Annotated in this window: 49 protein-coding genes, 3 tRNA genes, 3 rRNA genes and 1 riboswitch (2 of these 56 cut by a window edge); of the genes, 25 read left to right on the plus strand and 30 right to left on the minus strand. The window is 59.1% G+C overall.

Annotated elements, in window-relative coordinates:
• The 6 genes from ilvD to SERRSCBI_RS22695 all read right to left on the minus strand — a co-directional run.
• Positions 1-67 carry the beginning of a dihydroxy-acid dehydratase gene (gene ilvD, locus SERRSCBI_RS22675; RefSeq protein ID WP_015379395.1) on the minus strand. The gene continues 1,784 nt to the left of window position 1, outside the view, so the window shows 67 of its 1,851 coding nt (coding positions 1-67); its start codon is at positions 65-67; its stop codon lies off the left edge, out of view.
• Positions 68-174: 107 nt separating this feature from the next.
• On the minus strand, positions 175-1,101 hold the full coding sequence (locus tag SERRSCBI_RS22680) for a branched-chain amino acid transaminase (RefSeq protein WP_016930475.1): 927 nt from the start codon (positions 1,099-1,101) through the stop codon (positions 175-177).
• 23 nt (positions 1,102-1,124) lie between these two features.
• On the minus strand, positions 1,125-1,382 hold the full coding sequence (gene ilvM, locus SERRSCBI_RS22685) for an acetolactate synthase 2 small subunit (protein WP_004929955.1): 258 nt from the start codon (positions 1,380-1,382) through the stop codon (positions 1,125-1,127).
• Positions 1,379-3,025 carry an acetolactate synthase 2 catalytic subunit gene (ilvG, locus tag SERRSCBI_RS22690; RefSeq protein WP_042785550.1) on the minus strand — a complete coding sequence of 549 codons (1,647 nt, stop codon included), beginning with the start codon at positions 3,023-3,025 and terminating at the stop codon, positions 1,379-1,381. The genes ilvM and ilvG overlap by 4 nt, the downstream gene beginning before the upstream one ends.
• Positions 3,026-3,167: 142 nt before the next feature.
• Positions 3,168-3,266 (minus strand): ilv operon leader peptide, encoded by a 99-nt coding sequence (gene ilvL / locus SERRSCBI_RS24430; RefSeq protein WP_013814970.1) that lies wholly within the window; start codon positions 3,264-3,266, stop codon positions 3,168-3,170.
• Between the two features lie 133 nt (positions 3,267-3,399).
• Positions 3,400-4,632 (minus strand): MFS transporter, encoded by a 1,233-nt coding sequence (locus SERRSCBI_RS22695; protein ID WP_033645380.1) that lies wholly within the window; start codon positions 4,630-4,632, stop codon positions 3,400-3,402.
• Positions 4,633-4,973: 341 nt separating this feature from the next.
• On the opposite strand from SERRSCBI_RS22695, the gene SERRSCBI_RS22700 reads away from it, so the two are divergent.
• Entirely contained in the window at positions 4,974-6,497 is a 1,524-nt protein-coding gene (locus SERRSCBI_RS22700; protein WP_042785551.1) for a YifB family Mg chelatase-like AAA ATPase, read from the plus strand.
• A 28-nt stretch (positions 6,498-6,525) separates the two neighbouring features.
• Here the strand turns inward: SERRSCBI_RS22700 and SERRSCBI_RS22705 are convergent, their stop codons facing one another.
• Positions 6,526-6,864 carry a DUF413 domain-containing protein gene (locus SERRSCBI_RS22705; protein ID WP_004929946.1) on the minus strand — a complete coding sequence of 113 codons (339 nt, stop codon included), beginning with the start codon at positions 6,862-6,864 and terminating at the stop codon, positions 6,526-6,528.
• Positions 6,865-6,983: 119 nt separating this feature from the next.
• On the opposite strand from SERRSCBI_RS22705, the gene hdfR reads away from it, so the two are divergent.
• The gene (hdfR, locus tag SERRSCBI_RS22710; protein WP_042785552.1) at positions 6,984-7,811 is read left to right on the plus strand and encodes an HTH-type transcriptional regulator HdfR; all 828 of its coding nucleotides are present in this window, start codon (positions 6,984-6,986) and stop codon (positions 7,809-7,811) included.
• A gap of 269 nt (positions 7,812-8,080) precedes the next feature.
• On the opposite strand, the gene SERRSCBI_RS22715 is transcribed toward hdfR, so the two are convergent.
• The 8 genes from SERRSCBI_RS22715 to btuB all read right to left on the minus strand — a co-directional run bounded on the left by SERRSCBI_RS22715 (position 8,081) and on the right by btuB (position 16,497).
• A tRNA-Trp gene (locus SERRSCBI_RS22715) sits at positions 8,081-8,156 on the minus strand.
• 51 nt (positions 8,157-8,207) lie between these two features.
• Positions 8,208-8,284, minus strand: a tRNA-Asp gene (locus tag SERRSCBI_RS22720).
• Positions 8,285-8,378: 94 nt separating this feature from the next.
• Positions 8,379-8,494: ribosomal RNA gene (gene rrf, locus SERRSCBI_RS22725) — 5S ribosomal RNA — on the minus strand.
• A 100-nt stretch (positions 8,495-8,594) separates the two neighbouring features.
• Positions 8,595-11,501 (minus strand): 23S ribosomal RNA (locus tag SERRSCBI_RS22730).
• Between the two features lie 239 nt (positions 11,502-11,740).
• A tRNA-Glu gene (locus tag SERRSCBI_RS22735) sits at positions 11,741-11,816 on the minus strand.
• Between the two features lie 88 nt (positions 11,817-11,904).
• Positions 11,905-13,445 (minus strand): 16S ribosomal RNA (locus SERRSCBI_RS22740).
• Together the 16S, 23S and 5S rRNA genes with 3 tRNA genes alongside form the textbook arrangement of a ribosomal RNA operon.
• A gap of 372 nt (positions 13,446-13,817) precedes the next feature.
• Positions 13,818-14,681, minus strand: coding sequence for a glutamate racemase (murI, locus tag SERRSCBI_RS22745; RefSeq protein ID WP_025921004.1), 864 nt, complete (start codon positions 14,679-14,681; stop codon positions 13,818-13,820).
• Entirely contained in the window at positions 14,626-16,497 is a 1,872-nt protein-coding gene (gene btuB / locus SERRSCBI_RS22750; protein WP_033645223.1) for a TonB-dependent vitamin B12 receptor BtuB, read from the minus strand. Before btuB ends, murI begins: the two co-directional genes overlap by 56 nt.
• Positions 16,498-16,565: 68 nt before the next feature.
• Positions 16,566-16,779: riboswitch (cobalamin riboswitch) on the minus strand.
• Positions 16,780-16,901: 122 nt separating this feature from the next.
• Between btuB and trmA the strand changes: the two genes are divergently transcribed.
• Complete coding sequence (trmA, locus tag SERRSCBI_RS22755) at positions 16,902-18,005, plus strand: tRNA (uridine(54)-C5)-methyltransferase TrmA (RefSeq protein ID WP_042785554.1); 1,104 nt, start codon at positions 16,902-16,904, stop codon at positions 18,003-18,005.
• Positions 18,006-18,039: 34 nt separating this feature from the next.
• Here the strand turns inward: trmA and SERRSCBI_RS22760 are convergent, their stop codons facing one another.
• Complete coding sequence (locus SERRSCBI_RS22760) at positions 18,040-18,411, minus strand: YijD family membrane protein (protein ID WP_042785555.1); 372 nt, start codon at positions 18,409-18,411, stop codon at positions 18,040-18,042.
• Positions 18,412-18,426: 15 nt separating this feature from the next.
• Complete coding sequence (fabR, locus tag SERRSCBI_RS22765) at positions 18,427-19,059, minus strand: HTH-type transcriptional repressor FabR (protein WP_004931044.1); 633 nt, start codon at positions 19,057-19,059, stop codon at positions 18,427-18,429.
• Between the two features lie 217 nt (positions 19,060-19,276).
• On the opposite strand from fabR, the gene sthA reads away from it, so the two are divergent.
• On the plus strand, positions 19,277-20,674 hold the full coding sequence (gene sthA / locus SERRSCBI_RS22770; protein ID WP_004931047.1) for a Si-specific NAD(P)(+) transhydrogenase: 1,398 nt from the start codon (positions 19,277-19,279) through the stop codon (positions 20,672-20,674).
• On the opposite strand, the gene oxyR is transcribed toward sthA, so the two are convergent.
• A complete protein-coding gene (gene oxyR, locus SERRSCBI_RS22775; protein ID WP_033652202.1) occupies positions 20,657-21,574 on the minus strand; it encodes a DNA-binding transcriptional regulator OxyR in 918 nt (305 codons plus the stop codon). The two genes, sthA and oxyR, sit on opposite strands and share 18 nt — an antisense overlap.
• A gap of 151 nt (positions 21,575-21,725) precedes the next feature.
• Here oxyR and SERRSCBI_RS22780 point away from each other — a divergent pair, with 151 nt between their 5' ends.
• The 4 genes from SERRSCBI_RS22780 (at position 21,726) to SERRSCBI_RS22795 (ending at position 24,715) form a co-directional block, all read left to right on the plus strand.
• Complete coding sequence (locus SERRSCBI_RS22780) at positions 21,726-22,457, plus strand: glutathione peroxidase (RefSeq protein WP_015379403.1); 732 nt, start codon at positions 21,726-21,728, stop codon at positions 22,455-22,457.
• Positions 22,458-22,529: 72 nt separating this feature from the next.
• Entirely contained in the window at positions 22,530-23,978 is a 1,449-nt protein-coding gene (locus SERRSCBI_RS22785) for a dihydrolipoyl dehydrogenase (RefSeq protein WP_033645220.1), read from the plus strand.
• 163 nt (positions 23,979-24,141) lie between these two features.
• The gene (locus SERRSCBI_RS22790) at positions 24,142-24,402 is read left to right on the plus strand and encodes a toxin HicA (protein WP_033652203.1); all 261 of its coding nucleotides are present in this window, start codon (positions 24,142-24,144) and stop codon (positions 24,400-24,402) included.
• Complete coding sequence (locus tag SERRSCBI_RS22795; protein ID WP_033652204.1) at positions 24,389-24,715, plus strand: type II toxin-antitoxin system HicB family antitoxin; 327 nt, start codon at positions 24,389-24,391, stop codon at positions 24,713-24,715. The genes SERRSCBI_RS22790 and SERRSCBI_RS22795 overlap by 14 nt, the downstream gene beginning before the upstream one ends.
• Before the next feature lie 33 nt (positions 24,716-24,748).
• On the opposite strand, the gene argH is transcribed toward SERRSCBI_RS22795, so the two are convergent.
• The 4 genes from argH to argC all read right to left on the minus strand — a co-directional run bounded on the left by argH (position 24,749) and on the right by argC (position 29,236).
• Complete coding sequence (argH, locus tag SERRSCBI_RS22800; protein ID WP_042785556.1) at positions 24,749-26,122, minus strand: argininosuccinate lyase; 1,374 nt, start codon at positions 26,120-26,122, stop codon at positions 24,749-24,751.
• Positions 26,123-26,191: 69 nt separating this feature from the next.
• On the minus strand, positions 26,192-27,412 hold the full coding sequence (locus tag SERRSCBI_RS22805) for an argininosuccinate synthase (RefSeq protein ID WP_004931061.1): 1,221 nt from the start codon (positions 27,410-27,412) through the stop codon (positions 26,192-26,194).
• Positions 27,413-27,437: 25 nt separating this feature from the next.
• Positions 27,438-28,211 (minus strand): acetylglutamate kinase, encoded by a 774-nt coding sequence (gene argB, locus SERRSCBI_RS22810; protein ID WP_033645219.1) that lies wholly within the window; start codon positions 28,209-28,211, stop codon positions 27,438-27,440.
• Positions 28,212-28,231: 20 nt separating this feature from the next.
• Positions 28,232-29,236, minus strand: a complete 1,005-nt coding sequence (gene argC / locus SERRSCBI_RS22815) for an N-acetyl-gamma-glutamyl-phosphate reductase (RefSeq protein WP_042785557.1) — start codon at positions 29,234-29,236, stop codon at positions 28,232-28,234.
• 215 nt (positions 29,237-29,451) lie between these two features.
• Between argC and argE the strand changes: the two genes are divergently transcribed.
• Both argE and ppc read left to right on the plus strand, forming a co-directional pair.
• Positions 29,452-30,597 (plus strand): acetylornithine deacetylase, encoded by a 1,146-nt coding sequence (gene argE, locus SERRSCBI_RS22820; protein ID WP_033631320.1) that lies wholly within the window; start codon positions 29,452-29,454, stop codon positions 30,595-30,597.
• A 261-nt stretch (positions 30,598-30,858) separates the two neighbouring features.
• A complete protein-coding gene (ppc, locus tag SERRSCBI_RS22825; RefSeq protein ID WP_004931070.1) occupies positions 30,859-33,495 on the plus strand; it encodes a phosphoenolpyruvate carboxylase in 2,637 nt (878 codons plus the stop codon).
• A gap of 104 nt (positions 33,496-33,599) precedes the next feature.
• On the opposite strand, the gene metF is transcribed toward ppc, so the two are convergent.
• The 3 genes from metF to metB all read right to left on the minus strand — a co-directional run bounded on the left by metF (position 33,600) and on the right by metB (position 38,323).
• A complete protein-coding gene (gene metF, locus SERRSCBI_RS22830; protein WP_033645217.1) occupies positions 33,600-34,496 on the minus strand; it encodes a methylenetetrahydrofolate reductase in 897 nt (298 codons plus the stop codon).
• 228 nt (positions 34,497-34,724) lie between these two features.
• Entirely contained in the window at positions 34,725-37,160 is a 2,436-nt protein-coding gene (locus SERRSCBI_RS22835; protein ID WP_033652207.1) for a bifunctional aspartate kinase/homoserine dehydrogenase II, read from the minus strand.
• A 2-nt stretch (positions 37,161-37,162) separates the two neighbouring features.
• A complete protein-coding gene (gene metB / locus SERRSCBI_RS22840; RefSeq protein ID WP_033645215.1) occupies positions 37,163-38,323 on the minus strand; it encodes a cystathionine gamma-synthase in 1,161 nt (386 codons plus the stop codon).
• Positions 38,324-38,627: 304 nt separating this feature from the next.
• Here metB and metJ point away from each other — a divergent pair, with 304 nt between their 5' ends.
• Complete coding sequence (gene metJ / locus SERRSCBI_RS22845; RefSeq protein WP_004931076.1) at positions 38,628-38,945, plus strand: met regulon transcriptional regulator MetJ; 318 nt, start codon at positions 38,628-38,630, stop codon at positions 38,943-38,945.
• A 77-nt stretch (positions 38,946-39,022) separates the two neighbouring features.
• Here metJ and rpmE read toward each other — a convergent pair whose 3' ends face one another.
• Positions 39,023-39,238: a 50S ribosomal protein L31 gene (gene rpmE / locus SERRSCBI_RS24435; RefSeq protein WP_004931078.1), complete on the minus strand. Its 216-nt coding sequence runs from the start codon at positions 39,236-39,238 to the stop codon at positions 39,023-39,025.
• 200 nt (positions 39,239-39,438) lie between these two features.
• Here rpmE and priA point away from each other — a divergent pair, with 200 nt between their 5' ends.
• From priA to rraA, 7 genes are all read left to right on the plus strand, one after another.
• On the plus strand, positions 39,439-41,634 hold the full coding sequence (priA, locus tag SERRSCBI_RS22850; RefSeq protein WP_042785558.1) for a primosomal protein N': 2,196 nt from the start codon (positions 39,439-39,441) through the stop codon (positions 41,632-41,634).
• 291 nt (positions 41,635-41,925) lie between these two features.
• The gene (gene cytR, locus SERRSCBI_RS22855; protein ID WP_025304661.1) at positions 41,926-42,954 is read left to right on the plus strand and encodes a DNA-binding transcriptional regulator CytR; all 1,029 of its coding nucleotides are present in this window, start codon (positions 41,926-41,928) and stop codon (positions 42,952-42,954) included.
• A gap of 65 nt (positions 42,955-43,019) precedes the next feature.
• Positions 43,020-43,952, plus strand: a complete 933-nt coding sequence (gene ftsN / locus SERRSCBI_RS22860) for a cell division protein FtsN (RefSeq protein ID WP_033645213.1) — start codon at positions 43,020-43,022, stop codon at positions 43,950-43,952.
• 102 nt (positions 43,953-44,054) lie between these two features.
• Positions 44,055-44,585 carry an ATP-dependent protease subunit HslV gene (gene hslV, locus SERRSCBI_RS22865; protein WP_004931085.1) on the plus strand — a complete coding sequence of 177 codons (531 nt, stop codon included), beginning with the start codon at positions 44,055-44,057 and terminating at the stop codon, positions 44,583-44,585.
• Between the two features lie 12 nt (positions 44,586-44,597).
• Complete coding sequence (gene hslU / locus SERRSCBI_RS22870) at positions 44,598-45,932, plus strand: HslU--HslV peptidase ATPase subunit (protein WP_042785560.1); 1,335 nt, start codon at positions 44,598-44,600, stop codon at positions 45,930-45,932.
• A 96-nt stretch (positions 45,933-46,028) separates the two neighbouring features.
• Complete coding sequence (locus SERRSCBI_RS22875; protein WP_042785561.1) at positions 46,029-46,946, plus strand: 1,4-dihydroxy-2-naphthoate polyprenyltransferase; 918 nt, start codon at positions 46,029-46,031, stop codon at positions 46,944-46,946.
• Between the two features lie 75 nt (positions 46,947-47,021).
• The gene (gene rraA / locus SERRSCBI_RS22880; protein ID WP_004931090.1) at positions 47,022-47,507 is read left to right on the plus strand and encodes a ribonuclease E activity regulator RraA; all 486 of its coding nucleotides are present in this window, start codon (positions 47,022-47,024) and stop codon (positions 47,505-47,507) included.
• Between the two features lie 60 nt (positions 47,508-47,567).
• On the opposite strand, the gene zapB is transcribed toward rraA, so the two are convergent.
• Positions 47,568-47,807, minus strand: a complete 240-nt coding sequence (zapB, locus tag SERRSCBI_RS22885; protein ID WP_042785562.1) for a septal ring assembly protein ZapB — start codon at positions 47,805-47,807, stop codon at positions 47,568-47,570.
• Positions 47,808-48,331: 524 nt separating this feature from the next.
• Between zapB and SERRSCBI_RS22890 the strand changes: the two genes are divergently transcribed.
• From SERRSCBI_RS22890 to glpX, 3 genes are all read left to right on the plus strand, one after another.
• Positions 48,332-49,177, plus strand: a complete 846-nt coding sequence (locus SERRSCBI_RS22890) for an MIP/aquaporin family protein (protein ID WP_004931095.1) — start codon at positions 48,332-48,334, stop codon at positions 49,175-49,177.
• A 62-nt stretch (positions 49,178-49,239) separates the two neighbouring features.
• Positions 49,240-50,727, plus strand: a complete 1,488-nt coding sequence (gene glpK / locus SERRSCBI_RS22895; RefSeq protein WP_042785563.1) for a glycerol kinase GlpK — start codon at positions 49,240-49,242, stop codon at positions 50,725-50,727.
• Between the two features lie 130 nt (positions 50,728-50,857).
• Positions 50,858-51,868 carry a class II fructose-bisphosphatase gene (gene glpX, locus SERRSCBI_RS22900; RefSeq protein ID WP_042785564.1) on the plus strand — a complete coding sequence of 337 codons (1,011 nt, stop codon included), beginning with the start codon at positions 50,858-50,860 and terminating at the stop codon, positions 51,866-51,868.
• Between the two features lie 193 nt (positions 51,869-52,061).
• On the opposite strand, the gene emrD is transcribed toward glpX, so the two are convergent.
• Positions 52,062-53,246: a multidrug efflux MFS transporter EmrD gene (gene emrD, locus SERRSCBI_RS22905; RefSeq protein ID WP_042785565.1), complete on the minus strand. Its 1,185-nt coding sequence runs from the start codon at positions 53,244-53,246 to the stop codon at positions 52,062-52,064.
• Between the two features lie 298 nt (positions 53,247-53,544).
• On the opposite strand from emrD, the gene SERRSCBI_RS22910 reads away from it, so the two are divergent.
• Together SERRSCBI_RS22910 and fpr are read left to right on the plus strand one after the other, a co-directional pair.
• Positions 53,545-54,156, plus strand: coding sequence for a metalloregulator ArsR/SmtB family transcription factor (locus SERRSCBI_RS22910; protein ID WP_033631328.1), 612 nt, complete (start codon positions 53,545-53,547; stop codon positions 54,154-54,156).
• Between the two features lie 3 nt (positions 54,157-54,159).
• Positions 54,160-54,906, plus strand: coding sequence for a ferredoxin--NADP(+) reductase (gene fpr, locus SERRSCBI_RS22915; protein ID WP_042785568.1), 747 nt, complete (start codon positions 54,160-54,162; stop codon positions 54,904-54,906).
• Positions 54,907-54,917: 11 nt separating this feature from the next.
• Here fpr and SERRSCBI_RS22920 read toward each other — a convergent pair whose 3' ends face one another.
• Positions 54,918-55,337 carry a DUF805 domain-containing protein gene (locus tag SERRSCBI_RS22920; protein ID WP_042785569.1) on the minus strand — a complete coding sequence of 140 codons (420 nt, stop codon included), beginning with the start codon at positions 55,335-55,337 and terminating at the stop codon, positions 54,918-54,920.
• Positions 55,338-55,536: 199 nt separating this feature from the next.
• Between SERRSCBI_RS22920 and SERRSCBI_RS22925 the strand changes: the two genes are divergently transcribed.
• Both SERRSCBI_RS22925 and tpiA read left to right on the plus strand, forming a co-directional pair.
• Positions 55,537-56,121, plus strand: a complete 585-nt coding sequence (locus SERRSCBI_RS22925) for a DUF1454 family protein (RefSeq protein WP_033652211.1) — start codon at positions 55,537-55,539, stop codon at positions 56,119-56,121.
• Positions 56,122-56,248: 127 nt separating this feature from the next.
• On the plus strand, positions 56,249-57,016 hold the full coding sequence (gene tpiA, locus SERRSCBI_RS22930; RefSeq protein ID WP_033652212.1) for a triose-phosphate isomerase: 768 nt from the start codon (positions 56,249-56,251) through the stop codon (positions 57,014-57,016).
• A gap of 65 nt (positions 57,017-57,081) precedes the next feature.
• Here tpiA and SERRSCBI_RS22935 read toward each other — a convergent pair whose 3' ends face one another.
• Positions 57,082-57,671, minus strand: partial view of a sulfate ABC transporter substrate-binding protein gene (locus SERRSCBI_RS22935; RefSeq protein WP_042785570.1) — the 3' portion only. 400 nt of this gene lie beyond the right edge of the window; the window shows 590 of its 990 coding nt (coding positions 401-990); its start codon lies off the right edge, out of view; the stop codon is at positions 57,082-57,084.

Consider the following 57,671-nt stretch of genomic DNA (forward strand, 5'->3'; position numbering starts at 1 on the left):
GCCACAATGCGCGGGCACCCGCCATATTGCGGCCGTGGGTGGTGGTGGCGGAACGGTACTTAGGCATGCTCTTTTCACTCCAAATGTATTTATGGCAGGCGGCGAACGAACCGCCTGGATATTTCTTATCTTGTCTGTCTTGTCGTCCGCCACGCTGCGCGGCGAGCCTTGTCGTTACGGGTTTACCGGATCCAGCCACCCGTATTTGTCTTCGGTCTTGCCGCTGAACAGGCCGAAGAACGCCTGTTGGATCTGTTTGGTCACCGGGCCGCATTTGCCGATGCCGACCTGAATGCCGTCCACGCTGCGCACCGGCGTGATTTCCGCCGCGGTGCCGGACATGAACACTTCGTCGGCCAGGTACAGCGATTCGCGCGACAGCACCTGCTCGCGCACCTCGAAGCCCATGTCTTTCGCCAGCTTAATGATCGCGTCGCGGGTGATGCCCGGCAGCGCCGACGAGGTGAACGGCGGGGTATAGAGCACGCCGTCTTTCACTTCAAACAGGTTCTCGCCCGCCCCTTCGGAAATGTAGCCGTGCACGTCGAGCGCGATGCCTTCCTGATAGCCGTGGCGGCGCGCTTCGCTGCCCACCAGCAGGGAGGAAAGATAGTTGCCGCCGGCCTTGGCCGCAGTGGGGATCGTGTTTGGTGCGACGCGGTGCCAGGAGGAGACCATCGCATCGATGCCTTGATCCAGCGCTTCTTCACCCAAATAAGCGCCCCAAGGAAACGCCGCGATAATCACGTCCGTTTTATAACCGGCCGGCGGGTTGACGCCCATGCCGACATCGCCGACGAACACCAGCGGACGAATGTACGCGCTGACCAGGTTGTTCTTGCGCAGCGTAGCGCGGCAGGCTTCCATCAGCTCGTCGACGCTTTGCGACACCGGCATGCGGTAGATTTTCGCCGAATCGTGCAGGCGCTGCATATGCTCGCGATGACGGAATACCACCGGCCCCAAGTGCGAGTCATAGCAGCGTACGCCTTCAAACACCGACGTGCCGTAATGCAACGCGTGCGACATCACGTGCACTTTGGCCTCGGCCCAAGGAACCATCTCACCATTGAACCAAATGTAATCGGCTTTCTTTGTCATTGTTATTTATCCTTCTCGGCGCCTCAGGCGCGTATTTGTTGTGATGTTGGCTGCTGGATCTCGACGCAGGAGACGTCCATCAGTTTGCTTAATTGAGATGACAACAGGGCGACCGGACGCGGGCTGGCAACGGTCAATTCGATATTGATGCTGTCGGCGTTGGCCGGGGAAACCATATTCATAGCACAAACCTGAAAGCCGCGATGACGCACGACCCGCAATACGCGCTCTAACATTTCGGGGCGAAAACGCGCCTGGATCGAGAGTTGATGCTGCATCATGATATTTCCTCCAACATGGTTTCGTTGCCGGCGCCCGGCGGCACCAGCGGCCAGACGTTTTCGAGTTCGTCGATAGAGACCTGCAGCAGATAAGGGCCTTCGGTGTTGAACAGCGCCTCGAGCGCGCCCTCCACCTGATCCTTGCGGCTGATGCGCTGGCCGGGAATGCCGAAGGCGGCGGCCAGCATCAGGAAGTCGGGGTTATCGGACAGGTTGGTTTCGCTGTAGCGGCCGTCGAAGAACAGCTGCTGCCATTGGCGCACCATTCCGAGGCGCTGGTTGTCCAGCAGCACGATCTTCAGCGGCAGCTGTTTGCGCTTAATGGTGCCCAGTTCTTGCACGTTCATCATGAAGGAGCCATCGCCCGAGACGCAGATCACCGTATCTTGCGGACGCGCGATCTGGGCCCCGACCGCCGCCGGCACGCCGAACCCCATGGTGCCGAGGCCGCTGGAGGTGATGAAATTCTCCGGGCGCTCGAACGTCATGTGCTGCGCGCTCCACATCTGGTGCTGGCCGACGTCGGTGGTCACCACGCTGTTGGCCGGCTTGCGGGCGGACAGCTGGCGCAAGAACAGCGGCGCGTAAATCGGCTGGCCGGGATGATCGTAGCGGCAGGCGTGATCGGCTTTCAGCGCCGTCACCCGTTGCCGCCAAGCGGCGATGTTCAGCGGGCGCTGCAACGCCGGCAGCAACGCTTTCAGATCGCCCTGCAGGGCGACATGCGCCTGGCGCAGCTTGCTCATCTCCGCCGGGTCGATGTCCATGTGGATCACTTTGGCGTGCGGCGCGAAGGCATTCAGCTTGCCGGTCACGCGGTCATCGAAACGCGCGCCGACGGCGATCAGCAGATCGCACTCCTGCACCGCCAGGTTAGCGGCCTTGGTGCCGTGCATGCCCAGCATGCCGAGGTACAGCGGATCTTGCGCATCCGGCGCGCCCAGCCCCTTCAGGGTGGCGACGTTCGGCATGCGGGTCACGGCGATGAACTCGCGCAGCGCCGGCACCGCCTGCGCCATGCCCACGCCGCCGCCGACGTACAGCATCGGTTTATGCGCCTGCGCCAGCAGCTCAGCCGCCTCGGCCAACGCCGCCGTCGGTAATGCCGGCGCTTCATCGACCGGCATCAAATGCGGATGCAGGTCGCCTTGCGCCAGCTGGATGTCTTTCGGGATATCGATCAGCACCGGGCCAGGGCGGCCGCCGGCGGCGATGGCGAAAGCTTCCACCATGATGCCCGGCAAGGCATCCAGCGATTCCACCAGGAAGCTGTGCTTGGTGCAGGCCAGAGACAGGCCGAGAACATCGATCTCCTGAAAGGCATCGGTGCCGATCAGCACGGACCCCACCTGACCGGTGATGGCGACAACGGGAACGGAATCGAGCAGCGCATCCGCCAGCCCGGTGATCAGGTTGGTGGCGCCGGGACCGGAAGTGGCGATACAGACACCGACTTTGCCGGTGGCGCGGGCGTAACCGATGGCGGCCATGGCGGCGCCCTGTTCATGGCGGCACAGCAGGTGTTCCACGCCGCCGTCGTACAGCGCATCGTACACCGGCATGATTGCCCCGCCCGGATAGCCGAATACGGTATCCACACCCTGCGCACGCAACGCTTGAACTACCCACTGAGCGCCATTCATAGTTATTTCCCCGCCTTACTTCGACAACCGCAGGATTTTGTTCTGTTTTTCATGCTCTGCCCCTTGCTCCACTTTTCTCTTGCCAATAAAAAACCCCCGGACCTAACGGTGCGGGGGTTCTCTTGCGATTCCGGCTTGTTTGCTAAGCCTTTCTTCGTCCAAGTGCAGCCCCGCACGGTGGGATAATAATCACCACCACGCTAATCACGACTAGGCTAATCACTTGGGCAAAGGCTTTCATAATGGGTTTGTTCACTGTGCTCATTCAGAACTAATGCTTACAGAGGTACCACAGCCGCGCGCGACATGACAACACTTTTTTTGCGTTATTATTCGGCGCAATCTGGTCATACCTCACGCGAATCGCCCGGATTTCACACGTTGGCGCGCATACCTGGATTTTTCACCGCGCCGGTGATGGCCTTGCCGCGTGTATCCTTGCCGAAGAACACCAACAGAGCGATCGCCACCGCCACCGTCCCGGCAACCATGGCCATCGCCAGGCCGTAATTATGCCCATGATGCTCGGCGAGGGTGGCTTGCAGCGTGGCGTTGACCGAAGCGATCAGGTTGCCCAGCTGATACACGAACCCCGGCAGCACCGCGCGGGTGTTGGCCGGTACCAGCTCGGTCAGGTAGGTCGGCACCACGCCCCAGGCGCCCTGCACCATGAATTGCATCAGGAAAGCGCCGATCCCGAGCATCAGCGAACCGCTGGAAAATGCCCACAGCGGGATCACCGGTAACGCCAACAATGCGGCGATGATAATCGCTTTTTTTCGGCCGATTTTTTCCGATAACGAACCGAAGAAAACGCCGCCGATAATTGACGCGATATTGTAGCTAATGGCGATGATACTGACGGTTTTCGGATCGAAACCGTGCTGAACTTTCAGAAATACCGGATACAGATCCTGCGTGCCGTGAGAGAAGAAATTGAACGCCGCCATCAGCAGCACCAGATAGCAGCACAGCTTCCAGTGGCTCTTCAACACCGGCAGCAAGGCGCTGCTTTCTTTACGTTCACGCGCCGCCAGCCACACCGGCGACTCCTGCACGCAATAATAAATAAACGGCAGCAGCAGGATCGGCGCCGCGCCGATGACGAACATGCCGCGCCAGCCGACCGTTTCGAACAGCAGGCCGTACACCACCGCCGCCAGCAGATAACCGAACGGATAGCCGGCCTGGAAAATGCCCGACATCAAGCCGCGCGAGCGGTCCGGTATGGTTTCCATCGCCAATGATGACGCCACGCCCCAGATACCGCCCATCGCAACGCCGTACAACACTCGTAACAGCAAGAAGACCGTCAGCGAGGGCGCGGCGGCGGAGAGCAGCTCAAACACCGAGAAGAAGACGATATTCAGCATCAGGATCGGTTTGCGGCCATATTTTTCCGCAGCGCGCCCGAAGATCAGCGCGCCGATCGGCCGCACCGCCAGCGTGAGCAGAATCGCCAACGTGACCTGTTCCAGGCCGACGTGAAAGGATTGTGCGATGTCGCTGAGTAAGAATACCAGCACGAAAAAATCGAAAGCGTCGAGCGTCCAGCTTGAAAAACTGGCGATTGCCGCATTGCGTTGCAGCGGGGTCCAACCAAACATAGTGTTATCCCTACCGTAGAGTACGAAGTCAGGAGATTTAGCGGCTGCCGTGCAGACTGCGGCGGCGGTCGGAGTGTGTTAAAGAAGTGATTTTTCTTTTAATCAATTGTTAAATACACCCATCAAGCCTATGGCTGCAATGCGTACAGGCCGCTAATGTGTTGCAGGCTTCAGCGAATTGTTAATGGGTATTGCCATAGGCTGCGAGGCGGTTCGCACAATTTCGTTCAATTCGATGAAAATCAGTGATTATGCTGCGAGTTTCATGGAAAAAATGCCAAGAACGCCGCGCGGCACCTGGATAAATCGCGCATCATGCCGCCCTCAGCAAGGAGAGCGATATGTCACTGGCGGTAATCTATAGCCGCGCCATCATCGGCGTTCAGGCCCCTTCCGTAACGGTAGAGGTGCATATCAGCAATGGCCTGCCCGGCCTGACGCTGGTTGGCCTGCCGGAAACCACGGTAAAAGAGGCGCGCGATCGGGTGCGCAGCGCCCTGATCAACAACGGTTTCACCTTTCCCGCCCGCCGCATCACCGTCAATTTGGCACCGGCCGATCTGCCGAAAGAAGGCGGGCGCTACGATCTGCCGATTGCGCTGGCGATCCTCGCCGCCTCCGAGCAACTACCCCTCGCACCGTTGGCACGCTACGAGTTTCTTGGCGAACTGGCGCTGTCCGGCGCGCTGCGCGCGGTCAGAGGCGCCATCCCGGCGGCGCTGGCGGCGGCTGACGCCGGACGACAATTGGTCCTCTCCACGGACAACGCCGCCGAGGTCGGCCTGATTGCGCAGTCACAATCCCATACTGCCCAACACCTGTTGGAGGTCTGTGCCTTTTTGCTCGGTCAGGGCGAGCTGCCGGTAGCCATCACGCCTCCCGCGGCAGACAACCCGCATGAAAACGCCGATCTGCGCGACATCATCGGCCAAGAGCAGGCCAAGCGGGCATTAGAGATCGCCGCCGCCGGCGGGCATAACCTGCTGCTGATTGGGCCGCCGGGCACCGGTAAAACCATGCTGGCCAGCCGACTGACGGGCTTACTGCCGCCGCTGACGGAACCTGAGGCGCTGGAAAGCCTGGCGGTCGCCAGCTTGCAGCATCCTGTTCTCACCGCTTTGCCATGGCGCCAGAGGCCATTTCGCGCACCGCATCACAGCGCATCGATGGCGGCGTTGGTCGGCGGCGGCTCACTGCCGCGCCCGGGTGAGATATCTATGGCGCATAACGGCGTGCTGTTTCTGGATGAGCTGCCGGAATTCGAGCGTAAGGTGCTGGATGCGCTGCGTGAACCGCTGGAATCCGGCGAGATCGTGATTTCACGCGCCAACGCCAAGGTCTGCTTCCCGGCCAAGGTGCAATTGATCGCGGCGATGAATCCCAGCCCAACCGGGCATTACCAGGGCATGCATAATCGCGCCTCGCCGCAGCAGGTGCTGCGCTACCTGGCCCGGCTGTCAGGGCCTTTTCTCGATCGTTTCGATCTGTCTATCGAAGTGCCGCTGTTACCTCCAGGTACGCTCAGTAAGCGGCAAACTCAGGGAGAAAGCAGCGAGCAGGTGCGGGAAAGAGTGCGACAGGCACGCACCCGGCAGCTCGAACGCGCCGGTAAAATCAACACGCTGTTAAACAACCGTGAAGTGGAACGGGATTGCGTGTTGCAGGCGGCAGACGCCGAGTTTTTGGAAGCGACATTAAACGCGTTGGGGTTATCGGTCCGCGCCTGGCAGCGCATCTTGAAAGTGGCGCGCACGCTGGCGGATTTAGCGGGGGATGTCGAGATCGGCAGGCGCCACCTGAGCGAAGCGCTGAGCTATCGCAGTATGGACCGTCTGCTGTTACAACTGCATCGTAGTCTGGAATAGAAAATGGGGCCCGAAGGCCCCATCGTCTTTAGTCTTCGCTGTCGCTGTAATCTTCTACTGCGTCAGCCTGCGGCTTACCGCCGGACAGCGTATGGAATTTCTTCGGGCGACGTGTGCGCGCCAGATATTTAGCCCATACTTTTTCCTGCTCGGTAGCCGCTTCGCGCTCACCGCGGCACACTGCGACGAACAGCTGTTCTTCTTCAGTGGCCGGCTGGCGTTTGCCCGAGTCCAGCTCGTTAAACGCGTAGCCGAAGCGCTCTAGCAATTGCGCCTCTTTAATGGTGAAATCGCCGTGACGGGAGAACCCGCGAGGGTAATGTTTATTATCAAAAAAACGATTGGTCGTGGTGAAGCTATCCGCCATCTGACACGCTCCTAATTCTCTTATGGCCGTGCTGTTTATGGCGCGGAGTATTAGATAGGCTTGACAGCGTGTAAAACAAAACATTTAAATCTTAACGACAAATTTTTTTGGAGATAGGTGTGGATACCGAATTACTGAAAACCTTTTTGGAGGTCAGTAGAACGCGTCACTTTGGCAGAGCCGCAGAATCTTTGTACTTAACGCAGTCCGCGGTCAGTTTCCGCATCCGTCAGTTAGAAAACCAGTTGGGCGCAAATTTATTTACCCGTCATCGCAATAACATCCGCCTGACACCTGCCGGCGAGCGGCTTCTGCCCTATGCCGAAAGCCTGATGAACACCTGGCAGTTGGCGAAGAAAGAGGTCGTGCGTTCACTGCAACATACCGAGCTGTCGATCGGCGCGACTGCCTCGTTGTGGGAGGCTTATTTGACCCCCTGGTTGCAGTCTCTCTATCAACAAAGAGAGGCGCTGCAGCTCGAAGCCAGGGTGGCCTTAAGGCACTCTTTGGTAAAGCAACTGCATGAAAGGCAGCTCGATTTACTGATCACCACTGAGCCGCCAAAGATGGACGAACTGGCCAGCCAGCAGCTGGGCAATTTCTCATTACGCCTGTTCTCATCCGTGCGTCGTGACAAGCAATCCCCCATGCCGTACATCAAGCTGGAATGGGGGGCCGACTTCCACCAACAGGAAAACCGCATGTTGGAAGGTGATAACGTGCCGGTACTCACGACCACCTCGGCACACCTGACGCGTCAGTTGCTGGAAACCACAGGCGGATGCGCTTTCCTGCCCAGCCAGTGGGAAAAAGAGTATCCGCAGTTGCTTGCCGCCGCCGAGATCCCGCCGATTGTCCGCCCACTGTATGCCGTCTGGTTGCAAAATAGCGATCAACAGCCTTTGATTCGGCAATTACTTAAAATACCTTTAAATACCGCAGCCTAAAGCGCTATGGCGGCCTTAAAAGCCGCCACCGTGGTCATGGCTGTCTATCATGCCAAAAACCGCCCATCGCCTTCTGAGAGAAGAAAATGCAAAACGGTAGGAGAATCAGGAGGTCTGCTGGGGTAAAGATCGAAAGATCATAAGGCAACTCGGATCAGATAGACATCAGCATAGAGCAGCCAATGCGCTCTTTTCCAAAGCGGGAATGCTCTAAGGGAAGGGATAATAGGTAAAAAAAAACCCTTTGCTTTCGCAAAGGGTTCTTAATATGGCAGGGGCGGAGAGACTCGAACTCGCGACACCCGGTTTTGGAGACCGGTGCTCTACCAACTGAGCTACGCCCCTAAATCTCGCTTAACATTATGCCTGCTAAAAAAGCAGGCATAATTAAATAAGTGGCGGAACGGACGGGGCTCGAACCCGCGACCCCCTGCGTGACAGGCAGGTATTCTAACCAACTGAACTACCGCTCCACCGATTCTTTTACGTTGTATCTTTCGATACCGGCAATATCGCGCTTTGCGACTTGCGCATTACCAGTCGTCACACTGATAACGTTTATTTGATGCCTGGCAGTGTCCTACTCTCGCATGGGGAGACCCCACACTACCATCGGCGCTACGGCGTTTCACTTCTGAGTTCGGCATGGGGTCAGGTGGGACCACCGCGCTATTGCCGCCAGGGCAAATTCTGTTTCATTCCAACCGCCTCACTTCCATGAAGCCATCAGAACCAATCTTGGAACGTCGCTGAAAATCTCTCTAAAAACACCTTCGGTGTTGTAAGGTTAAGCCTCACGGATCATTAGTACTGGTTAGCTCAATGCATCGCTGCACTTACACACCCAGCCTATCAACGTCTTAGTCTTAAACGTTCCTTCAGGGGCCTTAAAGGCCCAGGGAAGACTCATCTTGAGGCAAGTTTCGCGCTTAGATGCTTTCAGCGCTTATCTTTTCCGCACTTAGCTACCGGGCAATGCCATTGGCATGACAACCCGAACACCAGTGGTGCGTTCACTCCGGTCCTCTCGTACTAGGAGCAACCCCTCTCAATCTTCCAACGCCCACGGCAGATAGGGACCGAACTGTCTCACGACGTTCTAAACCCAGCTCGCGTACCACTTTAAATGGCGAACAGCCATACCCTTGGGACCTACTTCAGCCCCAGGATGTGATGAGCCGACATCGAGGTGCCAAACACCGCCGTCGATATGAACTCTTGGGCGGTATCAGCCTGTTATCCCCGGAGTACCTTTTATCCGTTGAGCGATGGCCCTTCCATTCAGAACCACCGGATCACTAAGACCTACTTTCGTACCTGCTCGAGCCGTCACTCTCGCAGTCAAGCTAGCTTATGCCTTTGCACTAACCTCACGATGTCCGACCGTGATTAGCTAACCTTCGTGCTCCTCCGTTACTCTTTGGGAGGAGACCGCCCCAGTCAAACTACCCACCAGACACTGTCCTCACCCCGGATTACGGGGCCGAGTTAGAACATCAAACATTAAAGGGTGGTATTTCAAGGATGGCTCCACGCAGACTGGCGTCCACGCTTCAAAGCCTCCCACCTATCCTACACATCAAGGCTCAATGTTCAGTGTCAAGCTATAGTAAAGGTTCACGGGGTCTTTCCGTCTTGCCGCGGGTACACTGCATCTTCACAGCGAGTTCAATTTCACTGAGTCTCGGGTGGAGACAGCCTGGCCATCATTACGCCATTCGTGCAGGTCGGAACTTACCCGACAAGGAATTTCGCTACCTTAGGACCGTTATAGTTACGGCCGCCGTTTACTGGGGCTTCGATCAAGAGCTTCGCCTTGCGGCTGACCCCATCAATTAACCTTCCAGCACCGGGCAGGCGTCACACCGTATACGTCCACTTTCGTGTTTGCACAGTGCTGTGTTTTTATTAAACAGTTGCAGCCAGCTGGTATCTTCGACTGGCTTCAGCTCCATCCGCAAGGGACTTCACCTACATGCCAGCGTGCCTTCTCCCGAAGTTACGGCACCATTTTGCCTAGTTCCTTCACCCGAGTTCTCTCAAGCGCCTTGGTATTCTCTACCTGACCACCTGTGTCGGTTTGGGGTACGATTTAATGTTACCTGGAGCTTAGAGGATTTTCCTGGAAGCAGGGCATCAACTACTTCTGCACCGTAGTGCATCGTCATCACGCCTCAGGGTTGATATGCAACCGGATTTACCAGGTCACACCCCCTACACGCTTAAACCGGGACAACCGTCGCCCGGCCAGCCTAGCCTTCTCCGTCCCCCCTTCGCAGTAACACCAAGTACAGGAATATTAACCTGTTTCCCATCGACTACGCTTTTCAGCCTCGCCTTAGGGGTCGACTCACCCTGCCCCGATTAACGTTGGACAGGAACCCTTGGTCTTCCGGCGAGCGGGCTTTTCACCCGCTTTATCGTTACTTATGTCAGCATTCGCACTTCTGATACCTCCAGCAACCCTCACAGGCCACCTTCAACGGCTTACAGAACGCTCCCCTACCCAACAACGCTAAGCGTCGCTGCCGCAGCTTCGGTGCATGGTTTAGCCCCGTTACATCTTCCGCGCAGGCCGACTCGACCAGTGAGCTATTACGCTTTCTTTAAATGATGGCTGCTTCTAAGCCAACATCCTGGCTGTCTATGCCTTCCCACATCGTTTCCCACTTAACCATGACTTTGGGACCTTAGCTGGCGGTCTGGGTTGTTTCCCTCTTCACGACGGACGTTAGCACCCGCCGTGTGTCTCCCGTGATAACATTCTTCGGTATTCGGAGTTTGCATCGGTTTGGTAAGCCGGGATGGCCCCCTAGCCGAAACAGTGCTCTACCCCCGAAGATGAGTTCACGAGGCGCTACCTAAATAGCTTTCGGGGAGAACCAGCTATCTCCCGGTTTGATTGGCCTTTCACCCCCAGCCACAAGTCATCCGCTAATTTTTCAACATTAGTCGGTTCGGTCCTCCAGTTAGTGTTACCCAACCTTCAACCTGCCCATGGCTAGATCACCGGGTTTCGGGTCTATACCTTGCAACTAATCGCCCAGTTAAGACTCGGTTTCCCTACGGCTCCCCTATACGGTTAACCTTGCTACAAAATATAAGTCGCTGACCCATTATACAAAAGGTACGCAGTCACACCACGAAGGTGCTCCCACTGCTTGTACGTACACGGTTTCAGGTTCTATTTCACTCCCCTCGCCGGGGTTCTTTTCGCCTTTCCCTCACGGTACTGGTTCACTATCGGTCAGTCAGGAGTATTTAGCCTTGGAGGATGGTCCCCCCATATTCAGACAGGATGTCACGTGTCCCGCCCTACTCATCGAACTCACGACCTGTGCATTTTAGTGTACGGGGCTATCACCCTTTGCTGCGCGACTTTCCAGACGCTTCCACTAACACACAAGCCGATTCAGGTTCTGGGCTCCTCCCCGTTCGCTCGCCGCTACTGGGGGAATCTCGGTTGATTTCTTTTCCTCGGGGTACTTAGATGTTTCAGTTCCCCCGGTTCGCCTCATGCCACTATGTATTCATGACATGATAGTGTGTCGAAACACACTGGGTTTCCCCATTCGGGTATCGCCGGTTATAACGGTTCATATCACCTTACCGACGCTTTTCGCAGATTAGCACGCCCTTCATCGCCTCTGACTGCCTAGGCATCCACCGTGTACGCTTAGTCACTTAACCTCACAACCCGAAGATGTTTCCATCGTTCGCGCTGCAAACATTTGAGAGACTCTATGACAGGTTACTCTTCATCCCAGTACATCTACGGAGGGATAAATTTCAGCCGTCATGTTTCAATTTTCAGCTTGTTCCAGATTGTTAAAGAGCAATATCTTAAACATGACTCGGAAGTCATCTTTAAGATATGGTGTATCGTCAGATACTTGGGACCGCCGCTTTCACCGGGTGGGTCGGAAGCTTGGCGTCCCCTAGGGGATTCGAACCCCTGTTACCGCCGTGAAAGGGCGGTGTCCTAGGCCTCTAGACGAAGGGGACACGACACCGTACTTTTATGACGCTTTTGCTCGTTACTTTTTCATCAGACAATCTGTGTGAGCACGCCACTCGAACTAATATCTTTAGGTAAGGAGGTGATCCAACCGCAGGTTCCCCTACGGTTACCTTGTTACGACTTCACCCCAGTCATGAATCACAAAGTGGTAAGCGCCCTCCCGAAGGTTAAGCTACCTACTTCTTTTGCAACCCACTCCCATGGTGTGACGGGCGGTGTGTACAAGGCCCGGGAACGTATTCACCGTAGCATTCTGATCTACGATTACTAGCGATTCCGACTTCATGGAGTCGAGTTGCAGACTCCAATCCGGACTACGACGTACTTTATGAGGTCCGCTTGCTCTCGCGAGGTCGCTTCTCTTTGTATACGCCATTGTAGCACGTGTGTAGCCCTACTCGTAAGGGCCATGATGACTTGACGTCATCCCCACCTTCCTCCAGTTTATCACTGGCAGTCTCCTTTGAGTTCCCGGCCGAACCGCTGGCAACAAAGGATAAGGGTTGCGCTCGTTGCGGGACTTAACCCAACATTTCACAACACGAGCTGACGACAGCCATGCAGCACCTGTCTCAGAGTTCCCGAAGGCACCAAAGCATCTCTGCTAAGTTCTCTGGATGTCAAGAGTAGGTAAGGTTCTTCGCGTTGCATCGAATTAAACCACATGCTCCACCGCTTGTGCGGGCCCCCGTCAATTCATTTGAGTTTTAACCTTGCGGCCGTACTCCCCAGGCGGTCGATTTAACGCGTTAGCTCCGGAAGCCACGCCTCAAGGGCACAACCTCCAAATCGACATCGTTTACAGCGTGGACTACCAGGGTATCTAATCCTGTTTGCTCCCCACGCTTTCGCACCTGAGCGTCAGTCTTCGTCCAGGGGGCCGCCTTCGCCACCGGTATTCCTCCAGATCTCTACGCATTTCACCGCTACACCTGGAATTCTACCCCCTCTACGAGACTCTAGCTTGCCAGTTTCAAATGCAGTTCCCAGGTTGAGCCCGGGGATTTCACATCTGACTTAACAAACCGCCTGCGTGCGCTTTACGCCCAGTAATTCCGATTAACGCTTGCACCCTCCGTATTACCGCGGCTGCTGGCACGGAGTTAGCCGGTGCTTCTTCTGCGAGTAACGTCAATTGATGAACGTATTAAGTTCACCACCTTCCTCCTCGCTGAAAGTGCTTTACAACCCGAAGGCCTTCTTCACACACGCGGCATGGCTGCATCAGGCTTGCGCCCATTGTGCAATATTCCCCACTGCTGCCTCCCGTAGGAGTCTGGACCGTGTCTCAGTTCCAGTGTGGCTGGTCATCCTCTCAGACCAGCTAGGGATCGTCGCCTAGGTGAGCCATTACCCCACCTACTAGCTAATCCCATCTGGGCACATCTGATGGCAAGAGGCCCGAAGGTCCCCCTCTTTGGTCTTGCGACGTTATGCGGTATTAGCTACCGTTTCCAGTAGTTATCCCCCTCCATCAGGCAGTTTCCCAGACATTACTCACCCGTCCGCCGCTCGTCACCCGGGGAGCAAGCTCCCCTGTGCTACCGCTCGACTTGCATGTGTTAAGCCTGCCGCCAGCGTTCAATCTGAGCCATGATCAAACTCTTCAATTAAAAGCTTGATGTGCTTCCACTCGAGAAGCGATGCTCAAAGATTTACTGCATGAATTTTACTTCAGTTAGTCACTCTTCAAGACTTGATATTTTTTGCATCCGAAGATGCTGGATATCGTCTTGTGGAGTGCCCACACAGATTGTCTGATAAATTGTTAAAGAGCAGTGCCGAGAAACTCATCGGCGCGGGCTGCGTATATTACGCTTTTCACCCGGAGAGTCAAGCGTTTATTTCGCTTTCTTCTCGCTGACCCGGCGGCTTGTCAGTCGTTGTTCCCGGTCAGTGGAGGCGCATTATAGGGAGTTCTCGGCGGGCCGCAACCCCTATTTTCAATATTTTTTCCGACCGTTGAATGTTTAACCAAAACACCGTTAAAGCGGCAGTTTTTTCAACGATTTAAAGCCATAGCCCTGCAAAACGGGCAATAAAGCGTCAGTATCTTCATTTAACGCCATGCAATACGCCAGATTCTCTTCCTGGCTCGAGACCAGGTTTTCCTGCGTAGAGATGAGCCAGGCGGTGCGACGGGCAATCGCCGCGCCGGAATCCACCAATCGGGTGCCTTCCGGCAACACCTGCATCAGCTCTTCAGCTAATAGAGGGAAATGGGTGCAGCCCAGCACGACGGTATCCGGCGGCTCGCGCATGCTCAGCCACGGATGCAGGATCTTCTTCAGCACCGGTAGCGGCACGGCTTCGCCATGCAGCTTGGCTTCCGCTAGCTCCACCAGTTCTGAAGAGCCCAGCAGTTCAATCTTGCAGTCGGTGGCGAAACGGGAAATCAGTTCGTGGGTGTAGCTGCGCTGTACGGTACCGCGGGTCGCCAACAGGCCGACAATGCCGTTGACGGTAAGACGGGCCGCCGGTTTGATGGCGGGCACCACGCCCACGACAGGGAAACTGAAACGCTCGCGCAGGGCCGGCAAGGAGACCGTGCTGGCGGTGTTGCAGGCGATGACGACAATCGCCAGAGGATGACGCTGCTGCACCGCGCCGACAATCTCCAGCACGCGCTCAACGATAAACTCTTCTGACTTCTCGCCGTAGGGGAACGCCACGTTGTCGAACGCGTATATATAGTGGAGATCCGGCAGCAACTGCCGAATCTCCTGATACACCGACAGCCCGCCGACGCCGGAATCGAAAACCAGCACCGTCGGGCGAGGTGTGGCGGTGCTGTTAGAAGGTATAGCTTCCAGTGAGGTAGTATTCTCTTCCTGGAGTAGCGTAGCCATAGGCCGTCTCATAATCTTTATCAAACAGGTTGGCAATTCTACCACGAACTGTCAGATGAGATGTGACCGGATACGAAACTGCGAGATCCCACAGACTCACGCCGCCAAGTTTAACGCTTTGTTCCGGATAGGTACTGTAATCCTTGTCATAACGTTGACCCAGATATTGATAAGTCACCGCCCAGTCAAAGTCATACAGCTGCCAGTCCAGCTCATATTTCACCTGCTGCTTGGCGCGCCGCAGCAGCACTTCATTGGTCTTGGCGTTGCGAGGATCGACATAGTCATAACCAATCTGATGCGTCAACGGGCCGGTATCAAACGAGGCCGTAGCTTCAATCCCTTTGATGGTCGCCTTACCCACGTTGTAATAGACGTAGTTGGTTTCCCCCGTGGAATCGATCAAATTGTCGATGTCGTTGCGATAACCGGAGATGCGCCAGGTCACCGGGCCGGTCAGCCCTTCAAAGCCACCTTCCCACTGCTTGCTTTCTTCCGGTTTCAGATCGGTGTTGTTACCGAAGTTGCCGTATAGCTGGCTCATATTCGGTGCTTTGAACGCCGTGCCATACGATGCGATAAAACGGTATCCCTCGACGAATTCCCAGGCCGCGCTGGTTTGCCAGGTGCCATGCCAGCCAAACTCGGAATGATCGTCACCTCGAACCGCACCTTCCAACGTTACCGGGCCAACCAGTTGCTGCGCAGTCAGATAGATGCCTGCATCACGTTGGCTTTTTTCACCCTTCACGGTGGTGGAATCCGGTTTGATTTTCTGTTGCTGCCAGTCGACGCCAGAGCTTACGGTACCCTGTCCAACCTGCAGCGTATTGCCCCACTGCAGGTTGTACTGTTCGGAATCCACCAGGCTGGCCGAGCTGTCATGCATGCCGAGGCGAGGATCGTAATCGTAATCCTTGCTATGGCTGTAGCTGCCAATCACTTGTGTTGCGTAAATGCCTTCTTTATAGCGCAATCCGGTATCCCAGGTTTGGCTATACAGTTTGCGCGTATCCAGCAGAGGGCTGGTCGGTGAGGAATAATAACTATCATACGCCGTGCGGTTGTCGTAACCATACCCGCGCACAAAACCGCTGACCGATTCGCTGAACTGGTGCTCAAGCGCACCATACAGCGACTTACTCATAAAGCCATCGCGATCCTGTTGGCTTTGCATGCCGGTGCTGCCGTAGGCCACCACGTCATACCCTTTGGTGTAGGTGTAGTCACCCGCCACCGTCGCCACGGTGCTGTCGCCCAACTGCTGTTGAGTCGACGCGTCATAGGATTGATAGCCGTTGGAGCCGACGCCGGCTGAGAGCGTAGTACCGTTCTTTTCACGCGTGGTAATGATGTTGACCACGCCGCCGATGGCGTCGGAGCCGTACACCGCCGAGCGCGGGCCGCGGATGTATTCGACTTTCTGCACCAACGAAATCGGGATTTGGCTAAGGTCAGAGGAGCCGCTGACGCCCGCCTGATTAAGGCGAATGCCGTCAATTAGCACCAGCACGTGGCTGGAGTTGGTGCCGCGAATAAACAACGAGCTCTTTTGCCCCAACCCGCCGTTTTGGCCAACGTCCACGCCCGGCAAACGGCGCATCACGTCGGTCAGGCTCTTGGCCTGCCAGCGATCGATATCGTTGCGGGTGACGATGGTGGTCGGCGCCAGCACGGAAGAAACCGGCTGCGGGAAACGGTTGGCGGTAACCACCAGGTTATCGCCATTCGTGGCTGTGGTGTTGTCTTGCGCCCATCCAGAAAAAGCCGTGACGGAAGAGACCACCGCCAGCAGCGTATTTTTTGTAATTGTCATGAGAAAAGCATCCAAACTTAATTGGCGGATGCCGCAGGATCATGGCCGGTAGTTCGCGACGGCCACGGACATTGCGACGTAACACCGGCAGGTCTTCGGGCTTGGGATTTGCGGGCCGCAGGGCGCGACCGGCAACGGGCGATGACTTCCCATCCTGCAGTGGACAGTGTCTGCGTCGAAACGCTATCGCCGTGACTTCCCCTTACCGCTGCGCGTCAGCTCCGGATTCACACCGGATTCCCTTTTCACTCGCTGCTTGAGGCCGGACGGCAATGCTACGATCAATGCAAATAGATGTCTAGACTGCCATTAATGTTACAAATAATAAACGCGACAAAACTGGACTTCACGGGCTGATTCCCTACAATCCCCGCTGATCAAATTTGCCTGACGAGAAGAAACACATGACGCCCGAGAATTTGCCTATTGAACGTTACGATGACCAACTGGCGGAGAAAGTCGCCCGCCTGAAGACGTTGATGTCACCGTTCGCGGCGCCCGAGCCGGAAGTGTTCCGCTCGCCAGTCGACCACTACCGCATGCGCGCCGAATTCCGCATCTGGCACGACGCAGACGACATGTATCACATCATGTTCGATCAGCAGACCAAGCAGCGTATTCGCGTCGATCAGTTCCCGGCGGCCAGCGAGCTGATCAACCGCCTGATGACCGCCCTGATCGCCGCGCTGAAACCGGAGCCGATCCTGCGACACAAGCTGTTCCAGATAGATTATCTGTCGACGCGAAGCGGCAAAATCATCGCTTCGCTGCTGTATCACCGCAAGCTGGATGACGTTTGGCAACAGCGCGCCGAGCAGTTGCGCGACGAGCTGCGCGCGCAGGGTTTCGACCTGCAGCTGATCGGCCGAGCGTCGAAGACCAAGATCATGCTCGACCAGGATTATGTTGACGAAGTGCTGCCGGTCGCCGGCCGCGACATGATTTATCGCCAGGTGGAAAACAGTTTCACTCAGCCCAACGCGGCCATGAACGTGCAGATGCTGGAGTGGGCGTTGGCGGTCAGCGCCGGTTCCAAAGGCGATTTGCTGGAGCTGTACTGCGGCAACGGCAACTTCTCGCTGGCGCTGGCGCGCAATTTCGAGCGCGTGCTGGCGACCGAGATCGCCAAACCGTCGGTGGCGGCGGCGCAGTACAACATCGCCGCCAACCATATCGACAACGTGCAGATCATCCGCATGGCGGCGGAAGACTTCACTCAGGCGATGAATGGAGTACGCGAATTCAACCGGTTGAAAGGCATCGATCTGAGCGGCTACAACTGCGAGACGATTTTCGTCGATCCGCCGCGCAGCGGGCTGGACGATGAAACGGTGAAGATGGTGCAGGCTTACCCGCGCATTCTGTATATTTCATGCAATCCGGAAACGTTGTGCGCCAACCTGGAAACGCTGCAGGCCACCCACCGGGTCAGCCGTCTGGCGCTGTTCGATCAGTTCCCTTATACCCATCACATGGAATGCGGCGTGTTGCTGGAAAAGCACCGCTGATATGACAGGGGCGCCGTGATGGCGCCCCGTTTCATTACGATTCTTGAGTCGGCACATCCGGCGCCTTGCGCGCCTTCAGTTTCATGCCGATCCACAGCACCAGCGCCACGCAGATCACCGACGGCAGGAAGTTGGAGCCGATCTGCGGATATTCGGCGCGCACGATGGCGCTGTACAGCAGCAGCCCCAGCAGGAAACAGGCCGCCGCCAGCTTCGGCATGCCATCCGGCATGGCGCGGTTCAGGTAACGCTGATGCAGGCAGTACACCGCCAGCACCAACGCGATCAGCGGGAAGATCGAAAACGGCACCACCGAGCTGAACAGCGCGGCAAAGGAACCGTTGATCGAAAGGCCGGCAATCAACGCCAGCAGTAAGGTGCCATTTTCACGGCCTGGTTTTTCCATCATTTTTTACCTTTTTTATACGTGGGACACAGAAGCTTTTTCTTGTTCGCGACGATACCAGTAATACGCCCCTTTGGAGATCATCCGCAGTTGCAGCACCAGCCGTTCTTCCAGCTGCTGCCGCTGCTCGACGTCGATATCCAGCGCTTCCGCGCCGGCGCTGAACACGATGGTGACCATCGCTTCCGCCTGCGCTTCGGTAAAGCTGCGCGGCATGTGATTTTCCAACTCGAGGTAGTCCGCCAGTTCGGCGATGAAATGCTGGATCTCGCGCGCCACCGCCGCACGGAATGCCGCCGACGTGCCGGAGCGCTCGCGCAGCAGCAGGCGGAAGGCGTTCGGGTTGTTACCGATAAATTCCATAAAGGTGGACACCGAGGTACGGATCACGCTGCCGCCCTTGGCGATGCGTTGGCGCGCCTGGCGCATCAACTGACGCAGCATCAGACCGCTTTCGTCCACCATGGTCAGCCCCAACTCGTCCACATCGCGGAAATGGCGATAGAACGACGTGGGCGCGATGCCCGCCTCGCGTGAAACTTCCCGCAGGCTCAGACTGGCGAAGCTGCGTTCGGCGCTCAGCTGGCTGAAAGCGGCTTCGATCAGGGAACGACGAGTCCGTTCTTTTTGTTGTGCTCTGACGCCCATATGCATATCCGGATAGGTTCCATTTTCTCAGTCTAACGCCCTAGACTCGGCAATATAGCAAATTTTATTGCAACAGCATTTATACTAACGCGCTCTATCACACTTCCGCCCTGAGCCGATTGTGCTTTGACTCAAAAAGCCTAATGGTGATTGGGTGAGCAGCGCTATGATGTTAAGATACCGTTGTAATCTTGTATAAAAAACAGGTCTCTCCTACATGCAACAGCACTATCAATTTGATGCCATTGTGATTGGCTCGGGCCCTGGTGGTGAAGGTGCCGCCATGGGGCTGGTGAAACAAGGCGCCCGCGTGGCCGTTATCGAACGGTACAATAACGTAGGCGGCGGATGTACCCATTGGGGCACCATCCCCTCCAAAGCCCTCCGCCACGCCGTCAGCCGCATTATCGAATTCAACCAGAACCCGCTTTACAACAACTCGCGCACGCTCAGCGCGACCTTCCCTGACATTTTACGCCACGCCGATAACGTCATCAGCCAGCAGACCCGAATGCGCCAAGGGTTCTATGAGCGGAACCAGTGCAAACTGTTCGCCGGCGACGCGCGCTTCATCGACGCCAACACCGTCAGCGTCAGCTACATGGACGGCACCCAGGACACCATCCGCGCCGATCACATCGTGATCGCCTGCGGCTCGCGTCCTTACCATCCGGCCAGCGTCGACTTCAACCATCCGCGCATCTACGACAGCGATTCCATTCTCGAGCTGAGCCATGAGCCGCGCCACGTGATCATTTACGGCGCCGGGGTGATCGGCTGCGAGTATGCGTCCATCTTCCGCGGCCTAAACGTCAAGGTCGATCTGATCAACACCCGCGATCGTCTGCTGGCGTTCCTCGATCAGGAGATGTCGGATTCGCTCTCTTACCACTTCTGGAACAACGGCGTGGTGATCCGCCACAACGAAGAATTCGAGAAGATCGAAGGCACCGAAGACGGCGTGATCGTGCACCTGAAGTCCGGCAAGAAGGTGAAAGCGGACTGCCTGCTGTACGCCAACGGCCGTACCGGCAACACCGATTCGCTGGGGTTGGAGAACGTCGGCCTGGAGTCGGACAGCCGCGGGCTGCTGAAAGTAAACAGCATGTATCAAACCGCGCTGTCGCACATTTATGCGGTCGGTGACGTGATCGGCTATCCGAGCCTGGCTTCCGCCGCCTACGATCAGGGCCGCATCGCCGCGCAAGCGATCGCCTCCGGCGAAGCCAGCGGTCACTTAATCGAAGATATCCCGACCGGCATCTACACCATTCCGGAAATCAGCTCCGTCGGCAAAACCGAGCAGGAACTGACCGCGATGAAGGTGCCGTATGAAGTGGGCCGCGCCCAGTTCAAGCATCTGGCGCGCGCGCAGATAGCCGGGATGAACGTCGGCAGCCTGAAGATCCTGTTCCATCGCGACACCCTGCAGATCCTTGGGATCCACTGCTTCGGCGAGCGTGCGGCGGAGATCATCCACATCGGCCAGGCGATCATGGAACAGAAAGGTGAAGGCAATACTATCGAGTATTTCGTTAATACGACCTTCAACTATCCGACCATGGCCGAAGCCTACCGGGTGGCGGCGCTAAACGGCTTAAACCGCCTGTTTTAACGCGCTGTCGATGTAGCCCTGCATGTGTTCGCGGATCGCCTCGGCCAGTTGCTCATAACGGCTGCGCAAAGGGGAGCCGGGGCGGTACACCAGCGCGATGGTGCGCTTCGGCTCCGGCTTGTAGCAATCCAGATAGCAGACGCCGTCGCGTTCGCGCTGCGGCGGTACCGCCAGTGACGGCAGCAGGGTAATGCCGCTGCCGGCCGCGACCATATTGCGCAGCGTTTCCAGACTGGTGGCGCGGAAGTGGGTATCTTCGTCCGCGCCCGCCTGGAAGCAGAAGCCCATCGCCTGATCGCGCAGGCAGTGGCCATCCTCCAGCATCAGCAGTTTCTCACCCGCCAAATCCGGCATCGGCACGCGCTCGCGCTGCGCCCACGGGTGATCGGAGTACACCGCCAGCTTCATCGGTTCATCGAACAAAGGCACTTCGATAAACGCCTCGGTTTCCTTAACCAATGCCAGAATGGCGCAGTCCAGTTTGCCGCTGTCGAGTTGCGCCAGCAGCTGATGGGTTTGCGCTTCGTGCAGGTACATTTCCAGTTTCGGGAACGTTTTGTGCAGCGTCGGGATGATCTGCGGCAGCAGATAAGGCCCCACGGTCGGGATCAGGCCGATGTGCAACGGTCCGGACATGGCTTCGCCCTGCTGGCTGGCCATCTCCTTCAATACTTTCACTTCTCGCAGCACGGTACGCGCCTGCTCCACCAGCAACAGACCCGCCTGGGTGAACAGCACCTTGCGGCTGGTGCGTTCGAGCAGCATGACGCCCAACTCGTCTTCCAGCTTGCGGATCTGCCCGCTCAGCGTGGGTTGGCTTACATGGCATGAATCGGCCGCGCGGCGGAAGTGCCGGTGCTCGGCCAAGGCGACCAGATACTCTAAATCACGAATATTCATTGTTTCCCTCCATTCCATGATAGCTCATGGCGATAGATAAGATAGCAATGAGCGATTAGATCTATCAAGTCCCAGCGACAATAATGTGTCCCAACGAAGCGATATCGCGCTAAATGCTAAAAATTACTTTTCCTAATTAAGGGGTTAATCAATGTTTACCAGTCAAGAAGGCAAGAAAGTTCCTCAGGTTACTTTCCACACCCGTCAGGGCGACCAATGGATTGATGTGACCACTGATGACCTGTTCAAAAACAAAACCGTCATTGTTTTCTCGCTGCCGGGCGCGTTCACGCCGACCTGTTCTTCGAGCCACCTGCCGCGCTACAACGAACTGTCCAGCGTATTCAAGCAGCACGGCGTCGACAGCATTCTTTGCGTCTCCGTGAACGACACCTTCGTCATGAACGCCTGGAAAGCCGACCAACATGCGGAAAACATCACCTTCGTGCCGGACGGCAACGGTGAATTCACCAAAGGCATGAACATGCTGGTCGAGAAAGCGGATCTGGGCTTTGGCCCTCGCTCATGGCGCTACTCGATGCTGGTACGCAACGGCGTGGTCGAGAAAATGTTTGTTGAGCCGAACAAGCCGGGCGACCCGTTTGAAGTGTCCGACGCCGACACCATGCTGAAATACCTGGCGCCGGAATTCAAAGTGCAGGAATCGGTCTCCCTGTTCACCAAACCGGGCTGCCCATTCTGCGCCAAAGCCAAGCAGATGCTGCAAGAGCGCGGCATTCAGTATGAAGAGATCGTGCTGGGCAAAGACGCCACCACCGTCAGCCTGCGCGCCGTCAGCGGCCGCGCCACGGTGCCGCAGGTCTTCATCGGCGGCCGTCACATCGGCGGCAGCGACGATCTGGAAACATTCCTGTCAGCTTAATAAGTAATAACAAAGCCAACGTGAACTTTGGCGGGCTACGGCCCGCCCTTTTTTTACCTTTCAGGAGCGGATATGAAACTGTTGAACGTTGATGTCGCGGTCATCGGCGGCGGCACCGCAGGGCTCGGCGCCTATCGCGCGGCCAAACTGTCTACCCCCAGCGTGGTGATGATTGAAGGCGGGCCGTACGGCACCACCTGTGCGCGCGTTGGCTGCATGCCATCCAAATTACTGATCGCCGCCGCCGAAGCGGTGCATCAAATCGAACGTGCGCCGGGCTTTGGCGTGCACCCAACCGGCAAAACGCGTATCGACGGACGCGAGGTGATGGCGCGCGTCAAACGCGAACGCGATCGTTTCGTCGGCTTCGTGCTGGAAGGCGTGGACGAGATCCCGGCCGCCGACAAAATTCAGGGCTATGCCCGCTTTATCGACGACAACACGCTGCAGGTCGATGACCATACGCGCATCGTGGCGCAGCGCATCGTGATCGCCACCGGCTCTCGCCCCAGTTGGCCGGCGCCGTGGAATGAACTGGGCGATCGCCTGATCGTCAACGACGATCTGTTCAACTGGGATGACTTGCCGCAGTCCGTGGCGGTATTCGGCCCCGGCGTGATCGGGCTGGAGCTGGGGCAAGCGCTGCACCGCCTCGGCGTCGACACCAAGGTCTTCGGCATCGGCGGCGCCGTCGGGCCGCTGACCGACAGCGCCGTGCGCGATTACGCTGCGAAGGCGCTGGGGGAAGAATTCTACCTCGACGCCGACGTGAAAGTGGAGATGATGCAGCGCGAAGGCGACCGCGTATTTATCCGCTATCAGGATCTGCAGGGCCAGTCGCAGGAGATCCTGGTGGACTACGTGCTGGCCGCCACCGGCCGCCGCCCCAACGTCGATCGGCTGGGCCTCGAAAATACCGGCCTGCAGCTCGACGCTCGAGGCGTGCCGCTGGCCGACCGCCTGACGATGCAAACCAGCGTGCCGCATATCTTTATCGCCGGCGACGCCAGCAACCAGCTGCCGCTGTTGCATGAGGCCAGCGATCAGGCGCGCATCGCTGGCGCCAATGCCGGCAGCTTCCCGGAGATCAATCCGGGTCTGCGCCGCAGCGCGATTTCGGTGGTGTTCTCCGATCCGCAGATCGCCATGGTCGGCTCGACCTTCCGCGAGCTGAGCGAGAAGTTCAGCGCCTGCGGCTGTTTTGAAGTGGGCAAGGTCTCGTTTGAGAATCAGGGCCGCTCGCGGGTGATGCTGCGCAACAAGGGCGTTCTGCACGTTTACGGCGAGCAAGGCACCGGCCGTTTCCTCGGCGCGGAAATGATCGGCCCGGACGCCGAACACATTGCGCACCTGTTAGCCTGGGCGCACCAACAGCAGATGACCGTCGATCAAATGCTGGACATGCCGTTCTATCATCCGGTGATCGAAGAAGGCTTGCGCACTGCGCTGCGCGACCTGCAGGCGAAGCTCAAACTCGGCACGGCCGAAATCGAGCGCTGTCAGCGCTGTCCGGGCGAATAACGCCTCCTTCTCCGTTCACACCTACCGGGCCTTCAGGCCCGGTTTTTTTTGCGCAGCGCTTTCCAGATTTTCCTCCCTCCTCTTGCCTCACGGCCCTCCTGCGCTCATTTTTTATGCTTCGATATTGAATTGATATCAATAATAATACTAAAATGGAGGCAACATGAACGAGATCAGGGATGACATCGCTGATTTGCAACAGCGGCAGAACAGCATCAAATTCGCCGAGTTAGCGAAAATCTGCGTGCGATGGTTTGGGCCGCCGCGCATAAACGGTAGCAGCCATCACGTTTATCGCATGCCCTGGCCAGGCGATCCGCGCATCAATATCCAACGCGGCAACAACGGCGCGGCCAAGGCATATCAGGTTAAGCAGGTCATCGCCGCACTGGCCAGAATGGAGGAAGAACATGGAAAAGCATGAACACTATACCTATCGCATCACCTGGTCAGCGCAAGACCGTGAATATGTCGGGCTGTGCGCCGAATTCCCCTCGTTGTCCTGGCTGGCCGCCACGCGTACCGGCGCATTGGAGGGTATCGAGAAAGTGGTGAGCGAAACGATCGCCGACATGCTGGCGCAAGGCGAAACGCCGCCGCAGGCGTTGGCGGAGAAAAATTTCAGCGGCAAACTGGTGCTACGCATGACGCCGGAACAGCATCGCCGGCTGGCGATCGGCGCGATGGAAGAAGGCGTGAGCCTGAACCGTTATCTCTGCGCACGCCTGGCGGGGTAAAGGTTCAAGGGCGGCGCCAGGCCGCCCTCGTCGTCAAGCCAAACGCTGTTTCGCTGCGGCGATGGCCGCGGCCACCTGCTGCGGCGCGACGCCGCCTTTGGCCGCACGTTTGTCCAGGCAGGATTGCAACGCCAGGATCGGATAGACATCGTCGCCAATCGTCGCGCTGAACTGCTGCAAATCCGCCAGCGGCAGCGCTTCCAGCGGTTTGCCCTGGCGAATGGCTTCTACCACCGCCTCACCGACGATATGGTGCGCTTCGCGGAACGGCACGCCTTTGGCGACCAGGTAGTCCGCCAGCTCGGTGGCATTCGCATAACCCTGCTCCGCCGCTTCCCGGCAGCGCGGGCGCTTCACCTGAATGCCGTCCAGCACCAGCGCCGCCATCTGCAGGCAGTCCATCCAAGTGTCGAGCGCGTCGAACAGCCCTTCTTTGTCTTCCTGCATGTCTTTGTTGTACGCCAGCGGCAGGCCTTTCAGCGTCATCATCATGCCGGTCAGCGCGCCCTGTACGCGGCCGCACTTGCCGCGGATCAGCTCCAGCGCGTCCGGGTTTTTCTTCTGCGGCATCAGCGAAGAGCCGGAGGTCACGCGGTCAGACAGCTCGACAAACGCCGCCTCGCCGCTGTTGAAGAAGATCAGATCTTCGGCGAAGCGCGACAGGTGCACCATGCTGATGGCGGCGTTGGACAGCAGCTCCAGCACGTGATCGCGATCGGATACGCTGTCCAGGCTGTTGCGGGTCGCCGAGGCAAAACCCAGCCAGCCGGCCAGCTGCTCGCGATCGATAGGATACGCGGTGCCGGCCAGCGCGCCGCTGCCCAGCGGGCTGACGTCCAGCCGTTTCAGGGTATCCTGCAGGCGGCTTTCATCGCGCGCCAGCATCTCGACATAGGCCAGGCACCAGTGCGCGAAAGTCACCGGCTGCGCGCGTTGCAGGTGGGTATACCCCGGCATCACCGCATCCTGGTTGGCTTCGGCGGTCTCCATCAGCGCCTGCTGCAGCTGGACGATCGCCTGATGCAGATCGCCGATCTGCTGTTTGCACCACAGCTTCAGATCGGTCGCGACCTGATCGTTGCGGCTGCGGCCGGTGTGCAGCTTCTTGCCCAAATCGCCGACCTTCTCGATCAGCTTCTGCTCCACCCAGCTGTGGATGTCTTCGGCATCGCTTTGGACGATCGCCAAAGGATCGGCCTGGACTTCCGTCAGCAAGGCATTCAGCGCCTGCTCCAGCTGCTGTTGCTCCGTTGCCGTCAACACGTTAACGGTCACCAGCGCCTTCGACCAGGCCACCGAGCCCACGATATCTTGCTCCGCCAGGCGATAATCGAACCGCAGCGAATCGTTGAGTTGCTTGAACCGCTGATCCGCCGCCTGAGTGAACCGTCCGCCCCAAAGTGCCATACCTTTACTCCTGAATTTTTATGCGAAAGGGCGCAGCATGCTGCGCCCTTGCAGAGTCACGCCAATCGGTTATTTATTCTTTTTCTCGTTCAACGCGCGGATGCGTGAAGACAGAGAGAACAGGCGGATAAAGCCGCCCGCGTGGCTGTGATCGTAAACTTCGTCTTCGCCGAAGGTGGCGAACTCTTCGGAGTACAGGCTGTTGGCGGATTTTTTCTGGGTCGCCGTCACCTGGCCTTTGTACAGCTGCAGCACCACTTCACCATTCACCTCTTCAGCCAATGCTTCGGCAGAGGCCTGCAGCGAGCGGCGCAGCGGCGCGAACCAACGGCCGTCGTACACCACATAGGACATCTCCAGGCCCAGCTGCTCGCGCCATTTGAAGCTGTCGCGATCCAGCACCAGCTGCTCGATGGCGCGCAGCGCCGCCACCATGATGGTGCCCCCCGGGGTCTCATAGCAGCCGCGGGATTTGATGCCCACCAGACGGTTTTCCACGATGTCGATACGGCCGACGCCGTGCTTGGCGCCCAGCGCGTTCAGGGTTTCCAGGCACTGGTACGGCGATAGCGCTTTACCGTTAACCGCCACGACGCGGCCTTTCTCGACGGTAACGGTCACCTGCTCAGGCTGGTCCGGCGCTTCCTGCGGATCGACGGTCCATACCCAGCAATCCTTGTTTGGCGCGTTCCACGGGCTTTCCAGCACGCCGCCTTCGGTGGAGATGTGCCAGGCGTTCTCATCGCGGCTGTAGATTTTCTCCAGCGATGCGGTGGTCGGGATATTGCGCTCTTTCAGGTAATCCAGCAGCGCTTCACGGGAACGCAGGTTCCACTCGCGCCACGGCGCTACCACTTTCAGCTGCGGCGCCAGCGCGGTGTAGGTGGTTTCGAAACGCACCTGATCGTTGCCTTTGCCGGTCGCGCCGTGGCACAGCGCGTCTGCGCCCACTTTCAACGCCAGCTCGACCTGCGCCTTGGCGATGATCGGCCGCGCCATCGAGGTGCCCAGCAGATAGCTGCCCTCGTACAGGGCGCCGGTCTGCAGCACCGGATAAACGTAATCACGGATAAATTCTTCACGCAGATCGACCACGTGACATTCAGAGGCACCGGACTGCAGGGCTTTTTGCTCCACGCCTTCCAGATCGCTGCGCTCCTGGCCGATGTCCGCCACGAACGCCACCACTTCACAGCCGCCGTAGTTCTCTTTCAGCCATGGAATGATGGCCGAGGTATCCAGGCCGCCGGAGTACGCCAGAACGATTTTTTTGATGCCTTGGTTTTGCATGATCTATTCCTTTCTAATTCTAAAATTAAGCGAGGATCCGGGTGCCAATCGACACGCCGTTAAACAAAGCAGGAAGCTGATCGGCATGGCGCCAGCTGGCGATATCCACCGGGCGGCCGAGGGTGCGGGCAGCGTCGAGCGCCGCATTCACCTTCACCACCATACCATCGGTGATGATGCCTTGCGCGATCAGTTGTTCCGCTTTTTGCGCCGTCATTTCCGCAATGCGTTGGCCCTTGCCGTCGAGGATGCCGCTGACGTCCGACAGCAGGATAAGGTCCGCCCCCAGCGTCGCCGCCAGCGCCGTCGCCGCCTGATCGGCGTTCACATTCATTAACTGCCCTTCGGCGGTGATGCCGATGGAGCTGACAACCGGCAGGTAGCCAGCACCCAGCAGGGTATTGAGCAGCGCGGGCGAACCGGGCTGCGCGTTGCCGACGTGGCCCAATGCCGGATCGAGCGGGGTCACGACCGCGCTGCCGCCGTCCGCCAGGCTCAGGCCGACGGCGTTGATTTGGTGTTTAATCGCCCACGCCAGCAGCGTTTTGTTGGCGGTGCCGGCCAGCGCCCCGGTGATGATGTCGATCTGATCGGCCGGCGTGACCCGCAGGCCGTTCTTTTTCACCACCGGCAAAGCGAGCTGCTTCATCAGTTCGTCCACCACGCAGCCGCCGCCGTGCACGATCACCAGCGGGCGCTGGTGCTGCTGCCGATAGCTGTCCAACGCGGTAAACAGACGCTCCAGCGCTTCTTCACTGTCTAATAACACGCCACCTAACTTGATAATTAACGGGTTCATTGCTGTTTACTCACGCTGGTTTAAAGGAGTGATTGGGTTTCCGGGAAGCCGAAACGGATATTCAGGCATTGCACCGCCTGCGCCGCCGCGCCTTTCAGCAGATTGTCTTCCACCGCCACGGCGATCAGATGCTCGCCCTGCACCGCAAAACCGATGTCGCAGAACGGCAGCCCCACCACCGATTTCAGCGCCGGCACGCCCTGGTCGTACAGCCGCACCAGCGGCTTGTCGTCATAGGCGGCATGATAGGCGGCCGCGATGTCCTGCGCGGTCACGCCGGCTTTCAGACGGCAGGTGATGGTTTCAAGGATGCCGCGCGGGAAATTGCCCAGGTGCGGCGTAAAGATGACCGGCACGCCCAGGTGCGCGGCGATCTCCGGCTGGTGCCGATGAGTGAAAATACCGTACGGCTGCAGGCTCACTTCGCAGAAGCTGGTGGTCATGCTGGCCTTGCGCCCGGCGCCGCTAACGCCGCTGGTGGCGTTGATCACCGGCCACTGATCCAGATTCAGCAGCTGTTTTTCGATCAACGGTTTCAGCGCCAGCTGCGCCGCCGTCGGGTAGCAGCCCGGCACCGCGATCAGCTGCGCCTGTTTAATCTTGTCGCTCTGCCACTCCGCCAGGCCGTACACCGCCTGCTCCAGCAGAGCACCATGCTGATGCTCGAAACCGTAGTACTGGCTATAAAAACCGGCGTCCTGCACGCGAAAGGCGCCGGACAGATCAAACACCACGCAGCCCGCCGCCAGGAAAGCCGGTGCGATATCGTGGCTGACTTCATGGGCGGTGGCGAGGAACACTACATCGATGCCCTGCGCCGCCTTGGCGACGTCGGTCAACGGCTGCAGCGGCAGATCGACGATGCCTTTCAACTGGGGATGGAGATCGGAAAGCAACTTTCCTGCATCTGCACTTTGCGCTGAAACCGCTAAAGCGGTTATGTTCATGTGTGGGTGGCGATTCAGGTAAGCCGTGAGCTCCGCTCCGGCGTAACCGCTGGCACCAACGATCAGCGTATTCAACATGTGGCCTTTCACCTTCTAACTGACGTGCGGTCGCTTGCGACCCAGGTAACAGGGCTAGCCAGCGTTGTTGCGCCGTTCACCCACGGAGCCAGGCGTTGATGCTTTTATAAACATCCGGGCATCGGGTTCCCTTACGCTTCGGCTTACTGTATTTTTATTCAAAATAAATGCATGAATATTGATACTATCCTAACCTAAGGCTGTCAACAGTGAAGATGAAATTACCTCCATTTATTGAGCTGTACCGGGCTTTGATCGCCACTCCGTCAATCAGCGCCACCGATGCCGGCCTCGATCAGAGCAATGAGGCGTTAATCAACTTGTTGGCCGGATGGTTTGCCGACCTGGGCTTTCGCGTCGACGTACAGCCGGTGCCGGAGTCGCGCCACAAATTCAACCTGCTGGCCAGCATCGGCGAAGGCAGCGGCGGCCTGCTGCTGGCCGGCCACACCGATACGGTGCCTTACGACGAAGGCCGCTGGACGCGCGATCCCTTCACCCTGACCGAGCACGACAACAAGCTCTACGGGCTGGGCACCGCCGACATGAAAGGCTTCTTCGCCTTTATTCTGGATGCGGTGCGCGATATCGACGCGAGCAAGCTGACCAAGCCGTTGTACATTTTAGCCACCGCAGATGAAGAAACGACGATGGCCGGCGCGCGTTACTTCGCCGCCTCTACCGCCATTCGTCCGGATTTCGCCATCATCGGCGAGCCGACCTCGCTGCAGCCGGTGCGCGCACACAAGGGCCACATGGCCAACGCCATTCGCATCGTCGGCCAGTCCGGCCACTCCAGCGATCCGGCGCGCGGCGTCAACGCCATCGATCTGATGCACGAGTCCATTGGCCGCCTGATGGAGCTGCGCAAGACCCTGCAGGAGCGCTACAACAATCCGGCGTTCGCCGTGCCTTATCCCACCATGAACTTCGGCCATATCAGCGGCGGCGACGCGGCCAACCGCATCTGCGCCTGTTGCGAACTGCACCTGGATATCCGCCCGCTGCCCGGCATGACGCTCGACAACATCAACGAACTGATGCATCAGGCGCTGGAGCCGGTGAGCCAACGCTGGCCGGGCCGCCTGACCATCGAAGAGCTGCACGCGTCGGTGCCGGGCTACGAGTGCCCGACCGACCACCGCATGGTGGCGGTGATCGAGGAGCTGCTGGGCACCCGCACGCAGGTGGTCAACTACTGCACCGAAGCGCCGTTCGTGCAACAGGTATGCCCGACCCTGGTGCTCGGCCCCGGTTCCATCGATCAGGCCCACCAGCCGGACGAATACATCGACACCGCGTTTATCGAACCGACGCGCAAACTGCTGGGCCAGCTGGTCAGTCACTTTTGCCGGCAATAAACCCGACATTTAACAGGGGAAATGCTTTATGCTTTCCCTAACTCAAAATAAGTAGAAAGCAGCGAAATAAGCCACGCTGATAACCCACGCGGCGTAATTAAATTTCAGAAAATGCGCCGATTTTGATGTTTTTTTGCTAAAAATAGTGTCAATTGACGATTGGACAGGAACGCGATGTGATCAGGCAGGCGGTCTGTGCCTGACGCGTGAAATTTATTTACAAGATAAAAATCATACATACAGAACTGGGTCAGGGGTTATATGAACGAACAATATTCGGCAATGCGCAGTAATGTCAGTATGCTCGGCAAATTGCTCGGCGATACCATCAAAGAAGCGCTGGGCGAGCATATTCTCGATCGCGTTGAGACCATCCGTAAGCTTTCCAAATCCTCACGCGCCGGCAACGAAGCGCATCGCCAGGAGCTGCTCTCCACCCTGCAGAACCTGTCCAACGACGAGCTGCTGCCGGTGGCGCGCGCCTTCAGCCAGTTCCTCAACCTGACCAACGTCGCCGAGCAGTACCACAGCATTTCGCCCAACGGCGAAGCCGCCAGCAACCCGGAAGCGCTGGCCCAACTGTTCAGCCGTCTCAAAGACAAAAAGCTCAGCGACAAAGAGCTGCAGCACGCGGTGTCGCAACTCTCCATCGAGCTGGTGCTGACGGCGCACCCGACGGAGATCACCCGCCGCACCCTGATCCACAAGCTGGTGGAGGTCAACACCTGCCTCAGCCAGCTCGATCACAACGATCTGGCCGACTACGAGCGCAACAAGATCATGCGCCGCCTGCGTCAGCTGGTAGCCCAGTCGTGGCACACCGACGAAATTCGCAAACACCGCCCTTCTCCGATCGACGAAGCCAAATGGGGTTTTGCCGTCGTGGAAAACAGCCTGTGGGAAGGCGTGCCGGCGTTCCTGCGCGAATTCAACGAACAGCTGGAAAACTCCATCGATTACAGCCTGCCGGTGGAAGCGGTGCCGGTGCGCTTCACCTCCTGGATGGGCGGCGACCGCGACGGCAACCCGAACGTCACCGCCGAAATTACCCGCCATGTGCTGCTGCTCAGCCGCTGGAAAGCCTGCGACCTGTTTACCCGCGACATCCAGGTGCTGGTCTCCGAGCTGTCGATGACCGAGTGCACCCCGGAGCTGCGCGCCCGCGCCGGCGGCGATGAGGTGCAGGAGCCTTACCGCGAAATCATGAAGCAGCTGCGCAGCCAGCTGATGAGTTCCCAGGCTTATCTTGAAGGTCGCCTGAAGGGCGAGCGCGTGCTGAAACCACACGACCTGCTGGTGAACAACGAGCAGCTGTGGGAGCCGCTGTATGCCTGCTACCAGTCGCTGCAGGCCTGCGGCATGGGCATCATCGCCAATGGTCAACTGCTGGATACCCTGCGCCGCGTGCGCTGCTTCGGCGTGCCGCTGGTGCGCATCGACGTGCGTCAGGAGAGCACCCGCCATACCGAAGCCATCGCCGAGCTGACCCGCTATCTGGGGCTGGGCGACTATGAAAGCTGGTCGGAAGCCGATAAACAGGCGTTCCTGATCCGCGAACTGAACTCCAAACGCCCGCTGGTGCCGCTGAAATGGCAACCGAGCGCCGACACGCAGGAAGTGCTGGAAACCTGCCGGGTGATTGCCGAAGCGCCGCAGGGCTCGATCGCCGCCTATGTGATTTCGATGGCGCGTACGCCTTCCGACGTGCTGGCGGTGCACCTGCTGCTGAAAGAGGCCGGCTGCCCGTTCGCGCTGCCGGTCGCCCCGCTGTTCGAAACCCTCGACGACCTGAACAACGCCGACGACGTAATGACCCAGTTGCTGAACATCGACTGGTATCGCGGCTTCATCCAGGGCAAACAGATGGTGATGATCGGCTATTCCGACTCGGCGAAAGACGCCGGCGTGATGGCCGCTTCCTGGGCGCAGTACCGCGCGCAGGACGCGCTGATCAAAACCTGTGAAAAGGCCGGCGTGGCGCTGACGCTGTTCCACGGCCGCGGCGGTTCCATCGGCCGCGGCGGCGCTCCGGCGCATGCGGCGCTGCTGTCGCAGCCGCCGGGCAGCCTGAAGGGCGGCCTGCGCGTCACCGAACAGGGCGAGATGATCCGCTTCAAGTTCGGCCTGCCGGAAGTCACCATCAGCAGCCTGGCGCTGTATGCCGGCGCGATCCTCGAGGCCAACCTGCTGCCGCCGCCGGAACCGAAGAAAGAATGGCGGGCGCTGATGGACGACCTGTCCGAGACCTCCTGCCGAATGTATCGCGGCTACGTGCGTGAAAACCCGGACTTCGTGCCTTACTTCCGCGCGGCCACGCCGGAACTGGAGCTGGGCAAACTGCCGCTGGGCTCGCGCCCGGCCAAGCGCAAGCCGAACGGCGGCGTAGAGAGCCTGCGCGCCATTCCGTGGATCTTCGCCTGGACGCAGAACCGCCTGATGCTGCCGGCCTGGCTCGGCGCCGGCGCCGGATTGCAGGAAGCGGTGAAAGCCGGCAAACAGGCGGAACTGGAGGCGATGTGTCGCGACTGGCCGTTCTTCTCCACCCGCATCGCCATGCTGGAAATGGTGTTCGCCAAAGCCGACCTGTGGCTGGCGGAATACTACGATCAGCGCCTGGTGGATAAATCGCTGTGGCCGCTGGGCCAACAGCTGCGCGATCAGTTGGAAAGCGACATCAAGGTGGTGCTGACCATCGCCAACGATGCGCACCTGATGGAAGACCTGCCGTGGATCGCCGAATCCATCGCGCTGCGCAACGTCTATACCGACCCGTTGAACGTCTTGCAGGCCGAATTGCTGCACCGTTCGCGCCAGCAGGAGCAGCCGGACGCCCGCGTGGAGCAGGCGCTGATGGTTACCATCGCCGGCGTCGCCGCCGGGATGCGCAACACCGGCTAGTGAGCCTCATCGCGGCCCCGTTTACCGGGGCCGTTTTTTTTATGTCTCCCCACAAAAAAAGGGCGCCGCGGTAAAGCGGCGCCCTTTTCAATGGAGCAAGCCCGTCAGGCGGCGGCCACTGGTCGCACGCCCAGCGTGTGGCAGATGGCGTAGCTCATCTCGGCGCGGTTCAGCGTATAGAAGTGGAAATCTTTCACCCCTTCGCGGCTCAGGATCTTCACCATGTCCATGGCGATGTTGGCGCCGACCATTTTGCGGGTCTCCGCATCGTCGTCCAGCCCTTCGAACATGCTGGTCATCCAGCTTGGCACCCGCACGTTGGTCATGGTGGCGAAGCGCTGCAGCTGCTTGAAGTTGGACACCGGCAGAATGCCCGGCACGATTTCCACGTCGATACCGGCGGCGACGCAGCGGTCGCGAAAGCGCAGGTAGCTCTCAACGTCGAAGAAGAACTGGGTAATCGCGCGACTGGCGCCGGCATCGATCTTGCGTTTCAGGTTAATCAAATCGGCCTGGGCGCTCTTCGCCTCCGGGTGCACTTCCGGGTAAGCGGCGACGGAAATGTCGAAGTCACCCACGTCTTTCAGCAGCGCCACCAGATCGGTCGCGTACATTTCCGGCTTGCCGCCGCCCGGCGGCAGATCGCCGCGCAGCGCCACGATATGGCGGATGCCGCTGTTCCAGTAATCGGTCGCGATGTCGCGCAGCTGCGCCGGGCTGGCATCGATGCAGGTCAGGTGCGGCGCCGCCTCCAGGCCGGTGCGTTCCTTGATCCCTTTGATGATGCTGTGGGTGCGATCGCGCTCGCCGGAGTTGGCGCCGTAGGTGACGGAAACGAATTTAGGTTTGAGAATGCTCAGACGATCGATCGACTGCCACAGGGTCTCTTCCATCTCGCTGGTGCGTGGCGGGAAGAACTCGAATGATACGTTAATCTGGCCATTCAACTCCGCCAGACTCTGATTCAGCGCTTCCCGCTGGTTTGCGTGGAAAAAACTCATACCCTGCTCACCTCTTATCGATCACTGTTTTTATTTCATCTTGATGAGCGTCTATACGTTTAGACGTCTAGATAGAAAATGCCGCATGTTGGCTAAAGAGTCAACAGGAAAATGAGGGGAATAAGATGATTAATCCTCACCCGCTCAACGAGGGAATTTCATGATCGCGGCAAAGATAAGTATGGCAGGAAAAGCCAAGGGGCGCGGTGAGCCCGCGCCCGCAGAGGATTAAAGCAGCTGCGCCAATCGGTTAAGGTCTGACTGGATCGCGCCGGCGGTCACATCGCGGCCGGCGCCCGGCCCGCGGATCACCAGCGGATTATCGCGATACCAGCGGCTTTCGATGGCGAACACGTTGTCGCACGGCAACAGCGAGGCCAGAGGATGCTCAGGGCGCACCGCCTCCACGCCGACCCGCGCCTTGCCGTTGGCGTCGAAACGCGCCACATGGCGCAGCACCAGGCCCATTTCGCTGGCGGCCTCAAAGCGCTGTTGCATCTGCTGATTCAGCGCCTCACCGTTCTCGAAGAACTGATCGACGGAGCCCAGCTCGCACCCCGCCGGCACCAGCGACTCGACCCGCACCTGGTTCGGTTCGATGTCGTAGCCCGCCTCGCGCGCCAGGATCACCAGCTTGCGCATCACGTCCTGGCCGGAGAGATCGACCCGCGGATCCGGTTCGGTCAGCCCCTGCTGCCAGGCCTGGTCCACCAGCTCGGTGAACGGCACCGTGCCGTCATACTGCAGGAACAGCCAGGAGAGCGTGCCGGAGAAGATGCCGCTGATCGCCAGAATGCTGTCGCCGCTGTCGCGCAGATCGCGCACCGTGTGGTTGACCGGCAGGCCGGCGCCGACGGTGGCGTTATACAGCCAGTGGCGGCCGGTTTTGGCGAAGGCGTCGCGTATTTGGCGATAGCTGTCGCTGCACGAGGCCCCCGCCAACTTGTTGGCGCTGATCACGTGGAAACCGTAGCTGGCGAAATCCAGATACTGCCCGGCCAGCTCTTCGCTGGCGGTCACGTCGAGCACCACCAGATCGTCGAACGGGTGCGCGCGCATCCACAGGAACAGCGATTCTTCATCCAGCTCCTGCGCTTCGTCCTCAAAGAATGCCAGCGCGCGGCTGGCGTCCAGCCCGTCATAGTTCAGCAGGCTGCGGCGGCTGTCCACCACCCCCGCCAGGATAAATTCGAAGCCGCTGCGCGCGGAGATATTGGTCTGCTCACGGGCGAACAGCTCCAGCCAGCGCGACCCGATATTGCCCTTGCCGAACAGCACCAGACCGATGCGCTTCTCGGCGCGGAACAGGCTTTGGTGCAGCCCCTGGATCAGCAGCGCGGTCGGCCCCTGGCGCAATACCGCCACCAGGCTGATGCCATCTTCCGCCTGCCAGATAAACTCGACCGGCTGATCTTTCAGCTGCTGATAGAAACGGTGGCTGTGCAGCGGGTTCTTGCACACCCCGGCGCCGACCATCGCCACCAGCGCCAATCCTTCGCGCAGGCGCAGCTCGCCTGGCAGCACCGCGGCCTGCAGCGTCGCCAGCGCGCTGTTGACCACCTCGGAGGTGTAGCACAGCTGCACCAGGTTGCGGTCTGGGTGGATGCCCACCGCCAGCGGTTTGATCTGCGCGCGCTTGAGCACCAGATCCAACTCTTTCTGCGCCAGTTTGAAGTCATGCTGAGCGGCAACGTGCAGTTCAATCAGGCACACATCGTCGTGGCTGGTGACAATCTTGGCGCCGGTGCCGGAAGCCAATACGCGCTCAATGCGCGTCGAGCCCTGCTCCGGCTGATAGCTGCAGCGCAGCTGAAGATCGATATCGCTACCGGAGACCGGCTGCAGGGTACGGGTGTGCAACACCGGCGCAGCCAGACGCGCCAGCTCGCTGGCTTCGTCCAGACGCAGCAGCGGCAGCAGGCAGGCGTCTTTCACCTTGCGCGGATCGGCGCTGTAAACCCCGGCCACGTCGCTCCAGATGGTGACGCGCGCAGCGCCGGCCAGCGCGCCGACCTGAGTGGCGGAGTAGTCGCTGCCGTTACGCCCCAACAGCACGGTTTCCCCGGCGTCGTTGCGCGAAATGAACCCGGTCACTACCAGGCGTTTACCCGGGTGTTGGGCCATCAATTGTTGCAACAGCGGGTAAGAACGGCCTTCATCCACCTGCGGCTGCGCGGCGCGCTCGGCGCGCAGGAAGTCACGCGCATCCAGCCAGGCCGCCTGCATGTCCAGGTGGTTGAGCACCGCCGCCATCAGGCGCGCCGACCAAATCTCGCCGTGCCCGACCACTTCGGCGTAGCACGCGTCGTCGACGTTGCCGTCCAGCAGCGCCGCCAGGCGTTCCAGATCCTGAATGAACTCGGCGATCAGCGGCTCGGCGCTTTCCGGCGGCAACAGGCCGCTGATAAGATCGCTGTGATAACGACGCAACGTCTGCTGCACCTGGTGCGCAGACAGGCGATCGCTCTGGCTGAGCTTCAGCCAGTTGATCAACTGGTTGGTGGTACTGCCGGCGGCCGATACCACCATCATGTCGCCCGGCTGGCTGTATTCCGCCATAATCCCGGCCACACGCAGATAACACTTCACATCCGCCAGACTGCTGCCGCCAAACTTGTGCAGTTGACGCCCGCTCACCGGCCCTGCTACAGCAATTGCATTCATGCTTACCTCGTTGCCGCCGCCTGGAAAGCGCGTTCCAGATCGGCAATCAAATCTTCACTGTCTTCAATACCCACGGAAATGCGCAGCAGGCTCTCGGAGATGCCGGCCGCTGCCCGCGCCTCCGCCGCCATGCCGGCGTGAGTCATGGTCGCCGCATGCGAGATCAGGCTTTCTACGCCGCCCAACGATTCTGCCAGAGTAAACAGCTCAAGGGCAGAGAGAAAACGGCGCAGCACCGCTTCATCGCCGTCCAGTTCAAAACTCAGCATCGCGCCGAAACCGCGCTGCTGACGACGGGCGATCTCATGCCCCGGATTCTCCGGCAGGGAGGGATGATACAGCTTTTTCACCAGCGGTTGCTGCTGTAAATAGTCAACAATCGCTTCAGCGTTTTGTTGCGCCGCCTTGATGCGTGGCGACAACGTGCGCATACCGCGCAGCAACAAATAGCTGTCGAACGCGCCACCGGTCACGCCGATGTTGTTCGCCCACCAGGCCAGCTCGACCGCCAGCTCAGGATCTTTGGCGATCACCGCGCCGGCCACCACGTCCGAATGCCCGTTCAGGTATTTGGTGCAAGAATGGACCACCAGATCGGCACCGAGTTCGATCGGCTGTTGCAGGGCCGGGCTGAGGAACGTGTTGTCCACCACCGTCAACGCGCCCGCCGCGTGCGCGGCAGCGCAGATCGCCGCGATGTCCACCACCCGCAGCAGCGGATTGCTGGGGCTTTCTATCAACACCAGCTTCGGCTTTTGCGCCAGCGCCTGTTGCAGGGCGGCCTCATTGCCTTGATCGACGAACAGCACGCGATAAGCGCCGCGCTTGCTCAGGCTGTCGAATAACCGATAGCTGCCGCCGTAACAGTCGTGCGGCGCCACCAGCAGATCGCCGGGCTTCAGCAGTACGGTGGTCACCAGATGGATCGCCGACATCCCGCTGCCGGTCATCACCGCGCCGGCACCGCCTTCCAGCTCCGCCAACGCGCGCTGCACCACGTCGCGCGTCGGGTTGCCGCGGCGCGAGTAGTCATGAGCTCGGGGTTGATTGAAGTCGGTAAAGTTATAGGTGCTGGACAGATGAATCGGCGGGACAACGCAGCCGTACTGTTCGTCGTCGTTCAGGCCGCTGCGTACGGCAATCGTGGCTGGTTTACGCGTCATGGGCTCGCTCGGCTCTCGGTTCGGTGAATGAGGCCTAAAGAGTAATCGCAGGATTGATAGACGTCAATACATCTGGACATCTAAACTTCTTTGCGTATAGATTGAGCAATGACACAATACCCGCTAAAATTATGCCGATATGACATGACGATAAGATGTTAAGCGGCAATGCCTGGCCGAAGCGGGGCATTCAGTGACCCTGGTCGCGTAAAATTGACATTTATTTAGTGAGAACAGTGAAGATCGGGCATAATTGGCCGGTTTTTAGAATTTTGTAATTTTTCTGACAAAGTTAAGGTGTCCCATGGCTGAGTGGAACGGCGAGTATGTCAGCCCTTACGCTGAACACGGTAAAAAAAGCGAGCAAGTCAAAAAGATCACGGTATCCATTCCGCTGAAGGTCCTGAAAATCCTCACCGACGAACGGACCCGTCGCCAGGTGAACAACCTGCGCCACGCCACCAACAGCGAACTTCTGTGCGAAGCGTTTCTGCATGCCTTTACCGGCCAGCCGCTGCCGAACGATGAAGACCTGCGCAAAGAGCGCAGCGATGAAATCCCGGAAGCCGCAAAAGCGTTGATGCGCGAACTGGGTGTCGATCCCGATACCTGGGAATATTGAGAACCGCCCGGCGAACGCCGGCGGCAGAAAAGAAAAAAGGCGCCCAGGGCGCCTTTTTCATCGGTCGATAAGAAATCTTATTTCTTAGCGCCTGGTACGCTGAAACGCTTGTTGAAGCGGTCAACGCGGCCACCGGTAGCAACGTCACGCTGCTTGCCAGTGTAGAACGGGTGGCATGCGCCACAAACGTCCAGGTTCAGATCGTGGCCCACGGTGGAGCGGATCTTCATCACGTTACCGCAAGAGCAGTTAGCAGTAACTTCTTCGTATTTTGGGTGGATACCTTGTTTCATGGGAAACCTCAGTTAAGGCCGTGTCGCTATCCAGCCCTGTTTCGCCAGACACCACACGTGGTTGATAATAGAATTTTGGTATCGAATTATACCAAAGGCGGCAAATTATACAGCATTAGTCGGGGCGCGCAATCGGAACCGTACATTTGCCGATGCGCCGTGTAAACTGATGCCCACTTTTTTTCAATTTGGATGAGATCATGCCCGTCGTACACGTTGCTTTGCCGGTCCCCCTCGCCCGCACCTTCGACTATCTGCTGCCGCCCGGCATGCAGCCGGTGGCCGGCGCGCGCGTGGGCGTGCCCTGGGGCAGGCAGCATGCAATCGGCATCGTCACCGGCTGCAGCGACACCAGCGAACTGCCGTTAGACAAGCTCAAACCGATCGACAGCGTGATCGACACAGAATCGCTGTTCTCCCCCAGCCTGTGGCGCATCCTGCGCTGGGCCAGCGATTACTACCACTATCCCATCGGCGAAGTGCTGTTCCACGCGCTGCCGATCCTGCTGCGCCAAGGCAAACCGGCCGAGGCCGCGCCGCTGTGGCAGTGGTTCGCCACCGAAGAGGGGCGCGCCACGCCGCCCGAAAGCCTGAAACGCGCGCCGAAACAGCAGCAGGCGCTGGCGGCGCTGCTGCAACGCCCGGTCTATCGCCATCAGGTCAGCCAGCTTGAGCTGACGGAAAGCGCCCTGCAGGCGCTGCGCGCCAAAGGGCTGATCGATCTGCGCACTCAGGTCGCGGCCACGCAGGACTGGCGCCCCAACTTTGCGGTGCTCGGCGAGCGGCTGCGGCTGAATACCGAACAGGCTACCGCCGTCGGGGCGATCCGAAGCGAAGATGAGCAGTTTGCCGCCTGGCTGCTGGCCGGGGTCACCGGCTCCGGCAAGACCGAGGTGTATCTCAGCGTGCTGGAAAACGTGTTGGCCAAAGGCCGGCAGGCGCTGGTGCTGGTGCCGGAAATCGGCCTGACGCCGCAAACCATCGCCCGCTTTCGCGAGCGCTTCAACGCGCCGGTGGACGTGCTGCACTCCGGGCTGAACGACAGCGAACGGCTGGCGGTTTGGCTGCGCGCGCGCAGCGGCGAAGCCGCGATCGTCATCGGCACCCGCTCGGCGCTGTTCACGCCGTTCCGGCAACTGGGCGTTATCATCATCGACGAAGAGCACGACAGCTCTTATAAACAGCAGGAAGGCTGGCGCTACCACGCCCGCGATCTGGCGGTGTTCCGCGCCCGGGAAGAAGATATCCCGATGGTGATGGGCTCCGCCACGCCGGCACTGGAAACGCTGCACAACGTGCAGCTGGGCAAATATCGCCAGTTGAAGCTCACCCAACGCGCGGGCAACGCCAAACCGGCGGCGCAGCATCTGATCGATCTGAAAGGATTGCCGCTGAAGGTCGGCCTGTCGCAGCCGCTTTTGAAAAGCATGCAGCACCATTTAAAAGCCGGCAATCAGGTGATGCTGTTCCTCAACCGCCGCGGTTACGCCCCGGCGCTGCTGTGCCACGAGTGCGGCTGGATCGCCGAGTGCCAGCGCTGCGATCACTATTACACCTTCCACCAGCATCAGCGCCAGCTGCGCTGTCACCACTGCGACAGCCAGCGACCGGTGCCGCACCAATGCCCGCAGTGCGGTTCCACCCACCTGGTATCGGTCGGCGTCGGCACCGAACAGCTGGAACATGAGCTGGCGCCGCTGTTCCCCGACACGCCGATCACCCGCATCGATCGCGACACCACCAGCCGCAAAGGGTCGCTGGAACAGCACCTGGCGGATATTCATCGCGGCGAAGCGCGCATTCTGATCGGCACGCAAATGCTGGCCAAGGGCCACCATTTTCCCGACGTCACGCTGGTGGCGTTGCTGGACGTGGACGGCGCGCTGTTCTCCGCCGACTTCCGCTCCGCCGAGCGTTTTGCTCAGCTCTATACCCAGGTCTCCGGGCGCGCGGGGCGAGCGGGCAAACAGGGTGAAGTGCTGCTGCAAACCCACCACCCGGAGCACCCGTTATTGCAGGTGCTGCTGCAACAAGGTTACGACGCCTTCGCCAAACAGACGCTGGCGGAGCGCAACAGCGTGTTTCTACCGCCCTACACCAGCCACATCATCGTGCGCGCCGAAGATCACGATAACCAACAGGCCCCGCTGTTCCTGCAGCAGCTGCGCAATCTGTTGGAAGCCAGTCCGCTTAAGGACGACTCGCTGTGGGTGATGGGCCCGGTGCCGGCGCTGCAGTCCAAACGCGGCGGCCGTTTCCGCTGGCAGCTGCTGCTGCAGCATCCGACACGGCGCGTCCTGCAACAGCTGATGAAAAGCTCGCTGCCGCTGATCGGCACCCTGCCGCAAACGCGCAAGGTGAAATGGACGCTGGATGTCGATCCGATCGACAGCTGATCCCGGAAAAGTCCGATTTAGCTGCCGTCATGCAAACGTTTACCCTTTAAATTGCGAGCGAACGCTAAAAAACCTTCTCAGGTCACATTTTTTATGCAAATTAGGTAACAAAGGCGGGGCGTATTCTGTTTAGAATGTCTGCGAGGGCAAATTTTGTCGCCACATCGCAGCGCGACGGAGTGCTCGAACGCGAGTGGCGCTCAATGACAACAATCCCGCCACCGCATGCCGGACATTGTGAGCAAACAGCAGTAGTGGCGTCGGCATGGGGCTGACGCAAGGAGAAAGGCGTTGGAACACAAGAAAGAGTTATCCATGGCGACCATGAAAGACGTCGCCGAAATGGCGGGCGTTTCAACGGCTACCGTATCGCGTGCGCTTATGAATCCGGAAAAGGTGTCAACGCCAACGCGTCAGAAAGTGGAACAGGCCGTGCTGGCCGTGGGTTATTCTCCTCATGCTCTGTCACGCAATATCAAACGCAACGAATCTCGCACCATCCTGGTGATCGTGCCCGACATCTGCGATCCGTTTTTCGCGGATGTGATCCAGGGGATCGAACAGACCGCCGCCCAACAAGGTTATCTGGTGCTGATCGGCGACTGCGCGCAGCAGAACCAGCAAGAACGCACCTTCGTCAATCTGATCATCACCAAACAGATCGACGGCATGCTGCTGCTGGGCTCTAATCTACCGTTCGACGCCAGCAAGGAAGAGCAGCGCAACCTGCCGCCGATGGTGATGGCCAATGAGTTCGCGCCCGAGCTGGAACTGCCGACGGTGCATATCGACAACCTGACCGCCGCCTTTGAAGCCGTGCATTATTTGCATCAATTGGGGCACCGGCAGATCGCCTGCGTCGCCGGGCCGGAACAGATGCCGCTGAGCCATTATCGGCTGCAAGGTTATGTTCAAGCGCTACGCCGTAATGGCATTACCGTCGAAAGCAGCTATATTACCCGGGGTGATTTTACCTACGAAGCCGGCGCGCAAGCGCTGACCCAGTTGATGGCTCAGCCGAAACCGCCGACGGCGGTGTTCTGCCACAGCGACGTCATGGCGATCGGCGTGCTGTCCCAGGCGAAGAAAATGGGGCTGCGGGTACCGCAGGATCTGTCGATCGTCGGCTTTGACGACCTCAAGCTGGCGCAGTATTGCGATCCGCCGCTGACCACGGTGGCGCAGCCGCGCTTCCAGATCGGCCAGCAGGCGATGTTGTTGCTGTTGGAGCAGTTGAACGGCCAGACGGTGGCCAGCGGCTCCCGACTCTTGGACAGTGAATTGATTATCAGAGGCAGCACCGCTGCTCCGAAACGCTAGTCAAATATTTTAGGGTTCAGTAACATGACGGACTTATCCTCTCATCAGGACACAGCGGAATAATAGTGGCACAAAAAGACTATGTAAGCCGTGGGCGCGCAGCAGGAGCTAAGCGCAAAACCCCCAGCCGTAAAAAACGCAGTTCTCCGAAGGTTTCCAAAACCGTGCTGGCGTTAGCCGTCGCGTTGCTGGTTGTCTTTGTCGGTGGCCTCTATTTCATTACGCACAACAAGCCGGAAGACGCGCCGTTGTTGCCTGCGCACACCACTCGCCCAGGCAACGGCCTGCCGCCGAAGCCGGAAGAGCGCTGGCGCTATATCAAAGAGCTGGAAAACCGACAGATCGGCGTGCAAACCCCGACCGAACCGACGGCCGGCGGCGAGCTCAATTCCAAAACTCAGCTGACCGCCGAACAACGGCAACTGCTGGAGCAGATGCAGGCCGACATGCAACAGCGCCCGACGCAGCTGAATGAAGTGCCGTATAACGATCCGGGCCAGGCCAACGCGCGCGGCAACCGCCAGCAGCAGATGCAACAACCGCAAATGCAGCAGCAGCCGGTACAGCAACAGCAGCAGGTCACTCAGGCGCCGCGCAACCCGTTCAACAACGGAGCCACCACCGCGCCGGTGCAGCAGCACCAGCAGCCGAAGCAAGTCACCCCGCCGCCGGCGCAGGTGAAACAGCCTGAGCCGAAGCCGCAACCGAAGCCGGAGCCCAAACCGGAAGTGAAACAGGAAACGGCCAAGCAGGACACCAAACCGGAATCGAAACAGAAGTGGATGGTGCAATGCGGTTCGTTCCGCGCCACCGATCAGGCTGAATCCGTGCGTGCGCGCCTGGCGTTCGAGGGCATCGAGAGCCGCATCACCGCCGGTGGCGGTTGGAATCGCGTGGTGCTCGGCCCCTACAGCAGCCGCGCCGCAGCGGACAAAACCCTTTCGCGCCTGAAGGGCGTCGGCATGTCGAGTTGCATTCCCCTCTCCGTTGGGGGTTGAAAAGCGTCAATCCCCCCCCATCTATACTCTCAATATGCCTCGTAGCGTCTGCGAAAGCAGGCGCTGCGGGGACTTCTTTCCGTCTTTAACGAGGGTCTGCTCGTGACAACAATTGTAAGCGTACGCCGCAACGGCCAGGTCGTCATCGGTGGTGATGGCCAGGCAACCCTGGGTAATACGGTGATGAAGGGTAACGTCAAGAAAGTGCGTCGCCTGTATAACGACAAAGTGATCGCCGGTTTCGCCGGTGGCACCGCTGACGCCTTCACGCTGTTTGAACTGTTTGAACGCAAACTGGAAATGCATCAGGGCCACCTGGTGAAAGCCGCCGTCGAGCTGGCGAAAGACTGGCGCACCGACCGCATGCTGCGCAAGCTCGAAGCGCTGCTGGCGGTCGCCGATGAAACCGCCTCGCTGATCATCACCGGCAACGGCGATGTGGTGCAGCCGGAAAACGATCTGATCGCCATCGGCTCCGGCGGCCCGTACGCCCAGGCCGCCGCCCGCGCCATGTTGGAAAATACCGAGCTGAGCGCCCGCGACATCGTTGAGAAATCCCTCAACATCGCCGGCGACATCTGTATTTACACCAACCATTTCCACACCATTGAAGAATTGCCTTCCAAAGCGTAAGGATCGAATACCATGTCTGAAATGACCCCGCGCGAGATCGTCAGCGAACTGGACAGCTATATCATTGGCCAAAACAAGGCCAAACGCGCTGTCGCCATTGCCCTGCGCAACCGCTGGCGCCGGATGCAGCTCAACGAGATGCTGCGTCACGAAGTGACCCCGAAAAACATTCTGATGATCGGCCCGACCGGCGTCGGTAAAACCGAAATCGCCCGCCGTCTGGCGAAGCTGGCCAACGCGCCGTTCATCAAGGTTGAAGCCACCAAGTTCACCGAAGTGGGCTATGTGGGCAAAGAAGTGGACTCCATCATTCGCGATCTGACCGATGCCGCCATCAAAATGGTGCGCATGCAGTCGATCGAGAAAAACCGCACCCGTGCCGAAGAGTTGGCCGAAGAGCGCATTCTCGACGTGCTGATCCCGCCGGCCAAAAACAACTGGGGCCAGCCGGAAGAAGGCCAGGAACCGTCCGCCGCCCGCCAGGCATTCCGCAAGAAGCTGCGCGAAGGCCAGCTGGATGACAAAGAGATCGAAATCGATCTGGCCGCCGCGCCGATGGGCGTGGAAATCATGGCGCCTCCGGGCATGGAGGAGATGACCAACCAGCTGCAGTCGATGTTCCAGAACCTCGGCGGCCAAAAGCAAAAATCGCGCAAGCTGAAGATCAAAGAAGCCTTCAAGCTGCTGGTGGAAGAAGAAGCCGCCAAGCTGGTGAACCCGGAAGAGCTGAAAGAGCAGGCGATCGAAGCGGTTGAGCAGCACGGCATCGTGTTTATCGATGAGATCGACAAAATCTGTAAGCGCGGCGGCCAAAGCTCCGGCCCGGACGTTTCCCGCGAAGGCGTGCAGCGCGATCTGCTGCCGCTGGTGGAAGGCTGCACCGTGTCCACCAAGCACGGCATGGTGAAAACCGACCACATTCTGTTCATCGCTTCCGGCGCGTTCCAGACCGCCAATCCGTCGGATCTGATCCCGGAACTGCAGGGCCGTCTGCCGATCCGCGTTGAGCTGCAGGCGCTGACCACCGAAGACTTCGAGCGCATCCTGACCGAGCCGAGCGCGTCGCTGACCGAACAGTACAAAGCGCTGATGGGCACCGAAGGCGTCAATATCGAGTTCACCGCCGACGGCATCCGCCGCATCGCCGAAGCCGCGTGGCAGGTCAACGAAAGCACCGAGAACATCGGCGCGCGTCGTCTGCACACCGTGCTGGAGCGTCTGATGGAAGATATTTCCTACGATGCGAGTGAAATTAATGGCCAATCCATTACAATTGATGCGGATTACGTGCGCAGTCATCTGGATGAACTGGTGGCGGATGAAGATTTGAGTCGTTTTATCCTATAATCGCTCAATCATTGTCTTGTCAGTCATCTATGTGGGAGGCATTGCCTCCCACAATTATTTCTAACGGACACCGCAACTTACTGACAGAAGCGAAACATGAGCTCATCAACCTCCACCACCCCGATTTCCGCCTGGCTCGAAAGTCTACGCCCCCGTACTCTGCCGTTGGCCTTTGCCTCCATCGTGGTCGGCTCGGCGATCGCCGCCTGGCACGGCAGCCTGAAACCTGAAGTGGCGCTGCTGGCGCTGGTGACCGCCGGTCTGCTGCAGATCCTCTCCAACCTGGCGAATGACTACGGCGATGCGGTCAAAGGCAGCGACAAAGAAGATCGCATCGGGCCGTTGCGCGGCATGCAAAAGGGCATGATCACCCAGGCGCAGATGAAACGGGCGCTGGTGGTGACGGTAGTGCTGATCGCCATCGCCGGCTGTTCGCTGATCGCCGTCGCCTGCGAGCAACCCAGCGACGTGGTGGGCTTCCTGGTGTTGGGCGGGCTGTCTATCGTGGCGGCCATCACCTACACCGTCGGCAACAAACCCTACGGGTATTTGGGGCTGGGCGACATCTCGGTGCTGGTGTTCTTCGGCTGGCTGAGCGTGGCCGGCACCTACTATTTGCAGACGCACACCTTCGACAGCGTCGTGATGCTGCCGGCCACCGCCTGCGGCCTGCTGGCGACGGCGGTGCTCAACATCAACAATCTGCGCGATATCGAAAGCGATCGCGAAAACGGCAAGAATACGCTGGCGGTGCGTCTCGGCCCGCACAAGGCGCGCATTTACCACGCCCTGCTGCTCGGCGGCGCGGTGCTGTGTTTCGCGCTGTTCACGCTGTTCAACCTCCACAGCCCGTGGGGTTGGCTGTTCGTGCTGGCGATCCCGCTGCTGGTGCGCCACGGCCTGCGCGTGCTGCGCGATCCGACGCCGGTCGGCATGCGGCCGATGCTGGAGCATATGGTCAAGGCGGCGTTGCTGGCCAATCTGCTGTTCGCCATCGGCGTGGCGCTCAGTTAAAAACTGATGATTTTGCCAACAGGGCGAATAAAGGGATATACTGAACATTCCTGCGGCAAACAGACGTAAAATCCTATGAAATACGATACTTCCGAACTTTGCGACATCTATCATGAAGAGGTGAACGTTGTTGAACCTCTGTTCTCCAATTTTGGCGGGCGTACTTCATTTGGCGGGCAGATCACCACGGTGAAATGCTTTGAGGATAACGGCCTGTTATTCGATCTGCTTGAAGAAAACGGTCGCGGCCGCGTGCTGTTGGTTGACGGCGGCGGTTCGGTACGCCGGGCGCTGATCAACGCCGAACTGGCGCGCCTGGCCGCCCAGAACGAATGGGAAGGCATCGTGGTGTACGGCGCGGTGCGCCAGGTGGACGATCTGGAAGAGCTCGACATCGGCATTCAGGCGATGGCGGCGATCCCGGCGGGTGCCGTAAGCGAAGGCGTGGGCGAAAGCGATATCCGCGTCAACTTCGGCGGCGTCACCTTCTTCTCCGGCGACCACCTGTATGCCGACAACACCGGCATCATCCTCTCCGAAGACCCGCTCGACATCGAGTGATTTTCGGACATGAAAAAGGGCGCCTGAGGCGCCCTTTTCGTTGCTGCATGGCGTAAGGAATCAAACCTCTTCCATTTTGCCCAGCAGCGCGCGCAGGCGATCTTGCCATACGTGCTGTTCTTCTTTCAGCTGTTGGTTTTCGCGCACCAGCGCTTCGTGGTTGCCGGAGGCAGCCTGAACTTCCTGCGACAGAGAGTTGTTTTTGACTTTCAGCTCTTCAATTTCCATCTGCAACAAGGTGATGGTATCAATCGCCTGCTGTACTTTTGCTTCCAGTTTCTCAAATACTTCAAATGACATGCTTCAGTCCCCTCATGATAGCAAGGCGTAAATCTATAAGTAGCGGCCGCAACGTCGGCTGCAGCTACTGCGAATATTGCATCGCGCTCAGTGACGCGCGCCGTTACGGAAGGCGCGCCAGTCTCGATTCGTTAAAAACGATTGTAAGTAGCCAGTCTCCGCCTGTCTAGCAACATACCGGATCATCGCGCAGTCTGTTGCAATTTTCCTGCCCTCGCCATCAGTAAAAACTGAAAATCCCCGCCGCCGCCGCCGCGAGTTGTTAACGCCCCTCGCCAAACCACTGGTCAGATCACACTTTTATGGCTCAGAAAGAACACTGAACGACGCGAAATCGCTCAATTTTATGACGCGCCACACACATTTTGATTTCGCTATTTCTCGTTTATGTTCGTTAACGATAAATTTACATCACGTCCTCATTCAATAATTGGACGAGATGAAAAAAACTGTGCCCATAGGTCAGATGTATACCTGGCTGAGCCTATAAACCAACAACCGCCGTTTTGCAGGACACCAACATTATGAGCCAAACCACCAGTCCGACATTAAAAGGCCAGTGCATCGCCGAGTTCCTCGGCACGGCGCTGCTGATCTTCTTTGGCGTAGGCTGCGTTGCCGCACTGAAACTGGCGGGCGCCAGCTTCGGCCAGTGGGAAATCAGCATCATTTGGGGCCTCGGCGTCGCCATGGCCATCTATCTGACCGCCGCCATTTCCGGCGCGCATCTCAACCCGGCGGTCACCCTCGCCCTGTGGCTGTTCGCCTGCTTCGACGGGCGCAAAGTGGTGCCTTACATCATTGCGCAGATCGCCGGCGCCTTCTGCGCCGCCGCCCTGGTCTACGGGCTGTACTACAACCTGTTCTTCGACTTCGAAGCGGCTCACCATATGGTTCGCGGCAGCAACGAAAGCCTTGAACTGGCCGGCATCTTCTCGACTTACCCTAACGCGCACATCTCCGTCGGCCAGGCCTTCCTGGTAGAAATGGTGATCGCTGCGATCCTGATGTGCCTGATCCTGGCGCTGACCGACGACGGCAACGGCATTCCGCGCGGCCCGCTGGCGCCGCTGCTGATCGGTATTCTGATTGCCGTGATCGGCGCCTCCATGGGACCATTGACCGGCTTTGCGTTGAACCCGGCGCGTGACTTCGGGCCGAAACTGTTCGCCTACCTGGCCGGCTGGGGCAAAGTCGCCTTCACCGGCGCACGCGACATCCCGTACTTCCTGGTGCCGATCTTCGCCCCTATCGTCGGCTGTGGCCTGGGCGCTTTCGGTTACCGCGCGCTGATTGGCCGCCACCTGCCGTGCGACGTCTGCGTGACGGAAGAAGAGCCCGACGCCAAGACCCAGCAGCGTAAAGCGTGATGGGTGCAGTTTTAAACGGTTAACAACAGCAGGATAATTACCATGACTGTAGAAAAAAATACATTGTCGCACTCGACCAAGGGACCACCAGCTCACGCGCCGTCGTGCTCGATCACGACGCCAACATCGTTGCGGTATCGCAACGCGAATTCCCGCAGATCTATCCAAAGGCCGGCTGGGTTGAGCACGACCCGATGGAGATCTGGGCGTCGCAAAGCTCGACGCTGGTAGAAGTGCTGGCGAAGGCCGACATCAATTCCGATCAAATCGCCGGCATCGGCATCACCAACCAGCGCGAAACCACCATCGTCTGGGAAAAAGAGACAGGCAAGCCGGTCTACAACGCCATCGTCTGGCAGTGCCGCCGCACCGCCGACATCTGCGAGAAGCTCAAGCGCGACGGCCTGGAAGAGTACATCCGTCACAACACCGGCCTGGTGGTTGACCCCTACTTCTCCGGCACCAAGGTGAAATGGATCCTGGACAACGTCGAAGGCGCCCGCGAGCGCGCCAAGCGCGGCGAACTGCTGTTCGGCACCGTCGATACCTGGCTGGTGTGGAAGATGACCCAGGGGCGCGTACACGTCACCGATTACACCAATGCCTCACGCACCATGATGTTCAACATCCACGAGCTGGACTGGGACGAACGCATGCTGGAAGTGCTGGACATTCCGCGCGCCATGCTGCCGAAAGTCCGTCCTTCCTCCGAGGTATACGGCCAGACCAACATCGGCGGCAAGGGCGGCACGCGTATTCCTATCGCCGGTATCGCCGGCGACCAGCAAGCGGCATTGTACGGCCAGCTGTGCGTTCAACCGGGCATGGCGAAGAACACCTACGGCACCGGCTGCTTCCTGCTGATGAACACCGGCAAAGAAGCGGTGCGCTCGAAAAACGGTTTGCTGACCACCATCGCCTGCGGCCCGCGCGGCGAAGTGAACTATGCGCTGGAAGGCGCGGTGTTCATCGGCGGTGCGTCTATCCAGTGGCTGCGCGACGAGCTGAAACTGATCAGCGACGCCGCCGACTCCGAATATTTCGCCACCAAGGTGAAAGACAGCAACGGCGTCTATGTGGTGCCGGCCTTCACCGGCCTGGGCGCGCCCTACTGGGATCCGTATGCCCGCGGCGCCATCTTCGGCCTGACCCGCGGTGCCAACAGCAACCACATCATCCGCGCCACGCTGGAATCCATCGCCTTCCAGACGCGCGACGTGCTGGACGCCATGCAGGCCGACGCCAACACCCGCCTGCAATCGCTGCGCGTGGACGGCGGCGCGGTCGCCAACAACTTCCTGATGCAGTTCCAGTCCGATATCCTCGGCACCCGCGTAGAGCGCCCTGAAGTGCGAGAATCGACGGCGTTGGGCGCCGCGTTCCTGGCGGGCCTGGCCATCGGCTACTGGAACGATCTGGATGAAGTGAAGAGCAAAGCGGTGATTGAGCGTGAATTCCGCCCAAGCATCGAAACCACCGAACGCAACTACCGCTACAGCGGCTGGAAAAAAGCGGTGGCTCGCGCGCAGGCGTGGGAAGATCACGATTAAACCCAGCCTTGCCGTTACCCCCAAATTGCGCTGCCTGCGGGCGGCGCTTTTTTTTTGCCCCGCCCCGCCGCCGCCGCGCTGTGATAGACTTTGCCGATATTTTCTTCCCTTTCTCACAGACAGGTTTGCCATGAAACGTGAATTAGCCATCGAATTTTCCCGCGTTACCGAAGCCGCCGCGCTGGCGGGCTACAAATGGCTGGGACGCGGCGACAAGAACGCCGCCGACGGCGCGGCGGTCCACGCCATGCGCATCATGCTCAACAAGGTGGATATCGATGGCCGCATCGTGATTGGCGAAGGCGAGATCGACGAAGCGCCGATGCTGTATATCGGCGAGCAGGTCGGCAGCGGCCAGGGCGACGCGGTCGACATCGCGGTCGATCCAATCGAAGGCACCCGCATGACCGCCATGGGCCAGTCCAACGCGCTGGCGGTCTTGGCGGTGGGCGATCGCGGCACCTTCCTGCACGCGCCGGACATGTACATGGAGAAGCTGGTGGTCGGCCCGGCGGCGCGCGGCGCCATCGATCTCAATCTGCCGCTGGCGGAGAACCTGCAGAACGTCGCCGCGCGGCTGGACAAACCCTTGTCACAGCTGACGGTCATCGTGTTGGCCAAACCGCGCCACGACGGCGTCATCGCGCAGATGCAGCAGTTGGGCGTGCGGGTGTTCGCCATTCCTGACGGCGACGTGGCGGCCTCCATTCTCACCTGCATGCCGGAAAGCGAAGTCGATGTGATGTACGGCATCGGCGGCGCGCCGGAAGGGGTGATCTCCGCCGCGGTGATCCGCGCGCTGGACGGCGACATGCAGGCGCGTTTGCTGGCGCGCCATGAAGTGAAAGGCGACAGCCCCGAGAACCGCCGCCTCGGCGAGCAGGAGCTGGCACGCTGCCGTGAGATGGGCATCGAGGCCGGTCAGGTCTTGCGCCTGGACCAGATGGCGCGCAACGACAACGTCATCTTCTCCGCCACCGGCATCACCAAGGGCGATTTGCTGGAGGGCATCAGCCGCAAGGGCAACATGGCCACGACCGAAACGTTACTGATCCGCGGCAAGTCGCGCACCCTTCGCCGTATCCGTTCAACCCACTATCTGGATCGCAAAGACCCGGCGCTGCACGAGTTTCTGCTGTAACGAAACAGGGCGCCGAAGGGCGCCCTGATGATTGATGACAAACCTCATGCCCTTGCCGGGTTGGCAGAGAGCAGCGAATAGAAAACAAGGAAAATCAATTCATTGATTTTCGGCTGATCCCCGCAAAGGGGGAAAAACCACGCTTTTTCTCCCCTTTGTCAACGGTATGAGGGCGCCGAATGGCGCCCTGTCGTTATGCGGTGTGTCCCTGATGCTGCATCCGGTTGGACAGCGGCCACCAGCACAGCAGGATCAGCACCGCCATCGCGAACATCAGCAAGCCGAGGCTGAACTGCCCGGTTTGCGGCAGCATGGCGGAAAGCCAGGTCGCCAGACCGGAGCCCATGTTCTGCATGCCGCCCACCAACGCGCCCGCCGCGCCGGCCAGGTAAGGGAACGGCTCCATCGCCCCGGTGGTCGCCAGCGGGAACAGCATGCCGGCGCCGAAGAAGAACAATGCAGCCGGCACGATCAGCGTCCAGATGTTCATTACGCCGAACCAGCCCGGGATCCACATCATCGCTCCCGCCAGCAGACAGCTCAGCACCGAATGCCACATCAGCGTATGGAAGGTCTTGCCGTCGCGCCCGGCGTACCAGGCGCCGAAAAACGCCGCCGGGATCGGCAGAATGAACAGGATGCTGACGGTCAGGCCGCTCAGCCCCAACACACCGCCCATCAACACGCCGCAGCTGGCTTCAAATACCGCAATCCCCGCCAGCGCGCCGATCAGCATCACCAGATAGCAACTGAAGGTGCTGTCGCTAAGCAGCTGGCGGAAACTGGCCAGCATGCGGCGTTTTTCTGTCTGGACCGGACGGGTCTCCGGCAGCCAGCGGAACATCGCGAAGGCGACGCAGGCGCACAACGCCAGCAGGAAGGCGTAACAGGCTCGCCAGCCGAACACCATCGCCAGCGCGCCGCCGATCACCGGCGCCAACAGCGGGCTGACCAAAATCCCCATATTCAGCAGGCTGTTGGCATAGCGCAGCGCGGTGCCGGCATACAGATCGCGCGGCATGGTGCGCGCCATCACGCCCGCCACGCCGGTGCCCATGCCCTGGATGGCGCTGGCGGCGACCAGCATCGTCAGGTTGGTGGACAGCAGCGCGCCCAGCGCCCCCACCAGGAAGATCATCATGCCGGTCAGGATCACCGGACGACGCCCGATACGATCCGATATCGGCCCGTAAATCAGCTGGGAGAAACCGTAGGTCAGCAAATACGCCGCCATCACCCGCTGCACGGCGCCGGTGCGCACCGACAGATCGTGAGCGATGTCAGCAATAACGGGAACATAAATGGTTTGCGCCATCTGACCGACGGCGACCAACAGGATAAGCATCACCAGCAGGTGAAAGTTCTCTAGTTTTCTCATTATCTTCGTTAACGTTTCAACTCGTCACAGCGTCCCGGTATGGCCGTTGCAGCAGCCAGAACGGCGAGCAGCCCTCTATGGCGGCATAAGCTAATCAAATCTGATTTTTTTAGCGAGTTTCAGACAAATATTGATCCAGGTCACACTGGCAGCAAACCCGACCAGGCTCGTAAATTAAACTGTACGTCTAACGCTTTGGGGGTAAAAATTAGCGCGTTTGCAGTAGCTGCGCTTTAGCATTTAATCGATAATTATTTTCATCAACTTGAAATAAAATAACACCATAGGGATTTGGTTCATGAAAACACCTGAGCTGATTTTATTGCAGTTAAAGGCTCTCGGCCCGCACTCCGCCAAAATGCTGGCGGAGCGTCTGGACATCACGCCGATGGGCATCCGACAACATCTGCAATCCCTGGAAAAACGTGAGCTGGTTTGTTACGAAGAAGCGCGCAGCAAGGTCGGCCGCCCGACGCGCTACTGGTCGCTGACCGAGCGGGGGCACGCCTACACGGCCGACGATCAGGAGCGACTGCGGGAATCCGCGCTGCAGCTGTTTGGCGGCGCCGGCGTGGAACCGTTGCTCATCGCGCGCGAAGAGCAGCTTTATCTGCGCTATGCCGAAGAGCTGTCCGCCGAGCGCAGCCATCAGGATCGGCTAACCCGCCTGGTTCGCCTGCGGCAACACGACGGTTACATGGCCGAATTGCTCGATCATCCGCACGGTGCGCTGCTGGTGGAAAACCACTGTCCGATCGGCGTGGCCGGTTCCAACTGCAGCAGCCTGTGCAATTCCGAGCTGCAGCTGTTTCACCGCCTGTTCGGCAACGACTACCGGGTAGAGCGCACCGCGCACGCCATTTCCGGCTCACGACATTGTGCTTATTTGATTCGACCACGGGAGCTTTAGAGTATGGCTGAATGGGTAAACGGCAAGGTTACGCAGGTAAAACAATGGACCGACGGGCTGTTCAGCCTGGTAGTCAATGCCCCCATCGATCCTTTCACCGCCGGGCAATTCGCCAAGCTGGCGCTGGAGATCGAAGGTGAACGGGTGCAGCGCGCCTACTCCTACGTCAATGCCCCCGATGACGCCAACCTGGAGTTCTATCTGGTCACGGTGCCGGAAGGTAAACTGAGCCCGCGTCTCAATCAGCTGCAGCCGGGATCGGACCTGATGGTGACCAAAGAAGCCGCCGGCTTCTTCGTGCTGGACGAGGTGCCCGACTGCGACACGCTGTGGATGCTGGCGACCGGCACCGCCATCGGCCCCTATTTATCGATTCTGCAGCAAGGCGCCGGCCTTGAGCGCTTTAACAACCTGGTGCTGGTGCACGCCGCGCGTTTTGCGCGCGACCTGAGCTACCTGCCGCTGATGCAGCAACTGCAGCAACGCTACAACGGCAAGCTGCGCATCCAGACCGTCGTCAGCCGTGAAGAGACGCCCGGCTCACTGACCGGCCGCGTGCCGGCGCTGATCGAGGACGGCCGACTGGAAGCGGCGATCGGCTTGACCATCGACGCCGAAACCAGCCACGTGATGCTGTGCGGCAACCCGCAAATGGTGCGAGATACGCAGCAAACGCTGAAAGACCAACGCCAGATGCGCAAGCACCTGCGCCGCAAGCCGGGCCATATCACCAGCGAACACTACTGGTAACCCGGCGGGGATCAGCGGAACTTCACCAGTTCGGCTTCCGGGCCGAACCGATTGTCTCCCGGCGTGCCGACGAAGGCACCCAAATCGATCATCATCATCACGATAATCAGCGTCGGAATGAAACGCCCGACGCCCCATTGCCAGATCGGCGCCAGCATCTGCCAGTTCCCCGCCGCCAGCATCCACGCCAGGATCAGCAGCAGCGCCCACCAGCCGGCCTTGTTGCGATCGTGCAGGCGCTTGACCAACACCGCCGCCGTCGGCCACAGCAGCGCCACGATAAAGAAAGCGATGGATTGGATGGCGATCAGCTGATAGTTGGCCAGCGTAAACGCCGCCGCCATCAGCACCAGCCACAGCCCCATCCAGATCCAGAAGTCGCGCCGCCCGATGCGGCCCTTAAAAGAAAAACACCACTGTTGTAACGTCATCGATTCCTGCGCTCTAAGCCTGCCCATATTCTGCGCCGCAGTGTAACATAGGCGCTGCCGGGCCGAGTTTTCCGCCTCGCATAACGCGGCGCGCCGCACAGCTTTCTCGTCAGCGAACCGATAATGGCGTGGGATCTTTGACAAGGCCTGCGGGTTATCGCTTTAATCGGAGCCATCTTTGTCCTTGATGCCATACGCCATGCTGAGAAAAACCCTCGCCATCGCCTGCCTGCTGCAGGCCGCCGCCAGCGCCTGGGCCGAACCGCCCGCCGCCGAAGCGAAACCGACCGCGCCTTACCTGCTGGCCGGCGCGCCGACGTTCGACCTGACGGTGATTAAATTCCGTGAAAAGTACAACCGCGATAACCCGAAGCTGCCGATTGGCGAATTCCGCGCCATTCCCGCCGCCGAAGACGATTCGCCGCTGCTGACGCGCGCCGCCAGTAAACTCAACGAAAACCTGTACGCCTCCACCGCACTGGAGAAAGGTACCGGTAAAATCAAAACGTTGCAGATCACACATCTGCCGCTGCAGCAGGCCAATGAAGAAAAAGCCGCGCGCACCATCGCCATCAACTATATGGCGGCGCTGATGCGTCAGTTCGAACCGGCGCTGACGGTGGAACAGAGTCAGAACAAGGTGAATAGCCTGCTGGAAAAAGGCAAAGGATCGCGTTTTTACCAACAGCAGGTCGGCGCCATTCGCTATGTCGTCTCGGACAACGGCGATAAAGGGGTCACCTTCGCGGTTGAACCGATTAAGCTGGCGCTTTCCGAGCCGTAACGACGCGGCATTTAATGACGAAAAGCAAAGCCTTCGCGCTTAATGATCTCTATACTGTTGGGCAGGTAAACTGCCGGTCCGGCAGTTGTCATTTCGACTCTCGCGTTCCCTAGTTGGAGGAAAAAACATGCGTCATCCATTAGTTATGGGTAACTGGAAGCTTAACGGCAGCACCCACATGGTCAACGAACTGATCGCCGGTCTGCGCAGTGAGCTGAGCAGCGTTGACGGCTGTGGCGTCGCCATCGCCCCGCCGGTGATGTATCTGGATCAGGCCAAGCACGCGCTGGCCGGCAGCCGCATCGCGCTGGGCGCGCAGAACGTGGACGTTAACCTGTCCGGCGCCTTCACCGGTGAAGTTTCCGCCAACATGCTGAAAGACGTCGGCGCTCAGTACATCATCATCGGCCACTCCGAGCGTCGCACCTACCACAAAGAAAGCGACGAAGTGATCGCCGAGAAATTCGCCGTGCTGAAAGAAGCCGGTCTGATCCCGGTGCTGTGCATCGGTGAAACCGAAGCGGAAAACGCAGCGGGCAAAACCGAAGAAGTGTGCGCGCGCCAGATCGACGCCGTACTGAAAACGCTGGGCGCACCGGCGATGAAAGGCACCGTGATCGCCTATGAGCCGGTCTGGGCCATCGGTACCGGCAAATCCGCCACCCCTGCGCAAGCGCAGGCCGTGCACAAATTTATCCGCGATCACATCGCCAAACACGATGCCGCGGTCGCCGCTGAAATCATCATTCAGTACGGCGGTTCGGTGAACGACAAGAACGCCGCAGAGCTGTTCTCCCAGCCGGATATCGACGGCGCGCTGGTGGGCGGCGCCTCGCTGAAAGCCGACGCTTTCGCCGTGATCGTCAAGGCCGCTGCCGCAGCGAAAAAAGCCTGATTGTCTTAGGCTTGTCATAAAAAAACCCCGGCTTGCCGGGGTTTTTTATTGCCGCTCGAACGGGATCAGCGTTTGCTTATCTCGTCGAAGACGCCGCCGGTGGCGAAATGCACCTTCTGCGCTTCGGTCCAACCGCCGAAGGTGTCATCCACGGTGAACAGCTTCAGCTGCGGGAACTGGCCGGCGAACTTGGCCGCCACCGCCGCATCGCGCGGGCGATAATAGTGCTGCGCCGCGATACTCTGCCCTTCCGGCGAATACAGATACTTCAGGTAGGCGGTCGCCACGTCGCGGGTGCCGCGTTTATCGACCACCTTATCCACCACCGACACCGTCGGTTCGGCCAGAATCGATTCGCTCGGGGTGATGATCTCGAACTTATCTTTGCCCAGCTCTTTCTCCGCCAGCAGCGCTTCGTTTTCCCAGGCGATCAGCACGTCGCCGATACCGCGCTCAACGAAAGTGTTGGTCGAACCGCGCGCGCCGGAATCCAGCACTTCTACGTTCTTGTACAGGTCTTTGACGAACGCCTGCGCCTTGGCCTTATCGTTGTTGTTGTGATGCAACGCGTAGCCCCAGGCGGCGAGGTAGTTCCAGCGGGCGCCGCCGGAGGTTTTCGGATTCGGGGTGATCACCGACACGCCCGGCTTGATCA

The organism is Serratia sp. SCBI (genome assembly GCF_000747565.1).
GTDB classification, from domain to species: Bacteria; Pseudomonadota; Gammaproteobacteria; order Enterobacterales; family Enterobacteriaceae; genus Serratia; species Serratia ureilytica.

Excerpts from the sequence above, each read along its gene's own strand:
- SERRSCBI_RS22875 (WP_042785561.1), top strand. The coding sequence starts at position 46,029 with ATGAGCTCATCAACCTCCACCACCCCGATTTCCGCCTGGCTCGAAAGT.
- SERRSCBI_RS22910 (WP_033631328.1), top strand. The coding sequence starts at position 53,545 with ATGAAAACACCTGAGCTGATTTTATTGCAGTTAAAGGCTCTCGGCCCG.
- SERRSCBI_RS22680 (WP_016930475.1), bottom strand. The coding sequence starts at position 1,101 with ATGACAAAGAAAGCCGATTACATTTGGTTCAATGGTGAGATGGTTCCT.
- SERRSCBI_RS22700 (WP_042785551.1), top strand. The coding sequence starts at position 4,974 with ATGTCACTGGCGGTAATCTATAGCCGCGCCATCATCGGCGTTCAGGCC.
- SERRSCBI_RS22695 (WP_033645380.1), bottom strand. The coding sequence starts at position 4,632 with ATGTTTGGTTGGACCCCGCTGCAACGCAATGCGGCAATCGCCAGTTTT.
- SERRSCBI_RS22760 (WP_042785555.1), bottom strand. The coding sequence starts at position 18,411 with ATGGAAAAACCAGGCCGTGAAAATGGCACCTTACTGCTGGCGTTGATT.
- ppc (WP_004931070.1), top strand. The coding sequence starts at position 30,859 with ATGAACGAACAATATTCGGCAATGCGCAGTAATGTCAGTATGCTCGGC.
- murI (WP_025921004.1), bottom strand. The coding sequence starts at position 14,681 with ATGGCTACGCTACTCCAGGAAGAGAATACTACCTCACTGGAAGCTATA.
- metJ (WP_004931076.1), top strand. The coding sequence starts at position 38,628 with ATGGCTGAGTGGAACGGCGAGTATGTCAGCCCTTACGCTGAACACGGT.
- oxyR (WP_033652202.1), bottom strand. The coding sequence starts at position 21,574 with ATGAATATTCGTGATTTAGAGTATCTGGTCGCCTTGGCCGAGCACCGG.
- argB (WP_033645219.1), bottom strand. The coding sequence starts at position 28,211 with ATGAACCCGTTAATTATCAAGTTAGGTGGCGTGTTATTAGACAGTGAA.
- SERRSCBI_RS22705 (WP_004929946.1), bottom strand. The coding sequence starts at position 6,864 with ATGGCGGATAGCTTCACCACGACCAATCGTTTTTTTGATAATAAACAT.
- rpmE (WP_004931078.1), bottom strand. The coding sequence starts at position 39,238 with ATGAAACAAGGTATCCACCCAAAATACGAAGAAGTTACTGCTAACTGC.
- SERRSCBI_RS22805 (WP_004931061.1), bottom strand. The coding sequence starts at position 27,412 with ATGCAAAACCAAGGCATCAAAAAAATCGTTCTGGCGTACTCCGGCGGC.
- ilvM (WP_004929955.1), bottom strand. The coding sequence starts at position 1,382 with ATGATGCAGCATCAACTCTCGATCCAGGCGCGTTTTCGCCCCGAAATG.
- metF (WP_033645217.1), bottom strand. The coding sequence starts at position 34,496 with ATGAGTTTTTTCCACGCAAACCAGCGGGAAGCGCTGAATCAGAGTCTG.
- ilvL (WP_013814970.1), bottom strand. The coding sequence starts at position 3,266 with ATGAAAGCCTTTGCCCAAGTGATTAGCCTAGTCGTGATTAGCGTGGTG.
- fpr (WP_042785568.1), top strand. The coding sequence starts at position 54,160 with ATGGCTGAATGGGTAAACGGCAAGGTTACGCAGGTAAAACAATGGACC.
- emrD (WP_042785565.1), bottom strand. The coding sequence starts at position 53,246 with ATGAGAAAACTAGAGAACTTTCACCTGCTGGTGATGCTTATCCTGTTG.
- argE (WP_033631320.1), top strand. The coding sequence starts at position 29,452 with ATGAAATTACCTCCATTTATTGAGCTGTACCGGGCTTTGATCGCCACT.
- ilvG (WP_042785550.1), bottom strand. The coding sequence starts at position 3,025 with ATGAATGGCGCTCAGTGGGTAGTTCAAGCGTTGCGTGCGCAGGGTGTG.
- priA (WP_042785558.1), top strand. The coding sequence starts at position 39,439 with ATGCCCGTCGTACACGTTGCTTTGCCGGTCCCCCTCGCCCGCACCTTC.
- SERRSCBI_RS22925 (WP_033652211.1), top strand. The coding sequence starts at position 55,537 with ATGCTGAGAAAAACCCTCGCCATCGCCTGCCTGCTGCAGGCCGCCGCC.
- SERRSCBI_RS22790 (WP_033652203.1), top strand. The coding sequence starts at position 24,142 with ATGAACGAGATCAGGGATGACATCGCTGATTTGCAACAGCGGCAGAAC.
- argC (WP_042785557.1), bottom strand. The coding sequence starts at position 29,236 with ATGTTGAATACGCTGATCGTTGGTGCCAGCGGTTACGCCGGAGCGGAG.
- fabR (WP_004931044.1), bottom strand. The coding sequence starts at position 19,059 with ATGGGCGTCAGAGCACAACAAAAAGAACGGACTCGTCGTTCCCTGATC.
- SERRSCBI_RS22835 (WP_033652207.1), bottom strand. The coding sequence starts at position 37,160 with ATGAATGCAATTGCTGTAGCAGGGCCGGTGAGCGGGCGTCAACTGCAC.
- SERRSCBI_RS22795 (WP_033652204.1), top strand. The coding sequence starts at position 24,389 with ATGGAAAAGCATGAACACTATACCTATCGCATCACCTGGTCAGCGCAA.
- btuB (WP_033645223.1), bottom strand. The coding sequence starts at position 16,497 with ATGACAATTACAAAAAATACGCTGCTGGCGGTGGTCTCTTCCGTCACG.
- tpiA (WP_033652212.1), top strand. The coding sequence starts at position 56,249 with ATGCGTCATCCATTAGTTATGGGTAACTGGAAGCTTAACGGCAGCACC.
- hslU (WP_042785560.1), top strand. The coding sequence starts at position 44,598 with ATGTCTGAAATGACCCCGCGCGAGATCGTCAGCGAACTGGACAGCTAT.
- SERRSCBI_RS22890 (WP_004931095.1), top strand. The coding sequence starts at position 48,332 with ATGAGCCAAACCACCAGTCCGACATTAAAAGGCCAGTGCATCGCCGAG.
- rraA (WP_004931090.1), top strand. The coding sequence starts at position 47,022 with ATGAAATACGATACTTCCGAACTTTGCGACATCTATCATGAAGAGGTG.
- metB (WP_033645215.1), bottom strand. The coding sequence starts at position 38,323 with ATGACGCGTAAACCAGCCACGATTGCCGTACGCAGCGGCCTGAACGAC.
- glpX (WP_042785564.1), top strand. The coding sequence starts at position 50,858 with ATGAAACGTGAATTAGCCATCGAATTTTCCCGCGTTACCGAAGCCGCC.
- trmA (WP_042785554.1), top strand. The coding sequence starts at position 16,902 with ATGACGCCCGAGAATTTGCCTATTGAACGTTACGATGACCAACTGGCG.
- zapB (WP_042785562.1), bottom strand. The coding sequence starts at position 47,807 with ATGTCATTTGAAGTATTTGAGAAACTGGAAGCAAAAGTACAGCAGGCG.
- sthA (WP_004931047.1), top strand. The coding sequence starts at position 19,277 with ATGCAACAGCACTATCAATTTGATGCCATTGTGATTGGCTCGGGCCCT.
- argH (WP_042785556.1), bottom strand. The coding sequence starts at position 26,122 with ATGGCACTTTGGGGCGGACGGTTCACTCAGGCGGCGGATCAGCGGTTC.
- SERRSCBI_RS22780 (WP_015379403.1), top strand. The coding sequence starts at position 21,726 with ATGTTTACCAGTCAAGAAGGCAAGAAAGTTCCTCAGGTTACTTTCCAC.
- SERRSCBI_RS22920 (WP_042785569.1), bottom strand. The coding sequence starts at position 55,337 with ATGACGTTACAACAGTGGTGTTTTTCTTTTAAGGGCCGCATCGGGCGG.
- SERRSCBI_RS22785 (WP_033645220.1), top strand. The coding sequence starts at position 22,530 with ATGAAACTGTTGAACGTTGATGTCGCGGTCATCGGCGGCGGCACCGCA.